Raw genomic sequence first — 56696 nt, 5'->3', positions numbered from 1 at the left:
CAGGAACCAGTCGAGCCCGCGTTCGGCCGAGGCATTGGCGGCGCGCGCGATGGTCACCGGGCCGGAAATGTTCTTCACCGAAGCCTGGCCGGTCAACATGCGCTTCATCATGCCCAGCGAATCGGTGGTCATCCGGCCGGTTTCGCGGATCGCCGCAGGCACCGCGGCAAATAGACCGTACTGCTGGCGGCTGTCGTACGCCGGGGCGGGCGCTGCGGCCGGGCGGATGCCGATCATCCACTGGCCCTGCGGCGACTTGCGTGGGGCGATCTCCAGCGCCAGCCGGTCTTCGCCCTGTTCGCCCTTGCGCGCCACCTCGATCATGCCCAGGCCGCCGTGCTCGCCCAGCGCCTGCACCTGCGGAATGATGTCCTCGGCCGAGCGGATCGGCTGGCCGTCGATGGCCACGATGCGGTCGCCCGGCTTGAGCAGGCCGTCGGCCACCGAGCCGGGGACCACTTCGGCGATCACCGGCGGTTGCAGCATGAACTGCCAGCCGATCCCGGCCAGCGACGCCACGTGGCGTTCGTCGAAACCGACCGGCAGCTGCGACAGGCGCAGGGTATGTTCGCGGCTGCCCGCGCCTTCGACGCTGGTCTGCACCTGGATGTCGCGCCTGTCCATCGCCGCGGTGGTGAGCTGCATGCTGGCATCGCTCCAGCTGCTTACGCTGCGCCCGTCGATGCGCACAATGCGTTCGCCCGGGGTCAGCCCGGCTTCGGCGGCCAGACCGTCGGCGCGGCCGACGGTGGCCGAATAGTCCTGCTTGCCCACCACGAACATGGCCCACAGCATCGCCATGCACAGCAGCAGGTTGGCGATCGGGCCGGCAGCGACGATCGCGATGCGCTGCCACACGCTCTTGCGGTTGAAGGCCTGGTCCTGCTCGGCCGGGTGCACGTCGCCTTCGCGTTCGTCCAGCATCCTGACGTAGCCGCCCAGCGGAATCGCTGCCACCACGAACTCGGTACCGTGGCGGTCGCGGCGCATCCACAACGGTTTGCCGAAGCCCACCGAGAAACGCAGCACCTTGACGCCGCAGCGGCGTGCGACCCAGAAGTGCCCGAATTCATGAAAGGTCACCAACACACCCAGGCTGACGATCATCCACCAGACCGACCCGATGAAATCACCCATGGATGCAACTCGGTTGCGTGAATCGATCAGGCATGAAGGGCGTAGTGGGGAAGGGCGCGTTCGGCGATTTGCCGGGCTTGCGCGTCGGCAAAAAGCAGGCTGTCGAGGGTGTCGGCATTGTGCCGCGGGAGCGTTGTCAACGTGTGTTCGACCAACGCAGGGATGGCTAGGAAACCTATTTGGCCCTGAAGAAACGCTGAAACGGCCACTTCGTTGGCTGCGTTCAGGGTGGCCGGGGCGGTGCCGCCGGCGCGCAGCGCGGCCCAGGCCAGGCCCAGGCAGGGAAACGCAGCGGTGTCGGGCGCCTCGAAATCCAGCCGGCCCTGTTGCAACAGATCCAGCCCCGCCACCCCCGAGTCGACCCGCTCCGGCCAGGCCAGGCCGACCGCCAGGGTCGTGCGCATGTCCGGCAGGCCGAGCTGGGCCAGGGTGGAGCCGTCGACGAATTCGACCAGCGAATGCACCAGACTTTGCGGGTGCACCAGCACATCGATCCGGTCGCCGGGCAGGCCGAACAGGTGATGCGCCTCGATGACTTCCAGGCCCTTGTTCATCAGGGTCGCCGAATCCACCGAAATCTTCGGCCCCATCGACCACTTGGGATGCGCCACCGCCTGTGCGGGCGTCACGGCCGACAGCGCCGCGCGGTCCCAGCCGCGGAACGGGCCGCCGGAGGCGGTCAGGATCACCCGGCGCACGCCGCCGCTGGCGTCGCAGGAGCGCAGGCACTGGAAGATGGCGCTGTGCTCGCTGTCGATCGGAATGATGTCCGCACCCGCGGCGGTGGCGGTGCGGGTCAGCAGTTCGCCGGCCAGCACCAGCGATTCCTTGTTGGCCAGCAGCAGGCGCTTGCCGGCGCGCGCGGCGGCCAGGGTGGAGGGCAGGCCGGCGGCACCCACGATCGCGGCCACCACCGTATCGCAGGCATCGCTGCCGGCCAGTGCGTCCAGCGCGTCGGTGCCGGCGTGTGCCTGGGTGCCCAGGCCGGCGGCACGCAGGCCGTCGCGCAGCGCCGGATACAGCGCTTGGTCGGCGATCACCGCATGCGCGGGCCGGTGGATGGCGCACAGCGCCAGCAGCTCATCGACCTTGCTGCCGGCCGACAGCACGCTGGCGCGCAGTCGCTCCGGGTGGCGTGCGATCACATCCAGCGCCGATGCGCCGATCGAGCCGGTGGCGCCGAACACGGCAACCTGACGGAGAGAAGGACCAGCCATGCCTAGAATCCGAGAATTTCCTTGCCGAGCGCGAATACCGGCAGGGCGGCGAGCACGCCATCGATACGATCCAGCACGCCGCCGTGGCCGGGGATCACCGCCCCGGAGTCCTTGGCGCCGGCATGCCGCTTGAGCAGGCTTTCGAACAGGTCGCCGAGCACCGAGGCCAGCACCGCCACTGCCGTCGCCAGCACCAGCTGAGGCACGTGTGCCACGGTCAGCCCGGCCAGCCAGCCGAAGGCGCAGGCCACTGCGATACCGGCGACCATGCCGCCGACCAGGCCTTCGATGGTCTTGTTGGGGCTGATCCGCGGTGCCAGCTTGTGCTTGCCGAACGCGCGCCCGGCAAAATACGCGCCCGAGTCAGCCGCCCATACCATGGTCAGCGCGGTCAGCAGCCACAGGTTGCCCTTGTCCGGGTTGGCATGCAGCAACACCAGCGCGGCCCAGGCCGGCAGGACCGCGAGGCTGCCGGCCGCAAGCTTGAGCGCGCGCGCCTGGCCGTTGCCGTGATCGGCGCCGAAGGTGAAAAAGCGCAGCCACAGCAGCGCCAGCCCCCACCACGCCACCCCGACCAGCGCAGCGATCTGGAACAGCACCATGGAGCCGGCCGAGGCCCACACCATCAGCACCATCAGCAGCAGGTTGAGCATCAGCAGCACGGTGCGCGGCAGGCTGTCGTCGATACCGGAGAGCTTGAGCCACTCCCACAGGCCGGTGAGGAACAGGATCGCCGCCAGCGCCGCCAGCCACTGGGTAGGCAGCAGCACGATCGCGCAGATGGCGAGCGGCGCCATGATCAGCGCGGCAATCACGCGGGTCTTGGTCATGCGGAGGACATCTCCGTCGCCTTGTCGGCGATCTGGGCGCTGGTCAGGCCGAAGCGACGCTCGCGTCCGGCATAATCGTCCAGCGCCTGCTGCAGCACGCCGGCGTCGAACTCCGGCCACAGGGTCTCGGTGAACCACAGCTCGGTGTAGGCCAGCTGCCACAGCAGGAAATTGCTGATGCGCGTATCGCCACCGGTGCGGATGAACAGGTCCGGCGCCGGCAGGTCGGCCAGGGCCACCCGGCTGGCGAGCAGGGCTTCGTCGATCTGCTGCGGCTGCAGGCGACCGGCGGCGACCTCCTCGGCCAGCGCACGCGCGGCCTGCGCGATGTCCTGACGGCCGCCGTAACTGGCCGCGATGCTCAGCACCAGCCGCGTATTGGCCGCGGTGGCGAGCTCGGCCGCGGCCATGCGATCGCGCAGCGCAGCGGCAAACCGGCTGCGCTCGCCGATGAAACGCACCTGCACGCCGCGCCGCTGCAGCTCGTCGACCTCGCGGTCCAGCGCATGCAGGAACAGCTTCATCAGCGCATCCACTTCTTCCTGCGGACGGCCCCAGTTTTCGCTGGAGAACGCGAACAGGGTCAGCGCGCCGACGCCTTTTTCCAGGCAGAAATCGATGGTGCGATTGACCGCCCGCGCGCCGGCGCGATGGCCGATCATGCGCGGACGGCGCCGACGCTGCGCCCAACGCCCATTGCCATCCATGATGATGGCGATATGGCGCGGGACCGCATCGGCGGGAGGGACTGGATGCATGGCAGGCACTGCCACGATCAGACCGTCATCAATTCCTGTTCCTTGCCCTTGACGACCTCATCCACGTCCTTGATGGCCTTGTCGGTGAGCTTCTGGATGTCGTCTTCGGCGCTGCGCGCCTCGTCCTCGGTGGCCGCCTTGTCCTTGAGCAGATCCTTGACCTGCTGGTTGGCATCGCGACGGATGTTGCGGATGGCCACCTTGGTGTCTTCGCCTTCGCCGTGCACGGCCTTGCTGAGCTCCTTGCGGCGCTCCTCGGTCAGCGGCGGCAGGTTGAGGCGGATCACGGTGCCGACCACGGTCGGGGTCAGGCCCAGGTCGGAGGCGTAGATGGCTTTTTCCACGTCCTTGATCATGTTCTTGTCGAACAGGCTGATGACCAGCGAGCGGCCTTCGGAGACGCTGATGCTGGCGACTTGGTTGAGGGGGGTGTCGGCACCGTAGGCCTTGACCTTGATGCCATCCAGCAGCGCTGGCGACGCACGGCCGGTGCGAATGGTGGTCAGGGAATGGCGCAGAGCATCGATGCTCTTGGTCATGCGCGTCTGCGCGTCTTGTTTGATCTGGGTGAGCATCGCCGGAATCCGTGTGGAGCTGAATCCGGAGATTATAGCCGGGACTGGGGTTTCACGACTCGCGGGTCGTCAGGACCCGCCCAGCCGGTTCACCTGCCGCCCGTCTTCGCGCCGGGATTGGGTTGGAGGGTTCCGTGCAGCCTGCGGCACTGCGCCTTTGCGATTCCCCAATCCCGACTCCCGAATCCCGAACCTCAGCTGCGGCCCTGCACCAGCGTGCCGATCTGCTCGCCGCGCAGGATGCGCAGCAGCACGCCGGGCTCGCTCATGCCGAAGATGCGCAGCGGCAGGTCGCTGTCGCGTGCCAGCGCGAACGCGGCGGTATCCATCACTTCCAGGCCCTGCAGGATGACCTCGTCGTAGGTCAGGCTGTCGTAGCGCACCGCGTCGCTGTGCTTCTTGGGGTCCTTGTCGTATACGCCATCGACCTTGGTCGCCTTCAGCAGCAGGTCGGCACCGATCTCGATCGCACGCAGCGCGGCGCCCGAATCGGTGGTGAAGAACGGATTGCCGGTGCCGGCGGCGAAGATCGCGATGCGGCCCTTTTCCAGATGGCGCATGGCGCGGCGGCGGATGAAGTCCTCGCAGACATCGTTGATCTTGATCGCGCTCATCACGCGCACCTTGGCGCCGAGCTTTTCCAGCGCATCCTGCATCGCCAGCGCATTGATCACCGTGGCCAGCATGCCCATGTGGTCGCCGGTGACCCGGTCCATGCCGCTGGCAGCCAGGCCGGCGCCGCGGAAGATGTTGCCGCCACCGATGACCAGGGCCACCTGCGCGCCTGCCTGCTGGGCCTCGATCACCTCCAGGGCGAGGCGATTGATGACCTTGGGATCGATGCCGTAATCCCCGTCTCCCATCAGCGCCTCCCCGGAAAGTTTGAGAAGAATGCGGCGATAGGAAAGTTCGGACATGGGGGAGGCCTCGGGGGTGGGGGACGGCAAACGCCGGCAATTCTAGCGGAAGCCCGCCACCGGGCGTGGTAAAAATTCCTTTCTTGGCCTCGGTGTGATGCCTGGCTCAGTGCGCGCGCGGGTTCGGCGGCGTCGGCACATCGGTCGCATCGTAGGCGGTCACGCGGTTGCGGCCGCGATGCTTGGAGCGGTACAGCGTGCTGTCGGCGGCCTGTAGCAAGTGGTCGATGCTGTCGAACTGGCGCTCGACGCCGCCGTGCGTGGCCAGGCCCGCCGAAAAGGTGATGTGCAAGGGGCCACCCTGCAGCTGCGCCATCGGCGTGCGTGCGGTTTCGGCCAGGATGCGCTCGATCACCATCAAGGCCGCATCGGCCGGCGTGTTGGGCAGGAGCACCAGGAATTCTTCGCCGCCATACCGCGCCACCAGATCGCTGGTGCGCACCATGCGTTGCAGCGTCTGCGCGAAATTGCGCAAGACTTCGTCGCCGACCAGGTGGCCGTGCGCGTCGTTGACGCGCTTGAAATCGTCCAGGTCGATGAAGGCGATCGACAACGGCCAGCCCTGCCGCGAAGCCAGTTCGAATTCATGCGTGAGTGCGGTGCCCAACTGGTGCCGGTTGAACACGCCGGTGAGTGCATCGCGGCTGGCCTGTTCGGCCAGATGGCGCATGCGGTTCTCCGATTCGTCGGCATGCCGGCGCGCTTCGGCCACGTCCTGCAATTCGCGCAGGCTGCGCAGCATGGCCAGCTCGCGCGCCTGCTCGAAGATCATCTGGATGTGCTCGGGTTGCGGCACGCGGATGTCGAACAGCGCTTCCAGCTCGGGCAGCGATTCGGCGATGCGTTCGATCACCTTCTCGAAGCGTTCGGCGTCCAGTTCCAGCACGTCCTGCGCCTGCCGCTGCGCGTGCTCGGTGGCGGCGACCGCGCTTGCCGACAGCCAGATATCGGCCAGCCGGCCGGACAGCGCCACGCAGGCCATGAAAGGCTCCAGGCTGACGGGCTCCTCCTCGCTCTGGGCGATCGCATTCTGCAGGTACGGCGGCAGCTGCCACTGATGCGCCAGCCAGGCGCCGACCTCGGCATGGGTGGCGCCCAGGTGCTCGCGTTCTGCGTCCAGCAGCGAGGCATTATCCGGCGCCTGTTCCAGCAGCGGCGCGTACAGCTCGGGTGCGCCCTGCAGCAGCGCCAGCTTGCCGATGTCCTGCAGCAGGCCGGCCAGCATCAGTTCCTCGGGTTTGCGGATGCCATAGGCCTGGCCCAGGATGCGGCTGGCCAGCGCACACAGCCCGGCGCGTCGCCAGATGCGCTCGTGCAGGGGGTGCGCGGTAAAGGTGCTGCGCACGCCATGCACCATCGAAAATCCCAGTGCCAGGCTCAAGGTGGCGTTGAGGCCGAGCATGGTCAGCGCCTGGCCCAGGTTGTCCACGCGGCGCCGGCTCGCGTACAGCGGCGAATTGGCCACACGCAGCATACGCGCGCTCAGCGCCATGTCCATGCCGATGACCTTGGCCGTGGTGGTCATGTCCACGTCCGGGTCCTGCGCCAGCGCGATGATGCGCAGCGCCACGCCGGGCGGCGAGGGCAGGTTATGGCAGTAGTGCAGGGCGGCCTGAAGATCTGGTTGCATGAGTCATCGCCGACGGTGATCGCAAGCATACAGCTGCGTTCGGTAAGTAGGGCGCGCCATGCCCCCGCAATCGCCGCGCGGCAGTGCATGCGCGCAGGTGCTGAGAGCCTGGTCGGCATCTGGAAGTAGCGGCACCGGCAGGCGCATCTGTAGCGCCGCGGCCGGCCGCCGGCGCCGGGCTGGGCGCAGACCGGCAAGGCGTCGTCGCCGGGTGTGGGCCTGCGGCAGGCAAAAAAAAGCCGCGGCATGCCGCGGCTTTTTTCAGCGTGACCGGACTCAGGCCAGGCCGGCCTGCTTCATCACTTCGGCGGCGTAGTCTTCCACCACCTTCTCGATGCCTTCGCCGACTGCCAGGCGCTGGAAGCCGATCACCTCGGCGCCGGCGGCCTTGACCGCCTGCTCGACGGTCTGGTCGGTGTTGAGCACGTACGGCTGGCCGTACAGGGTGACTTCGTTGACGATCTTGCTGATCTTGCCGCTGATGATCTTTTCCAGGATGTCGGCCGGCTTGGCCTTGTCCTTCTCGGACATCTTGGCCAGCTCGATTTCCTTTTCCTTGGCGATGAACTCGGCCGGGACGTCGGAGGCCTTGACGTGCGGCGGGTTCATGGCGGCGATGTGCATGGCGATGCCGCGTGCCAGCTCGATGTCGCCACCCTTCAGCTCGACCAGCACGCCGATACGGCCGCCGTGCACATAGGCGGCGACGTTGTTGGCGCTGTCGATACGGACCAGGCGACGCACCTGCAGGTTCTCGCCGACCTTGGCGATGACCGCAGCGCGGCGCTCTTCGATGGTCTCGCCGCTGTCGAGCTTGACGCTCTTGAGCGCTTCGGCATCGGCCGCGTCCGAGTTCAGCGCAGCATTGGCCACGACTTCGGTGAAGGCCAGGAAGTTCTCGTCCTTGGCGACGAAGTCGGTTTCGGAGTTGACCTCGACCAGCACGGCCTTGCCGCCGGCCTGCGCGGTGGCGATGCGGCCTTCGGCGGCAACGCGGTCGGCCTTCTTGTCGGCCTTGGCCAGGCCCGACTTGCGCAGCCATTCGGCAGCGGCGTCGATGTCGCCAGCGTTTTCGACGAGTGCCTTCTTGCACTCCATCATGCCGGCGCCGGTGCGCTCGCGCAGTTCCTTGACCAGGGAAGCAGTGATTTCCACGGGATTACCTCATTGGACGAATGCGTGCGGCGGAGGTGTTTCCGCCAGTAGGAGACGGTGCAGCGTGCCGGCCGCCCCCACGGTGTCTTTGGTGGCCCGGAAGGCAGGTCGCGATGGACCCGCCGGGGCTGCGGCCGCACAGCATGGTGCGGCCGCATTGCATGCCGATTACTCGGCAGCGGCGGCGTCGGCCTTCTTGTCGCCCTTCTTGGCCGGAGCGCGACGGCCCTTGCCTTCGTCGGCGGACTCGGCCGAGAACTCTTCTTCGCGAACCGAAGCGGAGTTCGGTGCAGCCGCCTTGCCTTCCAGCACGGCGTCGGCAGCGGCGCGTGCGTACAGCTGCACGGCGCGGATGGCGTCGTCGTTGCCCGGGATGGCGTAATCGACCAAGGCCGGATCGTAGTTGGTATCGACCACTGCGATCACCGGGATGCCGAGCTTCTTGGCTTCCTTGATGGCGATGTCTTCATGGCCGATGTCGATCACGAAGATCGCGTCGGGCAGGCGGTTCATTTCCTTGATGCCGCCCAGCGAGGCGTCCAGCTTCTCGCGCTCGCGACGCAGGCCCAGCACTTCGTGCTTGACCAGCTTGTCGAAGGTGCCGTCGGTTTCGGCCGATTCCAGTTCCTTCAGGCGGGCGACCGACTGCTTGACGGTGCGGAAGTTTGTCAGGGTGCCGCCCAGCCAGCGCTGGGTCATGAACGGCATGCCGCAACGCTCGGCTTCTTCCTTGATGGACTCGCGCGCGCTGCGCTTGGTGCCCAGGAACAGCACGGTGCCGCGCTTCTGCGCGATCGAGGAGAGGAAGTTCATCGCGTCATTGAAGAGCGGGACGGTCTTCTCGAGGTTGATGATGTGGATCTTGCCGCGCGCGCCGAAGATGTACGGCGCCATCTTGGGGTTCCAGTAGCGGGTCTGGTGGCCGAAGTGGACGCCGGCTTCCAGCATCTGACGCATGGTGACTTGGGGCATTGCAGTAACTCCTGATAGCGGAATCGCCGTGCGCGGCTTGTTGTTGAAAAGTCCGCACATGGATGTGCAGGCTGTTGCGAGGGACTCGCATCAAAACGCACAAGATTCCGGGGTTGGGCTTCCCTGTTGCCTCCGCGACGAACCCCTTGTGAGGGCACCCCGGCGCGGATGGCGGCAGCAGGTGTGGATTCGTCGGTGACGTCCGACGTGGACGGCGCGCTGCGCCAGGGACGCAAAACAGCCGGCGGAGTATATCCGCCCCGGTGGTTGCCTGCAATCTACGCTGGCGTTGGCCGGCAGGGGCGACGCTCAGGGCTGCAGCGTCAGCGTGGTTTCGGTCTCGCTGTTGACGCGTGCCACGAAACGGCCTGGGCCGGTGGCGATGCTCGCCGGCAGCGCCCATTGCCGGGTCTGGCCAGGCAGCACGTAGCCGGCCAGGTCGTTGCCGATGCTGCGGCGGTTCCCGCCGGCATCGATGAAGGCCAGATCGGCCAGGCGTGCGTGATTGAGGCCGGCATTGTGCACGCGCAGGGTGCGCTGAGTGCCCTGGGAGGACAGCGTCGCCTGCAGAAGCGGATGCGTCTGGCCAGGCTCGCGGGGGGCGGCGAACACCGGCGTGGAGTAGCGCAGCAGCTCGGTGTCGCTGCCGTCGGCGTGCTGGGTCACCACCAGCCGGTAGCTCTCCTCGGTGTGCGCCGGGCTGGGGCCGAGGCGGATCACCCGCAGCAACTGGCGGCCCTGCGAGGGAATCTCGAACTGGCCGGGGCTGACGGTGGCGCCGGTGGCCGGCTCCAGCAGTTCGCGTTCGCCATCCTGGCGCCAGCGGTACAGCTTGGCGTCGGCACGCCAGGGTTGCGCGGCCTGGTTGTACAGCCAGACCGCAGCCTGATCGCTGTCGGCGGGAATGTGCGCGGTGGTCGGGGCGATCGCGATCTCGGCGCCGGCGGCAGTGCCGGCCAGGCTTGTCAGCCCGATCAGGCCGGCGGCCAGCCAGGCCCGGCGTGGGCAGGAGGTGGCCATGATCAGAACGCGATGGTGGTGACGCGCGCCGCGCCGCTGGGCGCGGGCCCGGCCAGGGCGCTGGCGTCCTGGCCGCTGCTGGTGGTGGCCGGAGCGTCGGTGCTGCGCGCCGGCAGCGCGATCGCCATCGGCGTGCCGCGCGAGCAGCTGGCGCGCGGCGGCGTGGTGCGCAGTTCGCAGCCGCTGAGCAGGCGCAGGCCGATGTGCAGGGTGGAGTTCTCCGGCCCGCGATTGGCGGCGTGGACGGGAGTGACGCCGCAAACGAGGGCGACCAGGATCAAGCGCTTCAGAAAGATGACCGGCGTCATGAAGGCAATCGTTTGCATTGGAGTCGTAAGAAATAACGACGCCACCGCAGCGAACTTTATTAACTGTCAGTAAGTGATGGAGACGGTCACCGTGTCCGAGTAAGCGCCGGCGATCGGCAGTTGCGGGGCAGGCGCGCGGCCATACACGGTCACCGTCTGGGTGGTGCCGTTGCCGGTGCCGGCCAGGGTGTCGAGCCCGATCGTGGTGCCCCAGCGGTTGCTGCGGCCGGCATCGCGGTAGAGCTCGTAGGTGATGAAGTTGGCGCTGCTGGCGTGGCGCATGCGACGGGTGCTGCCGCTGGCGTTGCTGCCGACATCCAGGCCGATGTTCCAGGCGGTGCGGTTGGTGCAGGCCAGGCTGATGGTGGAAGTGCGGTCGATCGCGTTTTCGATGCTGCCGGCGATGCTGCCGAAATCCAGATCGGTGGTGACGTAGGTATTGCAGCGCGCCGGCACATTGGCCGAGGCGGTGAACGGAAACGCGTTGCTGGCGGTCTTGGCGCCGCTGATGGCGGTGTTGCAGTCGGCTGGCTGCTGGATGCCGCCGATCACGCTTTCGTTGTAGGCGTAGCGCACCACGGTGTCGGCGCCGCCGAAGGTGCTGGTGTGGTTGCCCACCGACAACGTCTGGCTACCGGGAATGCGCCCGTACAGCGTGACGGTGGTGGTCTGCGAGCCGCCGGTGATGACCGGCACCCCGTAGGCAAAGTTCAGCACCATCGGCGACGGGACAGTGGAGTTGGCTGCGCCCCAGATCTGCGTGCGCGCCGCATCGCTGTAGATCTGGTAGCCCAGGCTGTCGCCTGTGCCATTGCCCAGGCGGCGTGGCGTGTACTGCCCGCCACTGGCGCTGCCGGGGCCAAGGTCCAGGCACAGCGTCACCCGTGCGTTGCCCAGCACGCTGAGTGCGGCGGTGGCGCAGGAGACGTTGAAGGTGGCCACCGCGTCGGTGGCGCCGTTGGCGGCCACGTTGCCGAAGGCCAGCGGCGTACCCAGGGTGACGGTGCAGACGGTGTCGGCCCGCGCTGGCGCGCCGGGCGCCAGCCACAACGTGGCCAGGGCCAGGATCAGCAGCGCCCGCCAGACCCTGTGCGCAGTCATGGCGCGCGCTCGGCGATGCAGGGCAGCGGGCCCACGCGTGGGATGCCGCCGGAGGACGTGGGATAGGCGAACTGCGCAACGCAGCGGCCATCCGGGGTATCGACCAGGATGCGGTTGTCGCGCTGCAGGTTGTCCAGATAGGTTTCGCCGTCGTAGCCGACCACCACCCGTTCGGCGTCGCCCTCGCGTTGCACCACGCTGCCCACTGGCACCGGTGCGCTGTTGGTGTCGTGCAGCACGATGACCGCTGCCCGCACCCGGGTGATACCGAAGCGCACCGCCACGCCGGACTGCTGGCGCGGGGTGACCGTGGTGTCGACCCGGTCCACGCGCAGGTCGGCCGGCAGGTTCAGGGTGTCGATGGACAGCTGATTGCGCTGCCACGATTGCAGCGGCGTCACCAGCAGGGTGCCGCGCGCATCGGTCACCCCGATCAGGCGATTCTCCAGCCGTACCGGAATGCCGGCTTGCCCGTCGGTGGAGACCACGGCGAAGGAGTCCTGGATGTCGCGCGCCGCAAACCCCCGGCCGTTCATCCAGACCAGGCTGCCACTGGCGCTGGCATAGCCGAAGGTGTCGCCCCCCTGATTGGCTGCGCCGATGTTGTAGCGGCCGACCCGGTTCAACCAGCCCAGCTCGGCCAGGCCGCCGCTGGCGTCGTCGCCGGCGCGTCCCTGCAGCCGCCAGCCGATGCCGCCCAGGTCGCCATCGCCGGGCAGCGGCTGGCTGATGTCGGCCACAAACCCGGTGCGATTACCGTTGCGCTGCATCGAGGCGCTGGCCTGGCGGATCTCGCCGAAGGTGGTCGACAGCGACAGATACACGCTGCGGTCGCTGCGCACATCCAGGTTCTGGTTGGCCGACAGGTTGGCGGCCCAGCTGCGCCCGAAGCTGCGCGACCAGAACGCGCTGGCGTAGCGCGAGGTGTCGCCCTGCGGATAGCTCAGCCGCACGTAGCTGGTGCCCAGCGAGCCGATGGCGGCAAGGTTGACGCCGAATACGACGCGGTCGCTGATGCGCGCCGGCAGGCTGCCCTGCAGCGCTCCCAGGTCGCGATAGTCGCCATGGGTACGCTGGGTTCCCAGGTTGAAGTTGAAGCGGCGGTTGTTCCAGGCATAGCCCAGCACGTACTGGCCGCCGCTCAATGCATGCATGCGGCTGTGCGCGTAGGCCGCATTGACCACGCCGCCGGCGCCGAGCAGCCAGATCCCGCCAGCGCCGGCATTGACCACGCCGCCGCCGGCTTCGGTATGCGCCTCGATGGTGAAGTCATCGCGCAGCCCCTTGCGCAGGGTGGCGCTGGCGACGGGCCGGGACGCGTAAGCAAACGAGCGCACACCGTAATCGCGGCGCAGATGGCCGATGCCGGCCGACCATTCGGAGATGCCGCGCGCCAGCAGCTGTGGCGTGCCATAGAACGCAAAGTCCAGCCGGCGCACGCGCCCGAACGCATCGGTCACCACGATCTGCGCCTGCCCGGTGCCGCTGATGCCCGGTTGCGCGGCCAACTGGAACGGGCCGGCAGGCACCCGCCCGCTGTATTGGCGCAGGCCATCGACATACAGCTCCACCGTCGAGGGCACGGCCGCCTCGCCCAGGAAGCTGGGCGTGGGAGTCAGCACCCGATACGGCTGCAAGGCGTAATTGCGCCCGATCTGCACGCCGCCCAGGCGCAACGAGCGGCTCCAGTCGACGAAACCGCTATAGAAGTCGCCAACCCGCAGGCTGGTGGCGGTCTCGGGAAAATCCATCTGCCAGGCGCTGTCCAGGCGCACCGCTTCGCTGCGCCAGCGATGGTCCTGCGGACGGTCGTAGGTCAGGAACACGGCGGTGGTGTCGACCATGCCGCGGCCGATGCCGAAGCCGCGCAGTTCGGTGGACAGCGATACGCTGCTGGCGCCGGTGTTGCGCGTGGCGTACAGGTCGTAGTTGAGCAACATGCCCGGCGATGCGGTGGCGCTGGGCGGTGCGATGTCCTCGGCCTTCAGCACGGTTGTCGATAACGATAGCTGCGCCAGCGGGGCCTGCAGCGCCAGCCGCTGCAGTGCGGCGTCGTAGCGCACCTCCACGTCGCGCAGGCTGTCCAGCGCGACCTGCTCGTCGGCGGCACGGTCGGCGAGAACGAAGCCAAGCTTGCGCAGCGTGTCGACCGAGGCTCGCAGATGCCCATCGACCATCTCGAAAGGCGCCAGGCCGCGGTCGGCCTGATTCAGGGTGACATTGAGATACAGCGTCTGCGGCTGCGCGGTAGCGGCTTGCGCGGGAGGGTCGGGCAGCGAGGTCATGTCGGCCAGGTCGCTGGCCGCAACGGTTCCCAGGCAGCCGGTGGCGGCGAACAGCGTCATCGCCAGCCGGGCCGCGTCACGGGGCCGCGGGCACGGCCAGCAGGGTGCGTTCGTCGGCCTCACCATTGATCCTTGCGACGATGGAGCCGCGCGCGAACTGCGCCACCGGGGCGCCCAGCGACCAGCGCATGGTCTGGCCGGGCAGCACGTAGCCGACCAGGCCGCTCAGCGCGCTCTTGGTCGCGCCGTCGACGCGGTGTTGCAGGTCGGCCACCTGGGCGTGCCCGTTGCCGGTGTTGCGGATCTGGATCTGTGCGGTGCCGTCGCTGCCGGCAACCACCTGTGCGCTCAGGCTGGGCGCCGGTTCGCTGTTGCCCGGTGGCAGCACGAAGATCGGCACCGAATAGCGCAATACGAACTGCATGCCCTTGCGGTCGGCATCGGCACTGGGAAGTTCGTCGACGATGATGCGGTAGCAGCGTTCCTCCCCGGTGGGGGGCGGCCCGGCGCGAATCACCCGGATCAGCTGGCGCTCGCCGGCGGCCAGGGTGCGCATCGGCGGGCTGACCAGCAGCTCCTGGGTCGGCTCGAGCTGGTCCTGGCCATCGCGCTGGGTCCAGCGATAGGCGCGGGTCTGCACCTGCACCGGCGCACCGCCGCTATTGCTCAGCCACAACCCGTCGGCGGCCTGCTCTGCGCTCAGGCTGAGCGAGGTCGGCGCCAGTTGCAGGCTGGCCGCGTGCGCCGGGAGCGACAGCCAGCCGCCGGACAGCACCCACAGCAGTACCAGTACGGCGCGGATCGGCCAGGAGGCCAGGTGACGGGGCAGGCAGCAATGCAAGGACATGCGCGGCTCAATAGATGATGGTGGCGGTGATCGTGTCCTGGTAGCTACCGGTGGCGGGGTTGTTGGCCGACGGGTTGGTCACCCGGCCGTAGACCGGATAGACCTGGTTGATGCCGGTGGCTGTGCGGCTCAGCGTGTTGGTGCCGGTGGTGCTGCCCCAGACGGTGCTGCGGCCCAGGTCCTGGTACAGCTGGTAGGCGATGTAGTTGTTGGTGGTGACCAGCGGGTCGGCGTTCTTCATGCGACGGGTGGTGACGTCGTTGGCGGTGCCGGCGTTGCTGCCCGCGCTCAGCGCGATGTTGTAGGGCGTCAGCGCCGTGCACTGGGCGGTCACGCTGCCGTTGGCATCGGCGTTGGCGGTCGAGGTCGACAGCACCGAACCGAAATCCACGTCGGTGGCGGAGGCGGCAGTGATGGTGCAGGCCTTGGTCACGGCGATCTTGACGTTGAAGGTGGTGGTATCTGCTGCGCTGGCGATGCCGACGGTCGAAAGCAGGCCAAGGGACAGCAGGACAGGGCGGACAGTACGCATGGACATTTCCTTGACCGATCAGGTCATTGATGGCGCGACCACTCGTCGCTGCTCATGCAATGCATCCGCTGTGCCAAACATAACGGCGAATTCAGCTTGTATCTACCTGTTTCTGCTGGCGCTTTCGTCAAATCTGCGATGTCTTGCGCATGACGTCGCTAGTGCAAATCTTGACGCTGCGTGCACATCGTCACGGATGAATAGGCATCGGTGGCGGTTTCCTGTTGCCCGGTCCGCTTGCCGAGCGGCGGCGGCGTACAAAAAACGTCGGCGCGGGCCGTTCAGATTCAGCCCGGATCGGCGATAATCCCCGCCATGAGTGTCAATCTGAAAACCAAAGAAGAAATCGAACTGATGCGCGTCGCCGGCCGCCTGGCCGCCGAGGTGCTCGATATCGTGGCCCCGCATGTCAAGCCGGGCGTGACCACGGCCGAACTGGACCGCATCTGCCACGACCACATCGTCAACGTGCAGGGCACCATTCCTGCCAACGTGGGCTACCGCGGCTTTCCCAAGAGCGTGTGCACCTCGGTCAACAACGTGATCTGCCACGGCATCCCCAGTGCGGCCAAGGTGCTGAAGGACGGCGACATCGTCAACATCGATGTCACCGTGATCAAGGATGGCTGGCATGGCGATACCAGCCGCATGTATTACGTGGGCACGCCCTCGGTGATGGCCAAGCGGCTGGTGGAGACCACCTATGAGGCGATGTGGCGTGGCATCCGTGCGGTCAAGCCCGGTGCCACCCTGGGCGACGTCGGCCATGCGATCCAGAAGTTCGCCGAAGCCGAGCGCTTCAGCGTGGTGCGCGACTACTGCGGCCACGGCATCGGCAAGGTCTATCACGACGAACCGCAGGTGATGCATTACGGCCGTCCGGGCGAGGGCCTGGTGCTCAAGCCGGGCATGACCTTCACCATCGAGCCGATGATCAACGAAGGCACCTATCACCATAAGACCCTGCCCGACGGCTGGACCGTGGTGACCAAGGACCGCAAGTTGTCCGCGCAGTGGGAACACATGGTGGCGGTAACCGAAGACGGCGTGGATGTGCTGACGCTGTCGGCCAATTCGCCCGCGCCGGTATGACGGACGCGCCGGCGGAGCGACCCGACCCGGGCGTCGCCGGCGACGCGGACTGGGCCGCACAGGCCCGTCCGCTGCTGGTGCATGCGGACATGCGCCTGTGCAAGCGTTTCGACCAGGGCGAGCCGATCGAGCGGCTGGTGGCCTTGCGTGCGCGCGCCGTGGATCAGTTGATGCGCAATGCCTGGGCCCGCTGCATCCCGGCCGACAGCGGTCTGTCGCTGCACGCGGTGGGCGGCTACGGACGTGGCGAGCTGTTTCCGCGCTCGGATGTGGATGTGCTGGTGCTGGGCGAAAGCGCGGCCCAGCAACAGCATGAGCAGCATCTGGCGCGCCTGTTCGCGCTGCTGTGGGATGTAGGCCTGCCGATCAGCCACGCGGTGCGCTCGCCCGCGCAATGCACGGCGGCCGCGGCCGACCAGACGGTGCTCACCGCGCTGATCGAATCGCGCGCGCTGGTGGCCGATGCCGCTGCGCGTGCGGCACTGGCCAAGGCGATCGCGCCGCAACAGGTGTGGCCGCCGCGCGATTTCTTCCAGGCCAAACGCGAGGAATTGCTGGCGCGCCACCAGCGCTTCGGCGACACCGCCGACAACCTCGAACCCGACATCAAGGATGGCCCGGGCGGCCTGCGCGACCTGCAGACGCTGGGCTGGATGGCGTTGCGTGCATTCGGGGTCAAGGATCTGGAAGCGCTGGTCGGGCTCGGCCATATCGGCTTCGACGAGGCGGCGGCGCTGCGCCGCGAGCGCGAGGAACTGGCGCGGCTGCGCTTCGGCCTGCATCTGGTCGCCAACCGGCCGGAAGAGCGCCTGCGCTTCGACTACCAGAAGACCCTGGCGCAGCGACTGGGCTTTGCCGACGACCCGGAAAGCCTGGGCGTGGAAAAGATGATGCAGCGCTTCTACCGCAGCGCTGCGCTGATTCGCCGCATCAGCGACCGGCTGCTGCAGCGCTTTGAGGAACAGTTCGACGGCGAAGCGGTCCCCGGGCCGCTGGGCGACGGTTTCAGCCTGCGCCGTGGCTACCTGGCTGCCGATGCCGATAGCTGGCCCGACGGCGACGTGTTGCAGGTGCTTGCGTTGTTCGCGCAATGGGCCGCGCATCGCGAGGTGCGCGGGCTGCACTCGCTGACCGCGCGCGCGCTGGCCGAGGTACTGCACGCTCTGCCGGCCTACGACGTCGCCGATGCGGCCACGCGCGATCGTTTCATGGCGCTGCTGCGCGGCCCGCGCGCGGTGGAAACGCTCAACCGCATGGCGCGGCTGGGCGTGCTGGGGCAGTGGATTCCCGCGTTTGCCAGCGTCTCCGGGCGCATGCAGTTCGATCTGTTCCATGTCTACACGGTCGATCAGCACACCTTGATGGTGCTGCGGAACATCGCGCTGTTTGCCGCCGGCCGCGCCGACGAGCGCTTCTCGATCACCCACGAAGTCTGGCCGCGCCTGCGCAAGCCGGAATTGCTGTTGCTGGCCGGCCTGTTCCACGACATCGCCAAGGGCCGCGGCGGCGATCATTCCGAACTGGGCGCGGTGGATGCGCGTGCGTTCTGCCTGGCGCACCGCCTGAGCGAGGGCGATACCGAACTGGTGACCTGGCTGGTGGAGCAGCACTTGCGCATGTCGGTCACCGCGCAGAAGCAGGACATCTCCGACCCGGAGGTGATCCACCGCTTCGCCACCCTGGTGGGCACCCGCGAGCGCCTGGATTACCTCTATCTGCTGACCTGCGCCGATATCGCCGGCACCAGCCCCAAGTTGTGGAATGCGTGGAAGGACCGCTTGCTGGCCGACCTGTATTTCGCCGCACGCCGCGCCTTGCGCGAAGGGCTGGAACACCCGCCGCCGCGCGAGGAACGCCTGCGCGAGGCGCGCGAATCCGCACGCGCGCTGATGCAGGCGCAAGGGCATGACGATGTCACCATCGACCGCCAGTTCGCCGGCATGCCGGACGAAAACTTCCTGCGCTTCCGTCCCGAACAACTGGCCTGGCAGGCCGCCTCGCTGATCGAGGTGGAGATCGGCCAGACCCTGGTCAAGGCGCGGCGTGCGGTGCCGGACAACGATGCGTTGGAAGTGTTCGTGTACTCGCCCGACCGCGACGGCCTGTTTTCGGCGATCGTGGCCACGTTGGACCGCAAGGGCTATGGCATCCATCGCGCGCGCGTGCTGGACGCGCCGCACGATGCGATCTTCGACGTGTTCGAGGTCCTGCCGCAGGACAGCTTTGCCGACGGCGACCCGCAGCGACTGGCCGCGACCGTGCGTCAGGTGCTGGCCGGCGACCTGGCGAAGGTGCGCCCGGCGCGACGCGCGGTGCCGCGCCAGTTGCGGCATTTCCGCTTCGCGCCGCGGGTGGAATTCAGCGAAAGCGCCGGCGGCCGCCGTACCCGCATCAGCCTGGTCGCACCCGACCGCCCCGGTCTGCTCGCCGACATCGCGCATGTACTGCGGATGCAGCACCTGCGCGTGCACGACGCACGCATCGCCACCTTCGGCGAGCGTGCCGAAGACCAGTTCCAGATCACCGACGAGCACGACCGCCCGTTGTCCGAATCCGCCCGGCAGGCGCTGCGCGATGCGCTATGCGCCTGTCTCGATCCCGCCTAGCACTCCTGGAGACCCCCATGGCCACCACCAAGAAGACCGCGCGCAAGTCCAGCGCGAGCGCTGCCAGCGCCGCATCCAAGCAAGCCGGCACGCGCAGCAGCAAGGCCGCCAAGGCAATGCCTGCCGCCAAGGCGAAGCCACGGGCAGCTGCCGGCAAGAACGCTGCATCCAGGCCCGCCGTGGCAAAGAACGCTGCGGTGAAGAAGGCGGCTGGCGCGCCGCGCGTGGCGGCCAGCAAGGCCGCTGCCGCCAGGAAGCGGCCGATCGCCGAACAGGCGGTGCAGAGCGCGGCAACCCATGTGGGCGACGATGAGCTCAGGTTCGGCATCGAAAGCGCCTTCGAGCGTCGCGCCACCTTGACCATGGACGAGATCGACGGCTCCACCCGCACCATCGTCAATCGCGTGATCGACGGCCTGGAAAGCGGACAATTCCGCGTGGCCGAGCCGGACGGGCAGGGTGGCTGGACCGTCAACGAGTGGTTGAAGAAGGCCGTGCTGCTGTATTTCCGCGTCAACGAGATGGCGGTGATCGATGCGCAGCCGGCGCCGTTCTGGGACAAGGTGGAATCGCGCTTTGCCGGCTTCCACGAAGCGGAATTCCGCAAGGCCGGCGTGCGCGTGGTGCCGGGCGCGGTGGCGCGCCGCGGCAGCTATTTCGGCAAGGACGTGGTGCTGATGCCGAGCTTCACCAATATCGGCGCGTATGTCGGCGAAGGCACCATGGTCGACACCTGGGCCACGGTGGGCTCGTGCGCGCAGATCGGCAAGCATTGCCATCTGTCCGGCGGCGCCGGCATTGGCGGCGTGCTCGAACCCCTGCAGGCCAGCCCCACCATCATCGAAGACCACTGCTTCATCGGTGCGCGCTCGGAAGTGGTCGAAGGCGTGGTCGTCGGCCACCACAGCGTGATCGGCATGGGGGTGTTCATCAGCCAGAGCACGCGCATCTACAACCGTGCCACCGGCGAGATTTCCTACGGCTATGTGCCACCGTACAGCGTGGTCGTCTCCGGTCAGTTGCCCTCCAAGGACGGCTCGCACTCGCTGTATTGCGCGGTGATCGTCAAGCAGGTCGATGCCAAGACGCGTAGCAAGACCAGTGTCAACGAACTGCTGCGCGGGCTGGCGGATTGATCCGTTTGTCCATCGTGAGGAGTGCTGCGAATTGCTCGGGCGTGAGATGCATGTTTCCCTTCTCCCATGGGGAGAAGGTGGCGCGCAGCGCCGGATGAGGGTGCGCGCAAGGCTTGGTGCACGGTCTGCACTAGGCTGCGCCCGTACCCTCACCCCAACCCCTCTCCCGGCGGGAGAGGGGCCTTGCAAGGTACTCGCGTTGAATGAGGACACGCGTGCTTCCCTTCTCCCACGGGGAGAAGGTGGCGCGCAGCGCCGGATGAGGGCGCGAGCAACGCCTGGTGCACGTTCTGCACGAGGCTGCGCCTGTGCCCTCACCCCAACCCCTCTCCCGGTGGGAGAGGGGCCTTGCAATGTACTCGCGTTGAACGAGGCCACACGTGCTTCCCTTCTCCCATGGGGAGAAGGTGGCGCGCAGCGCCGGATGAGGGCGCGAGCAAGGCCTGCTGCACGGTCTGCACTAGGCTGCGCCCGTACCCTCACCCCAACCCCTCTCCCGGCGGGAGAGGGGCCTTGCGAGGTACTCGCATTGAATGAGGACACGCGTGCTTCCCTTCTCCCACTGGGAGAAGGTGGCGCGCAGCGCCGGATGAGGGTGCGAGCAAGGCCTGCTGCACGGTCTGCACTAGGCTGCGCCCGTACCCTCACCCCAACCCCTCTCCCGGCGGGAGAGAGGGGCCTTGCGAGGTACTCGCATTGAATGAGGACACGCGTGCTTCCCTTCTCCCACTGGGAGAAGGTGGCGCGCAGTGCCGGATGAGGGCGCGAGCAACGCTTGGTGCACGTTCTGCACGAGGCTGCGCCCGTACCCTCACCCCAACCCCTCTCCCGGCGGGAGAGGGGCATTACAGGCCGATTTTCCGGGATACAGAAATGACCACGCTCTACGGATTGAAGAACTGCGACACCTGCAAGAAGGCCACCAAGTGGCTGGACCGTTTCGGTGTCGCCCATGCGTTTGTGGATTACCGCGACAACAAGCCGTCGCCGGAAACGCTGCTGGAGTGGGCCGGCAAGGCCGGCGGATTCGACGCCTTGATCAACAAGTCCTCCACCACCTGGCGGCAGTTGCCCGACAACAGGAAGACGCCAGGCTCGGAGGCGGAATGGAAACTGCTGCTGCGTGAGTATCCGCAACTCATCCGCCGCCCGGTGGTGGTGACCGACGACGGCGTCGTCAGCCAGGGCTTTTCCGACAACGGCTTCAAGGCGCGCTTTTCGGTCGGCTGACGCCAATGCGGCGCCATCGTTTCGCCTGATGGCCTGCCGATTGCTGCGTGCAGGCGCACGCTGCCCGTTTCCACGCATGCGCGGCATGCATCCACCAGCTAGAGATCATGATGACCAGCGACGTCCTGCAATTGACCTGCGACCTGATCGCGCGCGCGTCGGTGACTCCCGACGATGCCGGCTGCCAGACGATGCTTGCCGAGCGCCTGGCTGCCGCAGGTTTTGCGTGCGAACACCTGCGCCTGGGCGAGGTCGACAATCTTTGGGCCACGCATGGCAGCGGTGCACCGGTGCTTGTCTTGCTCGGGCATACCGACGTGGTGCCGCCAGGACCGCGCGATGCGTGGACCAGCGATCCATTCGAAGCGCAGATCCGCGATGGCGTGTTGTACGGGCGCGGCACGGCCGACATGAAGGGCAGCGTGGCCGCGTTCGTCGTCGCTGCAGAGCAGTTCGTGGCCGCGCACCCGCAGCATCCCGGCACGCTGGCGATACTGCTCACCTCCGACGAAGAAGGCGATGCCATCGACGGCGTGCGCCGCGTGGCTGAACTGCTGCGCACGCGCGGGCAGCGCATCGACTGGTGCATCACCGGCGAGCCGTCGTCCACCGAACGGCTGGGCGACCTGCTGCGGGTTGGCCGGCGCGGCAGCCTGTCCGGCGCGCTCACGGTGCGCGGCGTGCAAGGGCATGTGGCATACCCGCACAAGGCGCGCAACCCGATCCACCAGGCCGCGCCGGCGCTGGCCGAGCTGGTGGCCCGGCAGTGGGACGAAGGCTTCGAAAGTTTTCCGCCCACCAGCCTGCAACTGTCCAACATCCATGCCGGCACCGGCGCCAACAACGTGATTCCCGGCGAGCTGCAGGTCGCCTTCAATCTTCGCTATACCCCGCATTGGGATGCGCCGCGGCTGGAAGCGGAAATCGCCGCCATGCTCGATCAACACGGGCTGGACTACGCGCTGCGCTGGCATCGCAGCGGCGAACCGTTCTACACCCCCGAGGGCCGCCTGCGCAGCGTCGCGCGCGAGGTGCTGGGCCAGTTCGCTGGCGCGCCGCCGGAAGAAAGCACCGGCGGCGGCACCTCCGATGCGCGCTTCATCGCGCCGCTGGGCGCGCAGTGCATCGAGGTCGGCCCGGTCAATGCCAGCATCCATCAGGTCGACGAGCACGTGCGCGTGGCCGATCTTCAGGCCTTGCCTGCGCTGTATCGCAAGCTGGTCGAGCGGCTGCTGATCGAGTGAATGGCGGTGCGCAGGAAGCGCACAGAACCGTTGCGCAGCCGCCAGGCGCGCGGCAGCCGGTGCTTGGAATCGGCGTGTGCCACTTCGCACCTTCCGGCGCTGGGCGCGCCATCCACACCACCTGGCGACTGCTCGCTACCTGCTGCAATTCGCTCTCTGCGTCGTTGCCGCTGAAACAGTTGCGCCAGGGAAAACGAACGGTTAGCGTCGCCTGCATGGACCTGTGCCTCGCCAACCTCGATAACGCCAACCGCAACGCCCTGCGCGCGAATAATCGTGCGCGGCCGATGCGGGTCTGCGACTAGGCGAAGTACAACCAAACGCCCAGGAATCAGAAAACCCGCATCGGCCGATGCGGGTTTTTTTATGGATGTCATTCTCGTGCAGCACGCTTGTCCACCGGCCACTCAATCCCGCAGTTTCATCAGGAGTGTTTCCATGTGTTCCATCTTCGGTATTTTCGGCCTGCAACCCGGCGACGATCTGCAGGCCCTGCGTCGGCAGGCGCTGGAATGTTCGCAACGGCAACGGCATCGCGGTCCGGACTGGAGCGGCGTCCATGTCGATGCCGGTGCGATCCTGGTGCACGAGCGGCTGGCCATCGTCGACCCGGCCGGCGGCTCGCAGCCGTTGCTGTCCGAAGACGGGCAACTGGTGCTGGCGGTCAACGGTGAGATCTACAACCATCGCGAACTCAAGGCCGAACTGCTGCAGCCATACGCCTTCCAGACCGGCTCCGATTGCGAGGTGATCAATGCGCTGTACCGCGAGGATGCGCCGGCCTCGTATCTCAACCGGCTCAACGGCATCTTCGCCTTCGCGCTGTGGGACAAGGCCGCCGGACGGGTGATCATCGCGCGCGATCCGATCGGCGTGGTGCCGTTGTACTGGGGCCACGACCGCGAAGGGCGGTTGCGGGTGGCCTCCGAACTGAAGTCGCTGGTGGACCATTGCGCCGATGCCGCGCAGTTTCCGCCGGGCCATTGGTACGACAGCGCCACCGGCGCACTCAGCCGCTACTACGAGCGCGCCTGGCGCGAGTACGGCGAAGTGGAGGGCGTGCAGGTGCCGCTGCAGGAATTGCGCGAGGCGTTCGAACGTGCGGTGCACCGCCAGCTGATGACCGACGTGCCGTACGGAGTGTTGTTGTCCGGCGGCCTGGATTCGTCGCTGGTCGCCGCCGTGGCCGCGCGCTACGCACGCCATCGCATCGAGGAGAACGACACCACCGAAGCCTGGTGGCCGCGGCTGCATTCGTTCGCGATCGGGTTGAAGGGCTCGCCGGATCTTGCCGCTGCCGAAGTGGCTGCCGCGGCGATCGGCACCGTGCATCACGGTTTCGAATACACCTTCGAAGAAGGGCTGGATGCGTTGCCGGAAGTGATCCGCCACATCGAGACCTATGACGTCACCACCATCCGCGCTTCCACGCCGATGTTCCTGCTGGCGCGACGGATCAAGGCGATGGGCGTCAAGATGGTGCTGTCGGGCGAGGGCGGCGACGAAATCTTCGGCGGCTATCTGTACTTCCACAAGGCGCCCAACGCCCGCGAATTCCACGAGGAGCTGGTGCGCAAGCTCGACGCGCTCAACAACTACGACTGCCTGCGCGCCAACAAGTCGATGATGGCGTGGGGCGTGGAGCCGCGCGTGCCGTTTCTGGATCGCGAGTTCCTGGATGTGGCCATGCGCATGGACGCCAGCCACAAGATGATCGACAAGACCAGCGGCGGCGCGATCCGGATGGAAAAAGGCGTGCTGCGCGAGGCGTTTGCCGGGTATCTGCCCGATTCCATCCTGTGGCGGCAGAAGGAGCAGTTCAGCGACGGCGTGGGGTATGGCTGGATCGACGGGCTCAAGGCGCATGCGGCCGCGCATGTCAGCGATCGCGAACTGGCCGCGGCCGACCGGCGTTTTCCGGTCAACCCGCCGCAGACCAAGGAAGCGTATTTCTACCGCAGCCTGTTCGAGCAGTTCTTCCCCGGCCAAGCAGCGGCCGAGACGGTGCCGGGCGGCAAGTCGATCGCCTGTTCCTCGCCGACAGCCATTGCCTGGGACGCAAGCTTCGCCGCGATGGCCGACCCGTCCGGCCGCGCCATCGCGGGGGTGCACGCGCAGGCGCTGGCGTCGTAATCCGCGGCGACCAACCGCAGCGGCCGGCGTGCGCCGAGGCGCTGCCGGCCGCTCCGGCCCCGGAACGGCCAACAGACTGCTGCGCAGCCGTCAGGCGGGCGTGGCCGGTGCCCGGGATCGGCATGTCCTGGCCGTGCGCTCCGGCTCCTGCGCGCGCCGCCCACCCGGCGACTGCGCGCTACATGCTGTCGGCCGCGCTCATTGCTCGTGGCGCACGCAGTAGCCGTAGCGCTGCGGATCGATATCCACCCCCGCCACGTCGGCCTGGTTGTTGCGCCAGATGTTCGGTTTGAAGTCGGCGGCGGTGCAGTTGGCCGCACGGTCCACGCCGATGGTGTAGGTAAACGGCGTATTGGCGAAGCGGTTGTTCTCGAACACGTTGTCCTGGCTCATGCTGTTGTCCCAGCACAGGATCTCCGGCGTGCGGTAGCGGATGGCGCAGGCCAGGAAGACGCCGGCCACCTTGTTGCCATCGAACACGTTGTTGCTGAAGCGGTTGCGTCGCGCATCCGACAGATAGATGCCCTGGCTGCCGTTGCGCTCGAAGCGGTTGTTGCGGATCTCGCTGTCTTCCAGGTGCTCGGTGGTCAGGCCTGCGGCCACGTTGTCGTGGATGTAGTTGTTGACCATGGTGACCTTGGCGGTGCGGTTGAACGACACCCCGTCCCAGATCGCGCCGGACACGTCGTTGTTCTCGATGGTGATATCGCGCGTGTCGTATTCGCTCAGCAGGCAGGCGCTGCGGCACTTGTTGACCTGCAGGCCGGCCAGGCGGATACCTTCGCCGGAACGGACCACCACCGCGCTGTTGCTCAGATATGGGCGCTCGGGCATGAATTCCTGGTCGCCGGTGCTGGCCACGATCTGCATGTCCTCGATGCTGACATTGCGGATCACGCCGGTCGGCCGCTGGTTCTCGTAGTCGCCCACCACCAGCGCCGGCTGCTGTACGCCATCGGCCATCCGCAGCACCGTCGCCGGACCCTTGCCACGCAGGACCAGGTTGCCGCGATGGATGGACACCAGCCCGTTGAGCGGGAACTCGCCTTTTTCCAGGCACAGCACCGCGGGCTTGTCGCCTTGCGGCAGCTTGTCGATGGCTTTTTGCAGGTCCTGTCCGGGCTTGACCTTGGCGGTGCAACTGGCCACGGGTGCGGCCGGCGGGCCGGGAGTGGTTGGCGGCGCGGCCGAACAGGCGGCGGCGAACACCAGGGGCAACAGGGCGGAAACGGAGCGGGCAAGCTGAGGCATGCGGATTCCGGTCAGTGAGGGGAGGGGGGCGATCGTGCGGGAGCGGGAAATCGATCGCGACGGCCTCTAGTGTGTCCCACTGGACGTTAAGTTCCGGCCCAGGCGCGCCTGCGCGATTCGGCGCAGGTTCATTGCCTGGGGCCGCACGTGAGGAGGGATGCGCGCCACGCCGCAGTCGGTACAGCATTCGCCGTCGTCGGCGTGCGCGTGGTGTGAGTCATGCGCTGCAGGTCGAGAGCGCGCCGCCTGCGTGCCATGCGACACGCGCACCGGCGCGCTCCAAGCAATCGACACACTTGCTGCGCTGCCTCCAGGCAGATGCGGTCGGTGCATGGAGCGATTGGTGCACGGAATCGACATGCACCACGCGCCATGCCGATCATCGGTTCGTCGCCGCGTCCACCTGACACCTGTGCGCGAGGCCATCAGGCGGGCGCGGCCGGTGCTGGGCGCGGCATGCACCACGCCTACGCTCCGGTTCCGGGCGCGCCTTCCACGCCCACCGCACGACTGCTCGCAACGTTCTGTTGGTCGCTCTCAGAAGCTGTAGGCCAGCTGCGCGTAGATACGCCGCGGCTCGCCTGGAAAATGCCCACCGCGGGCGTTGAAACCGCTGACGGCATAGACCTTGTCGAACAGGTTCTTGACGTTGACCTGCAGCTTGCACGCATCCCACTGGGTCTGCCAGCTGATGTCGTAGATCGCATATGGCTTGACACGCTGACCATCCAGGCTGACGCGTTCGCCCACGTAGTCGGCGCCGAAGGCGATGGCCGAGCGCCAGGCCGGCAGGTCGTAACGCGTCCACAGGCCGAAGGTGTTGCGCGGCGCATTGGCGAAGCGGTCACCGGAGGCATTGGTGATGCCATTGGTGCCGGCATCGAGCACGCGCGCATCGTTGTAGGCGTAGGTAAGGTTGAGCACCCAGCGCTCGGTGAGGTCGGCCAGCAGATCGACCTCCAGCCCTTCGCTGCGCACCAGGCCCAGTGCGGACAGCTGATTGACGCCGTCCACGATCTGCCCGTTCGCCTGCACGATATTGCTGCGCTCGATGCGATACAGCGCGGTGTTCAAGCTGAGCCCGCCATCGTTGAGCGCAGTCTTCAGGCCCAGCTCCCACTGCTTGCTGCGCTCCGGGTCGAAGGGCCCGCCCACACTGGCGTCCTGGCTGGCCGCATCCTGCGGCACGAACCCGCTGGCGTAACTGGCATAGGCATTGATGCCTTCGCGCAGTACCACGGTGCTGCCGACGCGCCAGCTGAGATCGTTGCCGGTGACGCGCGAATCATCCAGCAGGTTGTCGTCCTTGAAACCGTCCCAGCGCAGCCCGGCCATCGCATGCCAGCGCGGGGTGAGGGTGAGTTCGTCCTGCAGATAGGCACCGTAGCGCTGGCTGCGGGTGCTGGTGGCACGCCAGGGCAACGTGTCCAGGCCGTAGTCGTAGAAACCGCTGCGGCCGTACACCGGGTTGAACAGGTCGATGCCCGGCACGGGCCCCCGTACGCGTCCGGTGTCTGCGGTGTTGGCGGTCTGCGCACGGAAATCGGCATCCAGCCGGTAGTAGTCGGCGCCCATCAGCACCTTGTGTTCGATGCCGCCGGTGCTGGTGCGAAACACCGCGTTGACGTTGCCGGAGATCGCATCGTTGTCGCGGTACTGGTTGCGCAACTGGCGTGTCATCCATTCGGCGCTGCCATCGCGATCGCGATCGATCAGGCCCATCGGCTCGTGATAGATCTGATGCTCATCGTTCTTGAACCAGCGCAGTGCCATGTCCATATCCCACGCGCTGGACGGCGAGAAGCGATATTGCGCGAACGCCACCTTGGCGCGCATGTCCAGGAAGTCGGTGGGCTCGTTGTGGTTCCAGCGCCGGTCGGTGAGGAAGTTGCCATCGTCGTCCACCGGCACGCCGCGCAGGCGATTGCCGCCCAGGTTCTGGGTGATGTCGGTGTACTGCAGGACCAGTTCGCCGGTCTGGCCGATGTCCAGCGCCACCGAGGCATCGCCGATCTGGCTCTGGCTGTCGGTATTCCAGCGGAAGCCGTCTTCGCCATCGGCATACGCACCGATGCGGTAGCGCACCCGGCCATCGGCGCGCGCCGGGCCGGTGGCTTCGAACGAGGCCGCGCCGAAGGACTGATTGCCCAGTTGCAGCTCCACCCTTCGCTGCGCCTGGTGCGCAGGCTTGCGGGTGACGTAGTTGATGACGCCGCCCGGTTCGCCGCCGCCATACAGGGCGCCGGCCGGTCCCTTGAGCACTTCCACCCGTTCGATATTGAACAGCTGCGGCACCGAGAAACCGGCATACGGATCGCCGCGCAGGCCGTCGTACAGCACGTTTTCCTGGCGGAACCCGCGCAGGGTGACGCCGGCATAGCTGAAGAAACTGATGCCGCTGATGCTGCGATACAGATCGGTGATCTGGCGGGCGGCCTGATCGTCGATCAACTCGCGCGGCAATACCTGCACCGACTGCGGCACCAGCGCCAGCGGAGTGTCGGTGCGCGTGGCCACTGCGGCATCTTCGGATTTGTACAGGGTCTGCGCACGGCCGATCACGTTGACGCCATCGAGCTCGGTGACATCGGTGTGGGGGTGTTGCTGGGCGAGGGCGTGGGGCGAGGTCAACGCCAGCGCTAGCGCAGTGGCGAGCGCGGTGACAAGGAGCGTGGGGCGCATTGTTCACTAATGGGAATGGTTATCAAGTGCATCTTAGCATGTTGTGCTTGCTTGATTGCTCTGATCGTGGGCGAAGCAATAGCTGCGGCGCACGGATGTGCACAGGTGCGAGCTGCAATGCGTACTCGCAGACGCCAGATCGCAAATCGCCAAGTCGCAGACGTGCAGAGCATGCCTTCTCCCATCGGGAGAAGGTGCCCGAAGGGCGGATGAGGGTACGAGCGAAGCCCCATGCCGCATGTCATGCAGAAAGCCGTTCGTAATGCAGAAGGCCGCTCGAAAGCAGCGCAGGATGCGCGGCATCGCATGCGACCGTGGCATGGCATGCGCGCGTCCCCCATCCCGACCCCGCTCTGCGCCCGGCCCGCGCTTGCCGCGCGGGCGCTCCAAGGCACACGCGCCAGTGCCGCGTACTCGCACCGATCAACGAGGCAATACGAACACGCCGACGTCCTCGTACCGATCAACCAAGCGCCATGAACCGGCCTACTTCGGCTGCAATCGCAGCGTATGGCGGGTGGCGGTGGGCAAGAACGGGGTGGGCCGGCCATGCACCCAATCGTCGTGCCCTGCGCCCCAGAACGGCGACAGCGGGTGTCCGCTCTGGCCACCCGGCATGTGCACGATGCCGTCCTGTTCGTGGCCAGGGGAGACCACCATGCGTTCGGAGGCGCCGAACGCCGGGCCTTGCACGCGCGGCATGTCGCGATCGCCCGGCAGTGGATCGGGCGGCATGCACAGCCAGCGCCTGGCGAGCGCAGGCAGGGCCCGCGCGATCGGGTGGCAGATGGCCGCGGTGTTGCGTTCGCCCCAGCTGCGTTCACCGAGCGGCTGGTCCGGCTCGCCTTGCGCGAGCAGCGCAGTGTGCGCATCGCGCGCGGCATCGGCGAGGAGCTGATCCCAGCTGGCATGATCGGGCGGCAGCAGATGCACCGGGCGCTGCTGCAGCAACGGCCAGACGATCCCTTCCATCTGTGCGCGCCGCGGCGGCAGGAACCCCTCGCCCAGCGCCGACTTCGCCGGCGCCAGCAATCCGGCCTCCACCGCATCGATGGTCTTGCTGCGGAACTCGCGAACGATGCGGTAGCTGACCGAGCTGGCGGACGCATGGCCGTCCCAGTGCCGCGTGGCGCGCTCGATCTGCTGCAGTGCCGGGTCCTTGCTGTGCGTGACCACGCCACGCAACAGCTGCCACCAGCGCGTCAGCAGCACCGCGCGATCGTCCAGCTGGATCGCCAGCAGATCGCGTTCGGTGAAGCGCTGTCTGGCGAACAGGTCGTCGCGGATCTGCTGCGCCCGCGCGCCGAGGTCGTAGCCGGCGTTGCCGAGGATCGCCAGCTGCTGCGCGTCGACGACGCGACTGTTGGCGGTCCAGAGCCGATGCGAGGGCGGGTCGACCAAGGCAGGCGCGTCATCGCTGCGCACCGGCCAGGGCGTGCAGCCAGCCGTGGTGATGGTTGGCGGAATCGTCGCTGGCGGTACCGACGCCGAGGCGTTCGCCAGTTCTGCGATGCCCGTCGGGCTGCAGCCGGCATTGCGCGCAGGGCGCGCGCCGATCAGGCGCCAGGCGATGCGTCCGCTGCGGTCGGCCATTATCAGGTTCTGTGCGGGAATGCCCGAGCGGTCCGCCACGGCGAACGCGCCTTCCAGGTCGCCGGCGCTGCTCATCTGCGCAAAGTCCAGGCCGATCGCGCCCGGCAACTGCGCGGCCCAGCGCAACGCCAGCAGGCTGCCGTCGGCGTTCGCGTGCACGATCGGCCCCCAGGCCGCTTCGCGCACGTCCAGGCGTACCGGCGCGGCGCCGGCCACGCGGATGGTTTCCACATGTGTGGTCAGCGCTTGCGGATGCGCGGGCGTTGCGGCGGGAATGCGTGCGAAGTCGGCGGTGTCGATATAGCTGTTGGTGAAGGCCCAGGCCACATGTCCATTGCTGCCCACCACCATCGCCGGCAGGCCGGGCAGGGTGAAACCGGTGACATCCACCTTGCCGTCGGTGGCGCTGGTGTCGCGGTAGCGCAAGCGCGCGCGGAACCAGATGTTGGGCGCGCGCAGGCCCAGGTGCATGTCGTCGGCGACGATGGCGCGGCCGTCTGCGGTGAGCGTGCCGTCTACCGCGAAGTTGTTGCTGCCCGGGGTGGGCTGCTCGGTGTGCGGTGTGGTGGGCGGATGCGGCAGACGGCGCAGGTCCAGCGCCGCCGCATCCGGCAAGCTGGCATCGCCCTGGGGTGGGCCGAACAGGGGCGCATCCCAGCTCGACCCCTGGTGATCGAGCAGTGCGGCCAGCGCAGGCGGCACCACGGCGCGAATGCGCGCGGCGGCCAGCTCGGTCTGGTTGTCGTTGTCCTGCAGGTCGGCATACATCGCCAGGCCGGTGAGGATGGAATCCTCCATGCTCCAGGCGCGCGGGCTCTGGCGCAGCAACACATAAGGCCAGGGCCGCACCCGCAACGCCGCCAGCCCGGCGTTCACCCCGTCGGTATACGCCTGCAGCGCGTCGCGCTGGCCGCCCATGGCGATCTCCAGGTTGGCGCGCACGCGTGCGCGCAGCCGATGCACGCGATTGCGCTTGTCCAGATCCAGCGCCTTGGCACCGAACAGTTCGGACAGCTCGCCGGCGGGCGCGCGGCGCATCAGGTCCATCTCGAAGTAACGTTCCTGCGCATGTACGTAGCCGAGCGCACGCATCGCATCGATCCGGTCCTGCGCGTCGAGGGTGACCACGCCATTGCCATCGCGCTGTACGCCTACCGGTGCGCGCAAGCCGGCAAGCGCGGTGGTGCCGTCCAGCTGCGGCAGGCTGCCGCGCAGCAGCAGGTACGCCGTCGCAACGGCGGCCAGCGCCAGCACCACGATTCCCAGCGATAGCCGGCCCAGCCATTTGCGCATTGTCGGTTCCTCGAGTTCGGTTGTGAGCGGTGGATGCGGCAGGCGGTTGGCGATGGGCAGGCGGCGTGATCGACCGGCAGTGTACGAGCGGCAGATGCCGATTCGATGCACCGGCCGCGCCGGATTGGTCGCTGCAAGGCGTTTGGTCCGTCGCGGGCAGTGTCGCTTCCGCTCGTGACCGTGATGGGTCTGGGCGCAAGCGCAACTGAAAGTGATTCCGATTAGATCATTGCCCGCCCGCATAAGGCACCATGCGCGCATTGCGTCGCTGGAGCACACCATGAAAGGCCATCCCGAAGTCGTCGATTACCTCAAGCAGCTGCTGCGCGGCGAGCTGGCCGCGCGCGACCAGTATTTCCTGCACTCGCGCCGCTACGAGGACCAGGGCCTGATGGCGCTGTACGAGCGCATCAATCACGAGATGCAGGAAGAGACCGAGCACGCCGACGCGCTGCTGCGGCGCATCCTGTTCCTGGAAGGCGACCCGGACATGCGCCCGGCTGAATTCACCCCGGGCAAGACCGTGGTGGAGATGCTCGAGCGCGATCTGGTGGTGGAATACGAAGTGCGCGCCGCGCTTGCCGCCGGCATGAAGCTGTGCGAGGAGCATGGCGACTATGTCAGCCGCGACGTGCTGCTCAAGCAGCTGCAGGACACCGAAGAAGACCACGCCTGGTGGCTGGAGCAGCAGCTGGGCCTGATCAAGCGGATCGGCCTGGAGTTGTACCAGACCTCCAGGATCGACAAGGGTCACGTAGCCGGTTGATCACCGGGCGGGACCCGACCGCCGCGCGGTGCAATGCCGCATGGCGCCGATGACGCTGGCACGCCGTGCAGACGTGCTGTAGCGGTGGTTCGGCAGCGTCGCACCTGCAATGCCGCGTGCAGGCCAATGGCAGCCGGCCAGTGATCACGGACTCGCCAGACCTGGCGTCGCGCCGAAACTTGGAATGCGTGCGTGCTGCCCGCGCACATGCCCGAGGTGATCGCCGCCGGACAATCGATGCCGTGCCGGGCCGTCGCCCCGACGGTCAACGCGCTCAGTTGCGCTGCAGGCGATAGACCGCGGTAGTCAGCGCGGTGACGCCCTCGGCGCGAAAGCGCGGTTCCTGCTCGAGGATGTGGCGCTGTTCCAGTTGCTGCACCTGCCACTGCGCATCGAACAGCGCGTGCACTTCGTCGGCATCCACCGCGAAGGGCGGGCCGGCTTTTTCGGCCTGCGGATAGTCCAGGGTGATCAGCAGTCCGCGGCAAGCGGCCGGCAGGCGCGCATAGGTCGTGTGCAGATACTGCCGGCGCAGGTCGGCGGGCAAGGCCACCAGCGCCGCGCGGTCGTACACCGCCTGGCAATCGGCCAGCACGCTGCGATCGAGCGCGAATGCGTCGCCACAGATGATCTCGATGGGGCCGGCGATGAAATGCTCGCCCGCGCTGCTGGTATGGCGCTGCGGCTGCAGGCCCGCGTCGGCGAAGAACTGCGTCACGGCCAGCGGCGACAGCTCCACGCCCAGGACGCGATGGCCTTGCGCGGCTAACCAGTGCATGTCCAGGGTCTTGCCGCACAACGGCACCAACACGCGTGCAGCGTGTGGCAGCTGCAGTGTGGGCCAGTGCTTCTGCAGCAACGGCATGACCTCGCCCTGATGAAAGCCTGTCTGTCCGTCCTGCCAGCGTTGCAGCCAGAAGTCTGTGTCCATGGTCTGGTCGTGTTGGTGCAACGCGGTGCGGCGTCGCGCGCTTGCGAAAAAAAATCGCGCCTGCTCGATGTTGCGGGGAATGGAATGGGTTTTGCAGCCAGGCGCATCGATCAGATCGCCGGCTGCATCATCGCATGTCAGGGGGAGGAGGGCTCGCCGAACCGTGTGCGGTGCTTTAGAGCAGCTAGCAAAACGACTGCGCTCACCGTCAGGTGGGCGCGGTCGGTGCTCGGTGCGGCATGTACCACTCCTACACTGCGTTTCCTCCGCGCCGTCCGTACCCACCTGACGACCGCTCGCTACGTTTTGTTGGCCGCTCTTAACCGGGCCGTTACAGCGATTGTGGGAATCGACTCGCGTCGCTGCAGGATTCAACTGACTGGCAGACGCGCAATGAGCAGCAGTCCCTCTGCATCGGCACAGGCCTGGTCGTAATGCACCAGGCCGCAAAAATCCGTGTCGACCATGATGCCGTGGCCAAGATAGCTCCAGCTCTCGTGGCCGCGCCTCAGCAGCCTGAGGCGACCGCAATGCCAGTCGCGCCGCCGCGCGCCGCATGGGTGAACCCTCGTTACTGCACTTCCAACCCATCCACCTTTTGCCGCGCCTCAGCAGCCTGAGGCGACCGCAATGCCAGCCGCGCCGCTGCGCGCCGAATGGGTGACCCCCCCGTTACTGCACTTCCAGCCCATCGACTTTTTGCCACCCTCTCGGCAACAACGACCCACGGCTAGCCCGCGCACCCACATACTCGTCCAGATCCTTGAACGACAGGCTCATGGTACGTGCGCCGCTGCGCACCAGCAGCGTATTGCCCGGGGCCACCGCGACCACCGCCACCACGCGTTCGGTGCCGAGCTTGGCCTTGGGGATCTCGATGATCTTGTTGCCCTTGCCCTTGTCCAGCTCTGGCACCTCGGTGGCCGGCACCGCCAGCAGGTTGCCGGCGCTGGTGACCGCGACGATGCGGTCGGTCTGCGGGTTGCTCACCTGTGCCGGCATGAGCACGTGCGAGCCGGTGGTGAGATTGAGCATCGCCTTGCCGGCCTTGTTGCGGCCGGTGAGGTTTTCGAAGCGGGTGACGAAGCCGTAGCCGTGCGAGGACGCCAGCACGAAGCGGGTGGCGTTGTCGGCGCTGGCCATGACCTGGAACGCGGCGCCCGAGGCCGGCGAGAACCGCCCGGTCAGCGGCTCGCCGTTACCGCGCGCCGAGGGCAGGGTGTGCACCGCAGTGGAATAGGCGCGGCCGTCCGAATCCAGGAAGGCCACCTGGTGAGTGCTGCGGCTGCGCACCGCCACCTGCAGGCGATCGCCATCGCGATACGACATGCCGGCCGGATCCACCTCGTGGCCCTTGGCCGCGCGCACCCAGCCCTTTTCCGACAGCACTACGGTCATCGGTTCGCTGGCGACCATCTCGGTTTCGTCGATCGCCTGCGCGGCGCCGCGTTGCACCAGCGGCGAGCGGCGTGCGTCGCCGAATTTCTTGGCGTCGGCCGTGAGTTCGTCCTTGATCAGCTTCTTCAGTTTGGCCTTGCTGTCCAGGATGGCCAGGATCTGCGCGCGTTCCTTGGCAAGCGCTTCCTGCTCGCCGCGGATCTTCATTTCTTCCAGGCGCGCCAGCTGGCGCAGCTTGGTTTCCAGGATGTATTCGGCCTGTTCCTCGCTCAGCGCGAAGCGCGCGATCAGCACCGGCTTGGGTTCGTCCTCGCTGCGGACGATGCGGATCACTTCGTCCAGGTTGAGGAAGGCGACCAACAGGCCTTCCAACAGGTGCAAGCGGCGCTCGACCTTCTGCAGGCGATGGTTGAGGCGGCGGGTGACCGTATCGCTGCGGAAGCTCAGCCATTCGCTCAGCAGGTGCTTGAGGTTCTTCACCTGCGGGCGGCCGTCCAGGCCGATCACGTTGAGATTGACGCGGTAGCTGCGTTCCAGGTCGGTGGTGACGAACAGGTGGCCCATCAGCTGTTCGGCGTCCACGCGGCTGGAGCGCGGCACCAGCACCACCCGCACCGGGCTGGTGTGGTCCGATTCGTCGCGGATGTCTTCCAGCCACGGCAGCTTCTTGGCGCGCATCTGCTGGGCGATCTGCTCGATCACCTTGGACGGCGAGACCTGGTACGGCAACGCATCGATGACGATGTTGGCGTGTTCTTTCTTGTAGGTGGCGCGCGCACGCACGCTGCCGTGGCCGGTTTCGTAGATCGCGCGCAGGTCCGCGCGCGGGGTGATGATCTCGGCGGTGGTCGGGTAGTCCGGGCCCAGCACGTGCTCGCACAGGTCGGCGACGCTGGCATCGGGATCGTCGAGCAGGCGCAGCAGCGCGCTGACGATCTCGTTGAGGTTGTGCGGCGGCACATCGGTGGCCATGCCGACGGCAATGCCGGTGGTGCCGTTGAGCAGCAGGTGCGGCAGGCGCGCCGGCAACCAGGTGGGTTCTTCCAGGGTGCCGTCGAAGTTGGGCGCCCAGTCGGTGGTGCCCTGGCCGATCTCGCCCAGCAGCACTTCGGCGATCGGGGTCAGCTTGGATTCGGTGTAGCGCATCGCTGCGAACGACTTGGGGTCGTCGGTGGAACCGAAGTTGCCCTGGCCCTCGATCAGCGGATAGCGGTAGGAGAACGGCTGCGCCATCAGCACCAGCGCCTCGTAGCAGGCGCTGTCGCCATGCGGATGGTACTTACCGATCACATCGCCCACGGTGCGCGCGGACTTCTTCGGCTTGGCGGCCGCGTTCAGGCCCAGCTCGCTCATCGCATAGACGATGCGGCGCTGCACCGGTTTCAGGCCATCGCCCAGGAACGGCAGGGCGCGGTCCAGCACCACGTACATCGAGTAGTCGAGATAGGCGCGTTCGGCGTACTCGCGCAGCGGCAGCTGTTCGAAGCCATGGAAGGTGGGGCGGGTCAGATCGGTCATGTAAAGCCAGGTCCTGCGTGAAGAAGAATCCGCGCCAGGGCGCGGACTCGAAGAGCGCCGATTATCCGGATGCGGCGGGGGATGCCAAGCCGCGCGCGTGGCCGCCGGCCAGATAGCGCGTGGGCGGGGCGCCGAAATGGCGGTGGAACACGCTGACGAAGGCGCTGGGGCTGCTGTAGCCGAGCTGGTCGGCGACCTGCGCCACCGTGCTGCCCTGGCTGAGCCGGCGCAGACCTTCGGCCAGCCGCGCCTGCTGCCGCCACTGCGCAAAACTCAGGCCGGTTTCGGTACGGAAATGCCGGCTCAGGCTGCGTGGCGACAGACCACCCCAGCCCGCCCAGTCTTCCAGCGAGCGCGGGTCGGCGGGGGTGTCGAGCAGCTGGCGGGCGATCCGCAGCAGCCGACGGTCGGCGGGCATCGGCAGGTGCAGGTGGTCGATCTGCACCTGGCACAGTTCGTCCAGCAGCACCGCGGCCAGGCGTTGCTGGGCCGCATCCAGCGGCTGACCCAGCGGCCAGCTGGCGGCGCGCATGATCGCCTCGCGCGCCAGCCCGGTCAGGCGGATCACGCCGATTTGCCCGGGCAGGGCATGGCAGGCATCCGGCCGTATCGCCACGCCCCACCCACGCAGCGGCCCGGCCAGCTCGGCTGTGTGCTGCCGACCCGGCGGCATCCAGCCGGCGCAGCCCGGCGGTAACGACAGCGTGCCCTGTTCGGTATGCACGGTCAGCACGCCGTGCTCCACGAACATCAGCTGGCCACGCACGTGTGCGTGCCAGGCGGTTTCCGGCGCCCACACCGCGCGCAGCTCGGCCAGGAAGGCAATCAGTACCGGGCCGTCGGCCCACTCGAAGCTGGCCCTGACCCCGGGCGGCAAGGCGTCGACCGAGGTTGGCGGGTTTTCGATAGTCATTGGCCCGATTGTATTACCGGGCCAGCCGCAGCGGCACGTAAGGTGACGATCCTTGCGAGCGGTTTAATCCCGGGTAACATATTTGCGTTGACAAATATATTTTTCGGAACAAAATGTCGGCCATGAATCCACCCTCCACCCCCTCGCCGTCGTTCGGCCTGCTGTTGCGCCAGGTGCGCGACGCGCTGATGCGTCAGCTCGATGCCGAGATGAAGGGCGAACTGCCCGACTTCGGTTTCAGTCACTACGTCGGCCTGAAGGTGCTGTCGGTGCGTTCGCCGTGTACGGCCAATGAGCTGGCACTGGCGCTGGACCAGACCCCGAGCGCGGTGACCCGCCTGCTCGACAAGCTCGAAGCGCTCGGCGCGGTGCGACGTGAGCCGCACGCCCAGGATCGGCGCGCGCTGCAGATCGTCATGACCGAGCAGGGTGTGGCGTTGTGGGAGCGTCTGCGCCTGCGCGGCGAGCGTGCCATCGAGTACGGCCTGCGCGACCTGTCGGAACCCGAGCGCGAGCAACTCACTTCTCTTCTCATCCGTGTCCGCGATGCACTCAACTCATGAACGCTGCTAGTTGCCTTTTTCAGACGCTGCGCCCGCGCTCGATGCGCCTGGCGCGGCCGCTCGTCCTCACCGCGCTGACCCTGGCGCTGGCTGCATGCGCCAGCAGCCGTGGCCTGGCGCCGCAAGGCAGCCTGCTGCAGCTCGGCGACGTGCATGCCGAGCGCACCCTGGCGCAGGCCGGGTTGAGTCCGGCCGCCTGGCCGGCCAGCGACTGGTGGCGCGCGCTGGGCGATGCGCAGCTGGACGCCCTCATTGCCGAAGGCCTGCAGCACAGCCCCACTCTGGCCTCTGCCGATGCGCGGCTGCGCCAGGCCCAGGCGCGCATCGGCAGCGCCCAGGCCGAGCGCGGCCCCAGCCTGTCGGTGTCCGGCGGCTACACCGGATTGCAGTTGCCCGAATCGATGGTCGGCGACGAACTGGGCGGCAGCTACGGCGGCAGTGCGCAGGTGGTGCTGGACTTCCGCTATGGCGTGGATCTGTGGGGCGGCAAGCGTGCCGCCTGGGAAGCGGCGGTCGACCAGGCGCACGCGGCCGAAGTGGATGCGCAGGCGGCGCGGCTGAATCTGTCGGCGGCGATCGCCGAAGGCTATGCGCAACTGGCCTACGCGTGGAGCCTGCACGATGTGGCCAGCGACGAGCTGGGCCGCGCGCAGCGGACCCTGGCGCTGACGCAGCAACGCCGTGGTGCCGGGATCGACAGCGACCTGCAGGTGCGTCAGGCGCAGGCGCGCGTGCCGGCCGCGCAGCAGCAGCTGCAGTCCGCGCAGCAGCAGATCGACGAAGCGCGCACCGCGCTGGCCGCGCTGGTCGGGCAGGGCCCGGATCGCGGGCTGCAGATCGCGCGCCCGACGCTGGGCGCCGGGCTCGCCACGCAGCTGCCCAGCACCCTGCCGGCCGATCTGCTGGGCCGTCGCCCGGACGTGGTGGCGGCGCGCTGGCGGGTGGAGGCGGCCGACAAGGACATCGCGGTCGCCAAGACCCGTTTCTATCCCAGCCTCAACCTCACCGCGCTGGGCGGGGCGGTCAACCCGGATGTCGGCAAGCTGCTGGAAAGCGGCTCGGTGTTCGGGCTGGTGGCGCCGGCGCTGAGCCTGCCGATCTTCGACGGCGGCAAGCTGCGCGCCAATCTGGCCGGCAGCGATGCGCAATACGACCTGGCGGTGGCCGACTACAACCAGAAGGTGATTGCCGCGCTGCATGAAGTGGCCGACCAGATCACTGCCGTGCGGTCGCTGCAGCAGCGTGCACAGGCGCAGGACGAGGCCGTACAGACGGCGGGCGCGGCCTTCGCGCTCGCCCAGCAGCGTTACCGCGCCGGCATCGGCAGCTATCTGGAAGTGCTCAGCGTGCAGGAGCAGCTGCTCGTTGCACGCCAGCGCATGGCCGGGCTGCAGTCGCAACAACTTTTGGCCTCGGTGAGGCTGCAGCGTGCACTGGGCGGCGGATTCACGCCGGAGCCCGCACGTGACACCGCACGCACCGCGCCCACTTCCGCACAACCGAATTCCTGAGACATCGACGATGAGCCAGACGACTCCTGCTTCTCCCCAACCCGCGCCGGGCGCACCCGGCAAGCGCCGAGCGGCGCTGCGCATCGTGGCCATTGTGGTGATCCTGGCGATCATCGCCCTGGTGGCGTGGTACTTGCTGGTGGGCCGTTGGCACGAGGACACCGACGACGCCTACGTGCAGGGCAACCAGGTGCAGATCACCCCGATGGTGGGCGGCACCGTGGTCAGTATCGGCGCCGAAGACGGCATGCGCGTGGAACGCGGCCAGCTGCTGGTGCAGCTGGACCCGGCCGATACCGCGGTCGCCTTGCAGCAGGCCGAAGCCAACCTGGCCAAGACCGTGCGCCAGGTGCGCGGCCTGTACCGCAGCGTGGAAGGTGCGCAGGCCGAAGTGTCCGCGCGCGAAGTGACCCTGCGCAGTGCGCGTGCCGACTTCGCCCGCCGCAAGGATCTGGCCGCCAGCGGTGCCATCTCCAACGAAGAACTGGCGCATGCCCGCGAAGAACTGGCGGCCGCCGAGGCCGCGGTGAGCGGTTCGCGCGAGAGCTTCGAGCGCAATCGCGCGCTGGTGGACGACAGCGACCTGGCCAGCCAGCCGGACGTGCAGACCGCCGCCGCGCAGGTGCGCCAGGCCTATCTCAACCACGCGCGCACCGGTGTGGTGGCGCCGGTGTCCGGTTATGTGGCGCGGCGCTCGGCGCAGGTCGGCCAGCGCGTGCAGCCGGGCAGCGTGCTGATGGCGGTAGTGCCGCTGGAGCAGGTGTGGGTGGAAGCCAACTTCAAGGAAACCCAGCTCAAGCACATGCGCCTGGGCCAGGAAGTGGAGCTGCATTCGGATCTGTACGGCGGTGGCGTGGATTACACCGGTCGCATCGAAAGCCTGGGCCTGGGCACCGGCAGCGCGTTCTCGCTGCTGCCCGCGCAGAATGCCAGCGGCAACTGGATCAAGATCGTGCAGCGCGTGCCGGTCCGCATCGTGGTGGACAGCAAGCAGCTGGCCAGCAACCCGTTGCGCATCGGCCTGTCGATGAAGGTCGATGTGAACCTGCGCGACCAGCAGGGCCGCGTGCTGCCGGCCAAGGCCGCCACCGGCGCGGTGTTTTCCACCGATGTGTATGCGCAGCAGCTCCAGGCCGCCGACGCCGACATCCATCGCATCATCCAGGACAACCTGCCGACGCAGGCTGCCACCAAGGCGGGCTGAGCCAGCATGTCTTCGCAAGCTCCCACCGCGTCCGGCGGCCCGGCGGCACCGGCGCCCGCGGCCGGCTTTCGCCCGGCGAGCGTGGCGTTGTGCACCGTGGGCCTGGCGATGGCCTCGTTCATGCAGGTGCTGGACACCACCATCGCCAACGTCTCGCTGCCCACCATCGCCGGTAATCTCGGCGCCAGTTCGCAGCAGGCCACCTGGGTCATCACCTCGTTCGCGGTGAGCACCGCGATCGCGCTGCCGCTGACCGGCTGGTTGAGCCGTCGCTTCGGCGAAACCAAGTTGTTCGTGTGGTCCACGCTGGCCTTCACCGTCGCCTCGCTGCTGTGCGGGCTTGCGCAGAGCATGGGCATGCTGGTGGTGGCGCGCGCGCTGCAGGGTTTCGTGGCCGGCCCGATGTATCCCATCACCCAGAGCCTGCTGGTGTCGATCTATCCGCGCGAAAAACGCGGCCAGGCGCTCGCCCTGCTGGCGATGATCACGGTGGTGGCGCCGATCGCCGGGCCGATCCTGGGCGGCTGGATCACCGACAACTACAGCTGGGAATGGATCTTCCTGATCAACGTGCCGCTGGGCATCATCGCCAGCAGCATCGTCGGTTCGCAGTTGCGGCATCGTCCCGAACAGCTGGAAACGCCGCGCATGGACTACATCGGCCTGATCCTGCTGGTGGTGGGCGTGGGTGCGCTGCAGCTGGTGCTGGACCTGGGCAACGACGAAGACTGGTTTTCCTCGGACAAGATCATCGTGCTGGCTTGCGTTGCCGCGGTGGCGCTGGTGGTATTCGTGATCTGGGAGCTGACCGACAAGGATCCCATCGTCGATCTCAAGCTGTTCCGGCATCGCAACTTCCGCGCCGGCACCTTGGCGATGGTGGTGGCGTATGCGGCATTCTTCAGCGTGAGCCTGCTGATTCCGCAATGGCTGCAGCGCGACATGGGCTATACCGCGATCTGGGCTGGCCTGGCGACCGCACCGATCGGCATCCTGCCGGTGTTGATGACCCCGTTCGTGGGCAAGTACGCGCTGCGCTTCGACCTGCGCATGCTGGCCACCATCGCCTTCGTGTTCATGTCGTTCACCAGCTTCTTCCGCTCCAACTTCAACCTGCAGGTGGACTTCGCCCATGTGGCCACGATCCAGCTGGTGATGGGCGTGGGCGTGGCGCTGTTCTTCATGCCGGTGCTGCAGATTTTGCTGTCGGATCTGGATGGCCGCGAGATTGCGGCAGGCTCGGGCCTGGCCACCTTCCTGCGCACGCTGGGCGGCAGCTTCGCGGCCTCGCTGACCACCTATCTGTGGGCGCGCCGCACCCAGGTGCACCATGCGCATATCACCGAACACATCTCGGTCTATACGCCCGGCATGCAGGAGCAGGTCACCGCGATGGGGCAGGGTGATCTGCAACGTGGCGCGGCCTTTCTCAACAACATGATCAACCACCAGGCCTCGCAGATGGGCTTCAACGACATCTTCTACCTGCTGGGCTGGACCTTCCTGGCGATCATCTTCTTCCTGTGGCTGGCCAAGCCGCCGTTCGGTGCGGGCGCTGGTGGCGCGGCGGCGGCTGGCGGGCACTAGGCGCCGGCTGAAGGCGCTTGGCCGCTCTAACATCTGCCAAGCCAATGACTCACGTCGGTCTAGTGCAGAGCGAATGATCTGCGATTTGGCTGCAGGGCCCTTGCCCGCCCACCATCGCGGGACACGCCGCAAGTACGTCCTTGTAGGCTCTTACGCGCCATCCATGCCGCGTAAGGTCCCGCGACGGTGGACGGGCAAGAGCCAGTCGGGATGGTCGGTGTGCGTCGCGCTTCGCAAAGCGACCAGCAAACTGTGTGGGGGGCGTCGCGGCCTCGACCGACGCAGTATCTGACGCGGGTTTCTGATTGCATCCAACAGCAGGCAGGCGGCAAGACCACTGCCCTTTCCACCAGTCGGGTGCCTACTACGGCTTGTGAGCCGCTTTAACAATTGTGCTGCGCCTGTCAACACGCTCTAGACTGACGCTCTCCGAGTGGGAGCAGTTCAATGGCAGTGACGCCTTCAACGACCGGTTTGCCGCAGTCCCCCTGCCTCATGGATGCGATGCAGCGCCAATGCCGGCTCACGCTGAATCGAGAGCTCCAGCATCATCGTGAATTACCGCATGCAGTGCCGGCAATGGGGCGTTTGCTGCTGCAAATTGTGCTCCTTCTTCTGTCGCTGTGGTTGCCGTTGATCGCGTCGGCCGATGCATTGGCCGACCGAGTGGCGCAGCAGATGCAGCTCAATCGGCAACGCTACGGCATCGTAGGGCAGGCCGTCTATGTCGCCCACAACGGCAAGTTGCTGTTTCGCGATGCCGATGGGCAGGCCGATCTCGGCAGCCGGCAGCCAGTGACGCCTGAACAGATATTCCCTGCATTTTCGATGAGCAAGCTGCTGGTGAGCACCTTGATCATGCAGTTGGTCGAGACCAAGCAGATCGATCTGGATCGACCTGCTCGGATCTACCTGCCAGATCTGCCGCAGCGCTGGCACAAGATCACGGTGCGTCAGCTACTCGACCACACTTCCGGGTTGCCAGAATATTTCACCGAGGCGCAGATGAGCGGCGCGCCTGACACGAACGCATCGTTTCCTGCCACTGTGCAGGCCGTCTTTGCTGTGCTTGGCAACCAACCACTGCTGTTTTCGCCGGGCAGCAACACCCGCTACATCAACACCAACTATCTGGTGCTGTCGCAACTGCTCCAGGTGCATTACCGCAAGCCGTATTCGCAGATCGTCTCCGAGCGGATCCTCAAGCCGTTACAGCTGGCGCATACCTTTCTCGGACGCCCCCGATTGCCGGTTGGTGGCGTCGTCAGTGCCTACGTTGGCAAGGACAGAAAACTGCAGGAAGAGCCGCAGATCGCCTGGCCTGATTACGCCCTTGGGCATGCCGAGCTCTACACCAGCATCGACGATCTGGCGACCTTCCTCGAAGCGATGCGGCATGGAAAGTTGGTCGGCAAGCCAACGCTGCAACAGCTGTGGCAACCGCAGCTGCTGCCCAATGGGCAGCGCGGCTGGTTTGCCAGCGGCTGGGAGGTCGGCGCAAGCGGTGCCTATCGGTACGTCGGTCATGATGGCGGCGCGCGGGTGAGGGTGCGGCTGCTGTTTGTCGACGCGCTGGATGGCGATAGCTACACCATCGTTTACCTGACCAATGGCAGCGCGCTCGGCGTGTGGTCCCGGGTGTTTGTCGATAGCGTCATGGCTGCCATCGCGCCGCAGACGTTTCCCGCCGAAGCCTTGTCGGAGAAGCTCATCTCCTTCGCCCTGCAGACGCCTGTCGATCACGACACCCAGTTGTTGGCCGATGCACTGCATGCGGACAAGAGCATCCCCCTCAATCAGCTCGAGGCTGTGGTCAACACGACGGGCTACACCGTTCTGTCCAATCTCGGCGCAGATGCGGCGATTCGTGTATTCGCGCTCAACGTGCTGCTGTTTCCGGCGTCCAGCAATGCGCTGGACAGCCTTGCCGAGGCGTATGAAGCAAACGGAGATCTCGCCCATTCAATTGCCATCAGGCAGCGCATCAAGAACATGTCCGCCCCGTCGGGACAACAATGATCCGATCTGAGGGGGCGTGAGGCCTCAGCGGGTTGTTGCTGGTTGCAGTTCGATTGCCCGGTTCGGCGGTGCGTCGCCGTTGTCGCATTCTGGCTGCGCTGCCGATCGGCATGCTCACTCATGCCGGTTGGCTATCGTCCAATCGCATGCCCCAAACGCAAAAAACCCCGCCGAAGCGGGGTTTTTTACGATCTACCGTGAGTCGTGGTGCCCAGGAGAGGACTCGAACCTCCACGAAGTTGCCCCCGCTAGCACCTGAAGCTAGTGCGTCTACCAATTCCGCCACCTGGGCGACTCAGGGGGAGAATTGTGCAAGCTGCGCGCGCGGCTGTCAACGCATCTTTTGCAAAAATAGTTGCCGTTGCCCGCGCTGTGCGTGATCCGGACAGCGCCGCCATGGGCGCAGGCCCGCGGCATGCGCCCGCCGTCGCCGCTTACGGCAGCTGCGTGGCCTGCAAGGCGACCTCCACGCTCTGCACCGGTTCGCTGGCCGAGCGCGCCAGCTGCACGCGATACGTGCCCGCTGCGATCTTCCAGTGCCGTGCCTTCGCGTCGAAATCGGCCAGCGTCTTCGGCTCGGCCACCACCTGCACGCGGCGCTTTGCGCCGGGCTTGAGCGTGAGCTTCTGCCAGCCGATCAGCCGCAGCGGGGTGGTGTGCCCCTCCGGCAGCACGAGGTAGAGCTGCGGTACTGCAGCGCCCTCGCGGTCACCGGTGTTCTGCACGTCGAAACGCGCGGTGAGCGTGCTGCCGTTTGCGTCCACCTGCAGGTTGCCCATGTCGAAGCGGGTGTACGACAGGCCATGTCCGAATGGATAACGCGGGGTGAGCTTGCGTGCGGCAAACCATTTGTAGCCGACGTTGGCGCCTTCGATGCTGTAATCGATGGTGTCCTCGCCGGGTTTGGCCGGCTTGAAGCCGAGGCCGGGAATCGACGGACGCGGCAGCTGCGATTCGTCCACCGGCCAGGTCACCGGCAGGTGGCCGGACGGATTCACCGCGCCTGTGAGCAGGTTGGCGATCGCCTCGCCGCCGCCGATGCCCGGGTACCACGCCTGCAACACCGCCGGCACGCGCTCGGCCCAGGGCATGCGCACCGGCCCGTTGGTTTCCAGGACCACCGTGGTTCTGGGGTTGGCCTTGGCCACCGTCTCGATCAGGGCGTCCTGGTTGTCGGGCAGCCGCATGTCCGGCAGGTCCACCGATTCGGCCGCCCATTGGGTGGCAAACACGATCGCCACGTCGGCGGCCTTGGCCGCGCGTGCGGCAGCGGCGCGGTCGGCGCCATCCACGTAGTCGATCTGCACATTCGGCAATGCGGCGCGCAGCGCCTGCAGCGGCGAAGACGGATGGATGATCACCGGGCCCGGCCAGGTGGTCGGAGTGAGGCCGGGCACCGCATTGCCGCCGTTGATGGTGTAGTCCACGCGCGAGGAGCCGCCACCGGACATCACGCCCTTGTCGGCATGGCCGCCGATCACCGCGATGCGGCGCACGTCCTTGGACAGCGGCAAGGTGGCCTGCTCGTTACGCAGCAGCACGCTGCCTTCTTCGGCAACATGCTGCGCGGCCAGTTGCCCGGCCTTGCCATCGATGGGCTGACGCTGGGTCGGGTGATCGAATGCGCCATGCGCGAACAAGCTGCGCAAGACCCGCTTGACCATGTCGTCCAGGCGCGCACGCGGCACCACCCCGGCACCCACCGCCATGCGCAGCGGCGCATCGAAGAACACCGCCGCATCGAACACTTCGCCGGCCGATTGCTGGTCCAGCCCGGCCAGCGCGGCCTTGGAGCCGCTGTGCACGCCGCCCCAATCGGACATCACGTAGCCGGGGTAGTGCCATTCCTGCTTGAGCACCTGGTTGAGCAGGTAATCGTGCTCGCAGCCGTAGATGCCATTGATCTTGTTGTAGGAGCACATCACCGAGGCGGGGTCGCCGATCTCGAGCGCAATCTCGAAGGCCAGCAGGTCCGATTCGTGCATGGCCTGCTCGCCGAGTTGCGCGCTGTGGAAGTTGCGCCGGGTTTCCATGTCGTTGAGCGCGAAGTGCTTCATCGTGGACAACACATGCGCACTCTGCACGCCGCGGATCGACTCGCCGACCATGCTGCCTGCCAGCAGCGGGTCTTCGCCGGCATATTCGAAATTGCGGCCGTTGCGTGGGTCGCGTTGCAGGTTGACGCTGCCGGCCAGCAGCACGTTGAAGCCCTGCTGCCAGGATTCGCGGCCCATGGTCCGGCCGCCGGCAAAAGCCAGCTGTCGATTCCAGCTGGACGCGGTGGACGGGCCCGACGGCATCGCGGTGGCGTAATCGCCCTTGCGGATGCCGCCGGGATTGGTGACGCCGACGCCGGCATCGGCCAGTTGCTGCGCCGGGACGCCCAGCCGTGGAATACCGGGCACATAGCCGGCCGAGCCCAGCGCGCCCTCGGGCTTGGGGATCTTGTCGGTGCCCAGGCCGAAGTAGCTGCGCAGCATCCGGAATTTTTCGTCTTCGCTCATCTGGGCGAGCAGCCGGTCGGCACGCTGGTCGGCCGTCAGTGCGGTATCCATCCACGGCGGTGGCGCCGTTGCCGTTTGCGCCACCGCCGCCGGTGCAGCCAGGGCTATGCCGAGGCTCATCACCACCGCCAGCACCAGCGGGCGCGGACAGGAGACGGGGTGTGTAAACGTTTTCATATCGGGATGTGGCACGGGGTGTCCTCTGTTGCGGGCATGTCAAAACAGGTCGGGCACCGCGGTGCCCGGATCGGATGGCGCCCTGGCGCGCCTGGCCGCTCGCCGAATTGGCGGGGCCGTCAGAAGTCGGTCTGCGCGGTCCGCAGCACCGGATACAGCTGATAGCGCTCGTCCCAGGAGGAATGGCGCCGGGCGAAGAATTCCAGCCGCGCCTGCGGGTCGGCAGCAAAGGTCGTGTCGTTGGCCAGACGCTGTTCGAACTGCGCCTTCAGGCCGGCATCGCGGGCCAGCATGTCGCGCGCCACGTCTTCGGCGACGTAGGCCTCCATGTATTCCTTGCGTTCGAAGGCGTTATTGAAAAAGCCCCACTGCAGCAACGAGTCCGGCGCCTGCGGTTCCAGCATCGCCATCACCAGGCGCGCCTTGGGCTGGGCGATCGGCACGAACAGCGAGCCGGCCGGGACGGCGCGGCGTTCCTCGCGCCATTGCCCGCTGACCTCCACGGTCTGATGGCCTTCATTGGAACGTGCCGCAAAACGGGTGTCTTCGGCGCGGAAGCTCTGCACCGGGTAGTCGGCAGCACTGTCGATGGTGCGGAAGGCGATGCCGTGCAGGCGCAACTTCTCTGCGACGAAGGCGGCCTGCGCGGCCGGCACCAGATAGCCGCCGCGCGGCGCGTCGACCACCAGGTCGGGGGCGATCTGATCGCGCAGCGGCACGTTCCAGATTTGCGGTGTGGTCTCGTCGTAGCGCGTCATCAGTGCGCCGGAGATCGGCGAGGGCGTGCGCGTGTAGGCATAGCCGCGAAATGCCACGGTGCGCGCCTTGGGGCCGGCCGCAAAGCTCAGCGGCTCGGACGTGCCGGCCAGGCGGCTGGCGCGCTGGTCGGCGGCCAGCGCATCGGCGCGCCAGGCGGTGCCGTGCCTGGCGGCCTGCTGCAGCACCGAGACGATGGTGTTGCGGGTGATGCGCACGCGCGTGGGGTAATCCTTCCACGAGTGCGTTTCCACCAGCATGCCGAAGCGGTTGCGTAGCAGGAAATAGCCATGCGAGAAGCGCGGCGGCGACACGTCGTCGGCAAAGCCGGAGGCGGGATCGTCCTCGCGCACGAAGGAGGGGTAATACGGCAGCGGCAGCGAGCCCTGCTTGCGCAGGTCGGCCAGCACCGCATCGCGCCAACGGGTGCCATCGCGCTGCAGGGCGGTGTCGCCGGCATGCACCGGCTCCACCTGCACCGACACGTCGTGCTCGAACTTGGCGCCATCGGTGACGTGCAGGTCTACATACATCAGCGGGTCCCACTGCTGCACCAGCTGCAGCATGGCCTGCATTTCCGGCGCGTCGGCCTTGACGTAGTCGCGGTTGAGGTTGAGGTTCTGCGCGGTGGTGCGCCAGCCCATCTGCTCGGGGCCACGTTGGTTGGGGCGGTTCCAGGCGCCGAAGCGTTCATGGCCATCGACGTTGAACACCGGTACGAACACCCACACCAGCTTGTCGAGCACACCCTTGCCGGCCTTGCCCTCGAGCAACTCGCGCAAGGCCAGGAAGCCGGCGTCCTTGCCATCGATCTCGCCGGCATGGATGCCGCCCTGGATCAGCACCACCGGCAATTTGCGTTGCGCGGCGGCGTCTGCATCCAGTGCGCCGCTGGTGGAGACGACCAGCGCCTTCATCGGCCGCCCTTCGGGCGTGGTGCCGAACTGCGTGCAGCGCACCGCCTGCGGATAGCGCTGCGCAAAGGCATCGCACAGCGCGACGACTTCGTCGTAGCGGCCGGTCTGCGTAAAGCCGCTGCGCTCGGCCACGCTGGTCAGCGGCGCGGCGGCAAGGGCGGTGGAAACGGAAGTCGACAACAACAGGCCCAAGGCCAGGCGGGTGTAGCGGGGCATCCAGCGGTCCGGTGTTTCAGGAAAACGTTTGCAATGTAGCCGAGCCGGCGCGGCAGGCCAATCTGCACTGCGGCATGCGCACACCGTTCAAGCGGCCACGACGACCTGGCGCGTCGCAATCGGCAGGCGTGTATTGCCCCTGTGCTGGACCCATCCACCGCCGTTCCGGCGCGACGTTGGCAAGCCCACGGATGCAGCCGCACCCGCCGCATGGCGGCCAGGCAGCTGACGCCGGTACGATAGGGCCTGTCATCAGTTCGACCGGACCGCCTTTGACCACCACGACCTTGCCCGGCCCCACTGCCGGCGCGCGCCTGCCGCGCCAGATTCCTTTCATCATCGGCAATGAAGCCTGCGAGCGTTTCAGCTTCTACGGGATGCGCAACATCCTGGTGCAGTTCCTGATCACCTCGCTGCTGCTGCAGGAGATCGGCGGCCCGGGCCGCGAGGCCGAAGCCAAGCATATCCTGCACAGCTTCATGATCGGGGTGTATTTCTTCCCGCTGTTGGGTGGCTGGCTGGCCGATCGGCTGTTCGGCAAATACAACACCATCCTGTGGTTCAGCCTGGTCTACTGCGCCGGGCATGCGTGTCTTGCCATGTTCGAAGGCAGCCGCAGCGGTTTCTTCGTCGGGCTGGGTCTGATCGCGCTGGGCGCGGGCGGCATCAAGCCGCTGGTGGCCTCGTTCATGGGCGACCAGTTCGACCAGTCCAACAAGCACCTGGCCAAGGTGGTGTTCGACGCGTTCTACTGGATCATCAATTTCGGCTCGCTGTTCGCCTCGCTGCTGATTCCGCTGGCGCTGAAGAACCTGGGGCCGTCCTGGGCGTTCGGCATTCCCGGCATCCTGATGTTCGTGGCCACGCTGGTGTTCTGGCTGGGGCGCAACCGCTACGTGCGGGTGCCGTTGCCGCCGAAGGACCCGCACGGATTCGGCGCGGTGGTACGCACCGCGTTGCTGACGCGCGTGCCGGGGCAGGGCCGTCCGGGCCTGGTGCTGGCCTCATTGTCGGTGGTGCTGGCGCTGGCGAGTTTCGCCTGGATCGAGCCGCTGGGCATCGTCATCTGCCTATGCATTGCGCTGGTGCTGTTGCTGGCTGGCATTGGCGGCGGCACCTGGTGGCAGCTGGAGCGTGCGCGCGGCATCCATCCCGATACTGCGGTCGAAGGCGTGCGCGCGCTGCTGCGGGTGCTGGTGATCTTCGCGCTGGTCACGCCGTTCTTTTCGCTGTTCGACCAGAAGGCCTCGACCTGGGTGCTGCAAGGGCGCGAGATGACCATGCCGGCCTGGTTCACCGCCTCGCAGATGCAGGCGATCAATCCGTTGCTGGTGATGCTGTTGATCCCGTTCAACAATCTGGTGCTGTACCCGCTGCTGCGCCGGGTTGGCTGGGAGCCCACGCCATTGCGGCGCATGACCAGCGGCATCGCGTTCAGCGGCGTGGCCTGGATCGTGGTGGGGGCGATCCAGGTGGTGATGGATGGCGGCGAGCCGATGCACATCGCCTGGCAGATCCTGCCCTATGCCTTGCTCACCTTCGGCGAGGTGCTGGTGTCGGCCACCGGCATCGAGTTCGCCTACAGCCAGGCGCCTGCATCGATGAAGGGCGTGGTGATGAGTTTCTGGTATCTGACCACCACGGTCGGCAACCTGTGGGTGCTGCTATCGAACGTGGCGGTGCGCAACGAGACGGTGACCGCGCATATCGCCGATACTGGACTCAGCGAAGCGGCGTTCCTGATGTTCTTCTTCGCGGCCTTCGCATTCCTGGCGGCACTGGCCTTCGGCCTGTATGCGCGCGGTTATCGCATGGTCGACAATTACCGTTCTGCCTGAGGTCTGCATGATTACCCTGATCTTGATCGCCATCACCGGCATCGTCTCCTGGATGGCGTTCAACAACCGCAAGTTGAACGACCGCCTGATCCTGTGGCCGCCGGCCGTGGACAAGCACAAGCAATACGACCGGCTGGTGACCTACGGCTTCATCCATGCCGACCTGGGCCACCTGGTCTTCAACATGATCACCTTGTTCTTCTTCGGCCGGGTGATCGAGAAGGTGATGCTGCAGCTCACCGGCAGCATGCTGACCTATCCGCTGTTCTATCTGGCCGCGCTGGTGGTGTCGATCCTGCCCAGCTACCTGAAGAACCAGAACAACCCCAACTATTTGAGTCTGGGCGCCTCCGGTGCGGTGTCGGCGGTGCTGTTCGCTTTCATCCTGCTGCAGCCGTGGACCATCATCCTGGTGCTGTTCATTCCGGCACCGGCGATCATCTATGCGGTGTTTTACGTGGGCTACAGCCTGTGGATGGACCGCCGCGGCGGCGATCGCATCAACCACAGCGCGCACCTGGCCGGCGCGGCATTCGGGGTGATGTTCATGCTGATCATGGAGCCAAGGGTGCTGCAGATCTTCCTGGACCAGCTCTCCAACCCGCGCTTTGGCTGAGCCGTGGCCGGCGAGGGCGTGCGGCAAACCGGCCAGGACCGCGGTGGTGCATGACGGGTCCTGGCGGATGCGGCGGTGCCGGCCTCAGGCCGCGGTGCGTTTCTGATCGGTGGCCAGTGCCGAGCCGGATACCGCGCCGTAGGCCTGCTGCAGGCGCTGATACACCGTGTCGTTGAGCTGCGCGAAGTCCGGATTATGGGTGTCGCCGGCGATGGCGAACTGTAACAGCCCTTCCAGCAGCGAGCTGTCGCTCTGCGCGTTGTTTCCTGCCGAATCGTTGTGCATGCGGTGACTCCTCATAGGTGAGACGAGGGCGCCAGGCATGCCGGAGACCGGTTGCAGCGAGCGCCTTCGAGTCAGCTATCGGCGCTGCTGCAGCGAACTTGAGCAGCGCATCGCCAAGCCGGGCTGCCGTTCACAGCGTGGATTCATTTTCACGCAGGCGCGGCGCCGCGCTGGTCACACTGACCGCACTTGGCAGCGGCGCGAATCACGATGGAGGCAGCGACAGTGCACGTCGACCACGACCCGACACAGCAGCATTTCGTCGTAGACGCCGATGGACACCGTGCCGAACTGGTCTACCGCCGCGACAGTGCAGGCATGACCATCACTCACACGCTGGTGCCGGAGGCGATCGCCGGGCGCGGGATCGCCGCCGCATTGGTCGAGGCCGCTCTGGAGTTTGCGCGTGCATCCGGGCTCAAGATGGTCCCCGCGTGCAGTTATGCGCAGGCCTATATGCGTCGACATCCACAGTTTCAGGATCTGCTGGCCTGACGGCCGCAGCGGCAAGTCAATCAGGGGAGCGGGTGGGAATGGGGCGGTTGTTCGCAGGAAATGGGGTGCGGGGCCTGCTGGTGCTGGCGCTGCTGACCGGCTGTACGCAGCGCGAACCGGCAACCTCCGAGCCGGCCGAGCCGGCGGCCGATGCGGCCGTGGCACCGCCGGCGCCGGTCGAGCCGGCGATGGTGCAGAGCGGCCCGCTGGAAGATGTAATCGAGCACGCGCCTGCCTACATGGTGGGTATCAGCTATCCGCGGGGCCTGGATGCCTATCCGGAACTGACCGCGTTGATCCGCAAGTACGCGCAGGACGCGCGCAGCGAATTGATGCAGGCCGTTTCCGGTCTCGGCAACGACAAGCCCGCCGCGCCCTACGAATTGTCGCTGGCATTCGAAACGGTGTTGCAGACCGCCGACCTGATCGTGATCTCTGCCGACGGCAGCCGCTATACCGGCGGCGCACATGGCGAGCCATTGGTGGCGCGCTTCGTGTGGCTGGTCAAGGAGCGCAAGCAGTTGACTGCGCAGGCGCTGATTCCGGACGCGGCAGGATGGGGCAAGATCGGCAGCGCGGTGGCCGCACAGCTGCATGCCGCTGCCACGCAACGCGTGGCAGCCGACCGCGTGCCGATCGAAGAACAGGCCGAACAGGTGGCCTCGGCCGATCGCATGATCGCCGAGGGCACTACCGCGCAAGTGGACAACTTCGCGCAGTTCGTCCCGCTCTTGGATGCAGCCGGGCAGATCACCGCATTGCGTTTCGTGTTTCCTCCGTATCAGGTGGGGCCGTATTCGGATGGCACGCAAACCGCCGACGTCGCTGCATCCACATTGCTGCCGTGGGTCGCGCCGGAATATGCACATCTCTTCGCTCGCTGATGTATCGCCCCGCAGTCGATGTGATTGAATGGCGCGACAATTCGGTAATGTATTCCAACGGGTGATATGAGTAGTTTCGATCCAACCGCAAACCGCGTGGACCACACCTGCGCGCGTTACCCGGAATTTCCGCGGGAACCGGCCGTCCTGGTGAGGTTGGTCAAGCATCTCTACAAGCGAATGCATACGCAAGCCTGCGTGCGGCTCAAGCCGTACGGCATCAGTCCGCCGGAATACGAAATCCTGATGATGCTCTATGGCACGCCGGAACAGGCCATCACGCCCACCGAAGTGGCCGAGGCGGCCAGCGAGAAACCGGCCAACATCACCCGGCTCACCGATCAGCTGTGCGAGAAGGGCTTGATCGCCCGCGGCGCCAGTCCCGACGACCGCCGCAAGATCGTACTGACCCTGCAGCCGGCAGGGCTGGCCTTGATCGATAGCCTGTTGCCGGAAGCGTGCACGCTGTTGAATGCGCAAACGGCCGGCATCAGCGACACCGAACAGGTGCGCCTGGAGAAGTTGTTGAAGAAGCTGCTCGATGGCGTGGACGCGGTGGAGTCCTGACAGCGGTCAGTGCATCCGGGCCGGTTGGCGGGACGGTACCCGAACCTCGCAAGACGGCAGCACACGCAGCTTGCCAGCCTTAGAGCGGCCGACAAAACGTAGCGAGCGCTCGTCAGGTGGGTGCGGATGGCGCTGAGGAACCGGTGTACGCGTGGTACATGCTGCACCGAGCACCAAGCACCAAGCACCGACCGCGCCCGCCTGGCGGCGCGCAGTCGTTTTGCCAGCCGCTCTTTAGTCACGCACTGGTTTTCGCCAGGCGGCCAGTGGCTCGCGTGCGACACGCCCCGCCTCTGCCTGCATCAAAAACGCCGCCCGGATCGCTCCGGGCGGCGCTGTGTTTGAAGCAAGGCTGCAGGCCGGATTACGGCTTGGACTGCGGTGTTTCCGGGGTGGCGCCATCGCCGCCCTGCGCACTCAAGCCGCGCTTTTCCAGCAACGGTTCGATCTGCGGCGCATGGCCGGCAAAGTTCTGGAACAGTTCCATCGCATCCACGCTGCCGCCGCGCGACAACAAGGTCTTGCGGAAGCGGTCGCCGTTGGCGCGGCTCAGGCCGCCGTGTTGCTTGAACCATTGCTGGGTATTGGCATCCAGCACTTCGGACCAGATGTAGGCGTAGTAGCCGGCCGCGTAGCCGCCCATGATGTGGCTGAAATACGGGGTCTTGTAGCGCGGCGGCACCGGCGCATAGGCAATGCCGTCCTGCTGCAGGGCCTTGGCCTCGAACGCCATGACGCCGGCCGCATCGGGAACGTCGCTGGCGCTGATCTGGTGCCAGTTCTGGTCCAGCATCGCCGCTCCCAGGTATTCGGTGGTGGCAAAGCCCTGGTTGAACTTGGATGCGGCAATCACCTTGTCCAGCAAGGCCTGCGGCATCGGCGTGCCGTTCTGGTAATGCTTGGCGTAGTTCTTCAGGATGGACGGCTCGTCGGCCCACATCTCGTTGACCTGCGAGGGAAACTCGACGAAGTCGCGCGGCACGCTGGTGCCGGAGAAATACGGGTATTTGACGTCGGAGAACATGCCGTGCAGCGCATGCCCGAACTCATGGAACATGGTGGTCACCTCGTCCCAGGTCAGCAGCGTCGGCTGGCCGGCCGGCGGCTTGGGAATGTTGAGGTGGTTGGCCACCACAGGCTTGAAACCGGTCAGCTCCGACTGCGACACATAGGAGTTCATCCAGGCGCCACCGCGCTTGGATTCGCGGGCGTACATGTCGGCGATGAAGATCGCCAGCTGCTTGCCGTCGGCATCGAACACGTCGTAGACGGTGATGTCGTCGCGGTAGGTCGGCAGATCGGTACGCTGCTTGAAGGTCAGGCCGTATTCCTGGTTGGCCGCATAGAACACGCCGTTTTCCAGCACGTTCTTCAGCTCGAAATACGGCTTGAGCTGCGACTCGTCGAAGTTGTACTTGGCCTGGCGCACCTTCTCGCTGTAGTACGCCCAGTCCCAGGCTTCGAGCTTGAAGGTCGGCTTGCGTGCGGCCTTTTGTTCCTTGTCGATCATCGCCTGCAGGTCGGCAGCTTCGCGCTTGGCATTGGCCACCGCCGCCGGTGCCAGCTTGCCCAGCATCGCATTGACCGCTTCCGGAGTCTTGGCGGTCTGGTTTTCCAGCGAATAGGCAGCGTAGGTGGGGAAGCCGAGCAGCTTGGCCTTGTCGGCACGCAGCTTCATGATGCGCGACACCAGCGCGGTGTTGTCGTACTGGCCGCCGTGGCTGCCGCGCGACACCGAGGCGTCGTAGATCTTCTTGCGCAGCTCGCGGTTCTTCAACTGGGTCAGCGGCGGCTGGCCGGTGGTGTTGAGCAGGGCAATCACGTACTTGCCCTCGAGCTTGCGCGCCTTGGCCGCTTCGGCCGCGGCGGCGATCTGTTCTTCGGACAGGCCGTCGAGCTGCTTGACGTCATCCACCACCACCGCGGCGGCGTTGACCTCGGCCAGCACGTTCTGGCTGAAGGTGGTGCCCAGCTTGGCCAGCTCGGCATTCATCGCCTTGAGCGTGGTCTTGTCCGCATCGGAGAGCTTGGCGCCATCGCGCACGAAGTCGCTGTAGTACTTCTCGACCAGACGCACGCCTTGCTCATCCAGTCCCAGCTTGGCGCGTTGGTCGTACAAGGTCTGGATGCGCGCGAACAGCTTGCCGTTGAGCGAGATCGCATCGCGGTGCGCGGCGAACCTGGCCGAATAATCGGCCTGCAGTTTCTTGCGCGCATCGTTGGTGTCGGCACCCACCAGGTTGAAGAACACGGTGGTGGCACGGTCGAGCGTGGCGCCGCTCTTTTCCAGCGCGATGATGGTGTTCTCGAAGCTCGGCTTGGCCTTCTGGTTGGCGATCTTGTCCACTTCCTTCAATTGCTCGGCCATGCCGGCATCGAAGGCGGGGGCGAAGTCGCTGTCGGTGATCTTGTCGAACTGCGGGTAGTGCAGCGGCAGGGTGCTGTCGGCAAAGAAGGGGTTGGCTTGGGTGGCGGCCTGCGTGGCGGCAGGCGCGGCGATGCTGTAGGACGGCATGGCAAGTCCCAGGGAAGCGGCCAGGGCAAAAGCGAGACGGGTGGTCAAGAGAGTTGCTCCAAAGTGCGAACCGCCGAGGCTAACCCAGCTGGCCCGCACAGGCCTGTGACAAAAGGCATGCCCGGGCGGCGTTTGTGCGCAGGGCAGGGCGGGTGCTGACGATCTGGCAAGGCGGGCGGGGCCGTAGCGCAGCGTGCTGCCGTGGCGTCTTGCTGGGGGCATCGTGCGCGGACCGGCGTTGTGCCGATAACGCTCTCCGGCGTGCCTGGAGCGCGCAGGACGTGCCGCATGGCAACCTTCGGCGGCGTACAGCTGCGCTGCAGCAACGCAGGCAACGCGTTACCCTGCGGCCTTCGCAACCATCGAGCCAGACATGCGCGACCTCTCCAGCTTCGAATTCACCGACCTGGATGGTCGCACGCAGTCCATGCGCGATTACCTGGGCAAGGTGGTGCTGGTAGTGAATGTAGCGTCCAAGTGCGGCTTTACCCCGCAATACGCCGGATTGCAGGCGCTATGGCAGCGCTACCGTGAGCGCGGGCTGGTGGTGATCGGATTCCCCTGCGATCAGTTCGGACATCAGGAGCCGGGCGACGAGGCGCAGATCCGGCAGTTCTGTTCGCTGGATTACTCGGTGGATTTTCCGCTGTCGTCCAAGATCGAGGTCAATGGCAGCGGTGCGCATCCGCTGTGGCAGTGGCTCAAGCACGAACAACGCGGCGTGCTGGGATCCGAAGCGATCAAATGGAATTTCACCAAGTTCCTGATCGGCCGCGACGGCGCGGTGCTGGAGCGCTATGCGCCGACGACCAAACCCGAAGCCATCGCGGCCGACATCGAGCGCGCATTGGGCGCGTGATCCCGCGGGGCGTGAAGCCCAACATGTAGGTAGATACCGTCTTGCCCCTCACCTGGCAAGGGCTTTCTGTGGGTCAAATGCGGTGCCCGATTTGAGGACGCCATAGACCAGAT

44 protein-coding genes, 1 tRNA gene and 3 other RNA genes (1 of these 48 running past the window's edge) are annotated in these 56696 nt (G+C 66.7%); 20 read left to right on the top strand and 28 right to left on the bottom strand.

Annotated features, from left to right (window positions below):
- The 15 genes from rseP to XcodCFBP4690_RS16795 form a co-directional block, all read right to left on the bottom strand.
- Positions 1-1137, bottom strand: the 5' portion of a protein-coding gene (gene rseP, locus XcodCFBP4690_RS16865) for an RIP metalloprotease RseP (protein WP_104542680.1). The gene continues 222 nt to the left of window position 1, outside the view; the window shows 1137 of its 1359 coding nt (coding positions 1-1137); it begins with the start codon at positions 1135-1137; the stop codon falls past the left edge of the window.
- 26 nt (positions 1138-1163) lie between these two features.
- Complete coding sequence (locus XcodCFBP4690_RS16860; RefSeq protein ID WP_104542679.1) at positions 1164-2354, bottom strand: 1-deoxy-D-xylulose-5-phosphate reductoisomerase; 1191 nt, start codon at positions 2352-2354, stop codon at positions 1164-1166.
- A gap of 2 nt (positions 2355-2356) precedes the next feature.
- The gene (locus tag XcodCFBP4690_RS16855; protein ID WP_104542678.1) at positions 2357-3184 is read right to left on the bottom strand and encodes a phosphatidate cytidylyltransferase; all 828 of its coding nucleotides are present in this window, start codon (positions 3182-3184) and stop codon (positions 2357-2359) included.
- A complete protein-coding gene (gene uppS / locus XcodCFBP4690_RS16850; RefSeq protein ID WP_104542676.1) occupies positions 3181-3942 on the bottom strand; it encodes a polyprenyl diphosphate synthase in 762 nt (253 codons plus the stop codon). Before uppS ends, XcodCFBP4690_RS16855 begins: the two co-directional genes overlap by 4 nt.
- Before the next feature lie 17 nt (positions 3943-3959).
- On the bottom strand, positions 3960-4517 hold the full coding sequence (gene frr, locus XcodCFBP4690_RS16845; RefSeq protein WP_104542674.1) for a ribosome recycling factor: 558 nt from the start codon (positions 4515-4517) through the stop codon (positions 3960-3962).
- Between the two features lie 194 nt (positions 4518-4711).
- Positions 4712-5434 carry a UMP kinase gene (gene pyrH / locus XcodCFBP4690_RS16840; protein ID WP_104542672.1) on the bottom strand — a complete coding sequence of 241 codons (723 nt, stop codon included), beginning with the start codon at positions 5432-5434 and terminating at the stop codon, positions 4712-4714.
- A 106-nt stretch (positions 5435-5540) separates the two neighbouring features.
- The gene (locus XcodCFBP4690_RS16835; protein ID WP_104542670.1) at positions 5541-7064 is read right to left on the bottom strand and encodes a sensor domain-containing diguanylate cyclase; all 1524 of its coding nucleotides are present in this window, start codon (positions 7062-7064) and stop codon (positions 5541-5543) included.
- A gap of 276 nt (positions 7065-7340) precedes the next feature.
- Positions 7341-8219, bottom strand: coding sequence for a translation elongation factor Ts (gene tsf / locus XcodCFBP4690_RS16830; RefSeq protein ID WP_104542668.1), 879 nt, complete (start codon positions 8217-8219; stop codon positions 7341-7343).
- Between the two features lie 168 nt (positions 8220-8387).
- Complete coding sequence (gene rpsB, locus XcodCFBP4690_RS16825) at positions 8388-9191, bottom strand: 30S ribosomal protein S2 (protein ID WP_104542666.1); 804 nt, start codon at positions 9189-9191, stop codon at positions 8388-8390.
- A 309-nt stretch (positions 9192-9500) separates the two neighbouring features.
- Positions 9501-10211: a fimbrial biogenesis chaperone gene (locus XcodCFBP4690_RS16820; protein ID WP_104542664.1), complete on the bottom strand. Its 711-nt coding sequence runs from the start codon at positions 10209-10211 to the stop codon at positions 9501-9503.
- A gap of 2 nt (positions 10212-10213) precedes the next feature.
- Positions 10214-10537, bottom strand: a complete 324-nt coding sequence (locus XcodCFBP4690_RS16815) for a hypothetical protein (RefSeq protein WP_104542662.1) — start codon at positions 10535-10537, stop codon at positions 10214-10216.
- Positions 10538-10585: 48 nt separating this feature from the next.
- On the bottom strand, positions 10586-11620 hold the full coding sequence (locus tag XcodCFBP4690_RS16810) for a Csu type fimbrial protein (RefSeq protein WP_167394678.1): 1035 nt from the start codon (positions 11618-11620) through the stop codon (positions 10586-10588).
- Positions 11617-13965 (bottom strand): fimbria/pilus outer membrane usher protein, encoded by a 2349-nt coding sequence (locus XcodCFBP4690_RS16805; protein WP_104542660.1) that lies wholly within the window; start codon positions 13963-13965, stop codon positions 11617-11619. Before XcodCFBP4690_RS16805 ends, XcodCFBP4690_RS16810 begins: the two co-directional genes overlap by 4 nt.
- Before the next feature lie 16 nt (positions 13966-13981).
- Positions 13982-14752, bottom strand: coding sequence for a fimbrial biogenesis chaperone (locus XcodCFBP4690_RS16800; protein ID WP_104542658.1), 771 nt, complete (start codon positions 14750-14752; stop codon positions 13982-13984).
- A gap of 7 nt (positions 14753-14759) precedes the next feature.
- Positions 14760-15284, bottom strand: a complete 525-nt coding sequence (locus XcodCFBP4690_RS16795; protein WP_167394677.1) for a Csu type fimbrial protein — start codon at positions 15282-15284, stop codon at positions 14760-14762.
- 315 nt (positions 15285-15599) lie between these two features.
- Between XcodCFBP4690_RS16795 and map the strand changes: the two genes are divergently transcribed.
- The 5 genes from map to dapE all read left to right on the top strand — a co-directional run bounded on the left by map (position 15600) and on the right by dapE (position 22592).
- Complete coding sequence (gene map, locus XcodCFBP4690_RS16790) at positions 15600-16376, top strand: type I methionyl aminopeptidase (protein ID WP_104542654.1); 777 nt, start codon at positions 15600-15602, stop codon at positions 16374-16376.
- Positions 16373-18982, top strand: a complete 2610-nt coding sequence (locus tag XcodCFBP4690_RS16785) for a [protein-PII] uridylyltransferase (protein WP_104542652.1) — start codon at positions 16373-16375, stop codon at positions 18980-18982. The genes map and XcodCFBP4690_RS16785 overlap by 4 nt, the downstream gene beginning before the upstream one ends.
- Positions 18983-18999: 17 nt before the next feature.
- Positions 19000-20118: a 2,3,4,5-tetrahydropyridine-2,6-dicarboxylate N-succinyltransferase gene (gene dapD, locus XcodCFBP4690_RS16780; protein WP_146091930.1), complete on the top strand. Its 1119-nt coding sequence runs from the start codon at positions 19000-19002 to the stop codon at positions 20116-20118.
- Between the two features lie 873 nt (positions 20119-20991).
- Positions 20992-21348, top strand: a complete 357-nt coding sequence (locus XcodCFBP4690_RS16775) for an arsenate reductase (RefSeq protein ID WP_104542650.1) — start codon at positions 20992-20994, stop codon at positions 21346-21348.
- Positions 21349-21458: 110 nt separating this feature from the next.
- A complete protein-coding gene (gene dapE, locus XcodCFBP4690_RS16770) occupies positions 21459-22592 on the top strand; it encodes a succinyl-diaminopimelate desuccinylase (RefSeq protein WP_104542709.1) in 1134 nt (377 codons plus the stop codon).
- On the opposite strand, the gene XcodCFBP4690_RS22800 is transcribed toward dapE, so the two are convergent.
- Positions 22538-22969: a hypothetical protein gene (locus XcodCFBP4690_RS22800; RefSeq protein WP_167394676.1), complete on the bottom strand. Its 432-nt coding sequence runs from the start codon at positions 22967-22969 to the stop codon at positions 22538-22540. The two genes, dapE and XcodCFBP4690_RS22800, sit on opposite strands and share 55 nt — an antisense overlap.
- 61 nt (positions 22970-23030) lie before the next feature.
- On the opposite strand from XcodCFBP4690_RS22800, the gene asnB reads away from it, so the two are divergent.
- Positions 23031-24725 (top strand): asparagine synthase B, encoded by a 1695-nt coding sequence (gene asnB / locus XcodCFBP4690_RS16765; RefSeq protein ID WP_104542648.1) that lies wholly within the window; start codon positions 23031-23033, stop codon positions 24723-24725.
- Positions 24726-24923: 198 nt separating this feature from the next.
- Here the strand turns inward: asnB and hpaM are convergent, their stop codons facing one another.
- Positions 24924-25976, bottom strand: a complete 1053-nt coding sequence (gene hpaM, locus XcodCFBP4690_RS16760) for a type III secretion-associated outer membrane-bound protein HpaM (RefSeq protein ID WP_104542646.1) — start codon at positions 25974-25976, stop codon at positions 24924-24926.
- A 456-nt stretch (positions 25977-26432) separates the two neighbouring features.
- Here hpaM and XcodCFBP4690_RS16755 point away from each other — a divergent pair.
- A non-coding RNA gene (locus XcodCFBP4690_RS16755) (sX9 sRNA) lies at positions 26433-26509 on the top strand.
- A 4-nt stretch (positions 26510-26513) separates the two neighbouring features.
- Here the strand turns inward: XcodCFBP4690_RS16755 and XcodCFBP4690_RS16750 are convergent.
- Complete coding sequence (locus XcodCFBP4690_RS16750; RefSeq protein WP_104542644.1) at positions 26514-28658, bottom strand: TonB-dependent siderophore receptor; 2145 nt, start codon at positions 28656-28658, stop codon at positions 26514-26516.
- 486 nt (positions 28659-29144) lie between these two features.
- Complete coding sequence (locus tag XcodCFBP4690_RS16745; protein WP_104542642.1) at positions 29145-31544, bottom strand: penicillin acylase family protein; 2400 nt, start codon at positions 31542-31544, stop codon at positions 29145-29147.
- A gap of 280 nt (positions 31545-31824) precedes the next feature.
- Between XcodCFBP4690_RS16745 and bfr the strand changes: the two genes are divergently transcribed.
- Positions 31825-32310: a bacterioferritin gene (gene bfr / locus XcodCFBP4690_RS16740; protein WP_104542640.1), complete on the top strand. Its 486-nt coding sequence runs from the start codon at positions 31825-31827 to the stop codon at positions 32308-32310.
- A 274-nt stretch (positions 32311-32584) separates the two neighbouring features.
- Here the strand turns inward: bfr and XcodCFBP4690_RS16735 are convergent, their stop codons facing one another.
- On the bottom strand, positions 32585-33241 hold the full coding sequence (locus tag XcodCFBP4690_RS16735) for a thiopurine S-methyltransferase (RefSeq protein WP_104542638.1): 657 nt from the start codon (positions 33239-33241) through the stop codon (positions 32585-32587).
- A 239-nt stretch (positions 33242-33480) separates the two neighbouring features.
- Here XcodCFBP4690_RS16735 and XcodCFBP4690_RS16730 point away from each other — a divergent pair.
- Positions 33481-33556: non-coding RNA, sX9 sRNA (locus tag XcodCFBP4690_RS16730), on the top strand.
- A gap of 357 nt (positions 33557-33913) precedes the next feature.
- On the opposite strand, the gene parC is transcribed toward XcodCFBP4690_RS16730, so the two are convergent.
- Both parC and XcodCFBP4690_RS16715 read right to left on the bottom strand, forming a co-directional pair.
- The gene (parC, locus tag XcodCFBP4690_RS16720; protein WP_104542636.1) at positions 33914-36157 is read right to left on the bottom strand and encodes a DNA topoisomerase IV subunit A; all 2244 of its coding nucleotides are present in this window, start codon (positions 36155-36157) and stop codon (positions 33914-33916) included.
- 61 nt (positions 36158-36218) lie between these two features.
- Positions 36219-37070 carry a helix-turn-helix domain-containing protein gene (locus tag XcodCFBP4690_RS16715; RefSeq protein ID WP_104542634.1) on the bottom strand — a complete coding sequence of 284 codons (852 nt, stop codon included), beginning with the start codon at positions 37068-37070 and terminating at the stop codon, positions 36219-36221.
- Between the two features lie 122 nt (positions 37071-37192).
- Between XcodCFBP4690_RS16715 and XcodCFBP4690_RS16710 the strand changes: the two genes are divergently transcribed.
- The 5 genes from XcodCFBP4690_RS16710 (at position 37193) to XcodCFBP4690_RS16690 (ending at position 43954) form a co-directional block, all read left to right on the top strand.
- Entirely contained in the window at positions 37193-37633 is a 441-nt protein-coding gene (locus tag XcodCFBP4690_RS16710) for a MarR family winged helix-turn-helix transcriptional regulator (RefSeq protein WP_104542707.1), read from the top strand.
- Positions 37630-39144 carry an AdeC/AdeK/OprM family multidrug efflux complex outer membrane factor gene (locus tag XcodCFBP4690_RS16705; protein WP_104542632.1) on the top strand — a complete coding sequence of 505 codons (1515 nt, stop codon included), beginning with the start codon at positions 37630-37632 and terminating at the stop codon, positions 39142-39144. Before XcodCFBP4690_RS16710 ends, XcodCFBP4690_RS16705 begins: the two co-directional genes overlap by 4 nt.
- 10 nt (positions 39145-39154) lie before the next feature.
- The gene (locus XcodCFBP4690_RS16700; protein ID WP_104542630.1) at positions 39155-40348 is read left to right on the top strand and encodes an HlyD/EmrA/EmrK family protein; all 1194 of its coding nucleotides are present in this window, start codon (positions 39155-39157) and stop codon (positions 40346-40348) included.
- A gap of 6 nt (positions 40349-40354) precedes the next feature.
- On the top strand, positions 40355-41935 hold the full coding sequence (locus XcodCFBP4690_RS16695; RefSeq protein WP_104542628.1) for a DHA2 family efflux MFS transporter permease subunit: 1581 nt from the start codon (positions 40355-40357) through the stop codon (positions 41933-41935).
- A 447-nt stretch (positions 41936-42382) separates the two neighbouring features.
- Positions 42383-43954 (top strand): serine hydrolase domain-containing protein, encoded by a 1572-nt coding sequence (locus XcodCFBP4690_RS16690; protein WP_244183686.1) that lies wholly within the window; start codon positions 42383-42385, stop codon positions 43952-43954.
- Between the two features lie 205 nt (positions 43955-44159).
- Here the strand turns inward: XcodCFBP4690_RS16690 and XcodCFBP4690_RS16685 are convergent.
- The 3 genes from XcodCFBP4690_RS16685 to XcodCFBP4690_RS16675 form a co-directional block, all read right to left on the bottom strand.
- Positions 44160-44246: transfer RNA gene (locus XcodCFBP4690_RS16685), tRNA-Leu, on the bottom strand.
- 142 nt (positions 44247-44388) lie between these two features.
- A complete protein-coding gene (locus XcodCFBP4690_RS16680; protein WP_146091932.1) occupies positions 44389-46578 on the bottom strand; it encodes a beta-glucosidase family protein in 2190 nt (729 codons plus the stop codon).
- A 176-nt stretch (positions 46579-46754) separates the two neighbouring features.
- Positions 46755-48524 carry a M14 family metallopeptidase gene (locus XcodCFBP4690_RS16675; protein ID WP_104542622.1) on the bottom strand — a complete coding sequence of 590 codons (1770 nt, stop codon included), beginning with the start codon at positions 48522-48524 and terminating at the stop codon, positions 46755-46757.
- 272 nt (positions 48525-48796) lie between these two features.
- On the opposite strand from XcodCFBP4690_RS16675, the gene XcodCFBP4690_RS16670 reads away from it, so the two are divergent.
- On the top strand, positions 48797-50362 hold the full coding sequence (locus tag XcodCFBP4690_RS16670; RefSeq protein ID WP_104542620.1) for a POT-type proton-dependent oligopeptide transporter: 1566 nt from the start codon (positions 48797-48799) through the stop codon (positions 50360-50362).
- Positions 50363-50369: 7 nt separating this feature from the next.
- Positions 50370-50978: a rhomboid family intramembrane serine protease gene (locus XcodCFBP4690_RS16665; RefSeq protein ID WP_104542618.1), complete on the top strand. Its 609-nt coding sequence runs from the start codon at positions 50370-50372 to the stop codon at positions 50976-50978.
- A gap of 84 nt (positions 50979-51062) precedes the next feature.
- Here the strand turns inward: XcodCFBP4690_RS16665 and XcodCFBP4690_RS16660 are convergent, their stop codons facing one another.
- The gene (locus tag XcodCFBP4690_RS16660) at positions 51063-51263 is read right to left on the bottom strand and encodes a hypothetical protein (RefSeq protein WP_104542616.1); all 201 of its coding nucleotides are present in this window, start codon (positions 51261-51263) and stop codon (positions 51063-51065) included.
- A gap of 210 nt (positions 51264-51473) precedes the next feature.
- Between XcodCFBP4690_RS16660 and XcodCFBP4690_RS16655 the strand changes: the two genes are divergently transcribed.
- The 3 genes from XcodCFBP4690_RS16655 to XcodCFBP4690_RS16645 all read left to right on the top strand — a co-directional run bounded on the left by XcodCFBP4690_RS16655 (position 51474) and on the right by XcodCFBP4690_RS16645 (position 53209).
- The gene (locus XcodCFBP4690_RS16655; RefSeq protein ID WP_104542614.1) at positions 51474-51758 is read left to right on the top strand and encodes a GNAT family N-acetyltransferase; all 285 of its coding nucleotides are present in this window, start codon (positions 51474-51476) and stop codon (positions 51756-51758) included.
- Between the two features lie 38 nt (positions 51759-51796).
- On the top strand, positions 51797-52642 hold the full coding sequence (locus XcodCFBP4690_RS16650) for a DUF3298 and DUF4163 domain-containing protein (protein WP_104542612.1): 846 nt from the start codon (positions 51797-51799) through the stop codon (positions 52640-52642).
- Positions 52643-52708: 66 nt separating this feature from the next.
- On the top strand, positions 52709-53209 hold the full coding sequence (locus tag XcodCFBP4690_RS16645) for a MarR family winged helix-turn-helix transcriptional regulator (protein ID WP_104542610.1): 501 nt from the start codon (positions 52709-52711) through the stop codon (positions 53207-53209).
- An 86-nt stretch (positions 53210-53295) separates the two neighbouring features.
- Here the strand turns inward: XcodCFBP4690_RS16645 and XcodCFBP4690_RS16640 are convergent.
- Positions 53296-53369, bottom strand: a non-coding RNA gene (locus XcodCFBP4690_RS16640) — sX9 sRNA.
- Between the two features lie 204 nt (positions 53370-53573).
- On the bottom strand, positions 53574-55772 hold the full coding sequence (locus XcodCFBP4690_RS16635) for a M3 family metallopeptidase (protein ID WP_208622760.1): 2199 nt from the start codon (positions 55770-55772) through the stop codon (positions 53574-53576).
- 325 nt (positions 55773-56097) lie between these two features.
- Between XcodCFBP4690_RS16635 and XcodCFBP4690_RS16630 the strand changes: the two genes are divergently transcribed.
- Positions 56098-56583, top strand: a complete 486-nt coding sequence (locus XcodCFBP4690_RS16630; protein WP_104542606.1) for a glutathione peroxidase — start codon at positions 56098-56100, stop codon at positions 56581-56583.
- Positions 56584-56696 lie beyond the last annotated feature (113 nt).

It is taken from the genome of Xanthomonas codiaei, assembly GCF_002939785.1.
Lineage (GTDB): Bacteria > Pseudomonadota > Gammaproteobacteria > Xanthomonadales > Xanthomonadaceae > Xanthomonas > Xanthomonas codiaei.
This window is presented reverse-complemented; position numbering and strand designations above follow the sequence as displayed.

What these genes read in the sequence shown, in the direction of transcription:
- XcodCFBP4690_RS16805 (WP_104542660.1), bottom strand. Translation starts at nt 13,965, where the DNA reads ATGACGCTGTTCGCCGCCACCGGCTGCCTGGGAACCGTTGCGGCCAGC.
- hpaM (WP_104542646.1), bottom strand. Translation starts at nt 25,976, where the DNA reads ATGCCTCAGCTTGCCCGCTCCGTTTCCGCCCTGTTGCCCCTGGTGTTC.
- XcodCFBP4690_RS16800 (WP_104542658.1), bottom strand. Translation starts at nt 14,752, where the DNA reads ATGTCCTTGCATTGCTGCCTGCCCCGTCACCTGGCCTCCTGGCCGATC.
- asnB (WP_104542648.1), top strand. Translation starts at nt 23,031, where the DNA reads ATGTGTTCCATCTTCGGTATTTTCGGCCTGCAACCCGGCGACGATCTG.
- XcodCFBP4690_RS16665 (WP_104542618.1), top strand. Translation starts at nt 50,370, where the DNA reads ATGATTACCCTGATCTTGATCGCCATCACCGGCATCGTCTCCTGGATG.
- bfr (WP_104542640.1), top strand. Translation starts at nt 31,825, where the DNA reads ATGAAAGGCCATCCCGAAGTCGTCGATTACCTCAAGCAGCTGCTGCGC.
- XcodCFBP4690_RS16835 (WP_104542670.1), bottom strand. Translation starts at nt 7,064, where the DNA reads ATGCAACCAGATCTTCAGGCCGCCCTGCACTACTGCCATAACCTGCCC.
- frr (WP_104542674.1), bottom strand. Translation starts at nt 4,517, where the DNA reads ATGCTCACCCAGATCAAACAAGACGCGCAGACGCGCATGACCAAGAGC.
- dapE (WP_104542709.1), top strand. Translation starts at nt 21,459, where the DNA reads ATGACCAGCGACGTCCTGCAATTGACCTGCGACCTGATCGCGCGCGCG.
- XcodCFBP4690_RS16660 (WP_104542616.1), bottom strand. Translation starts at nt 51,263, where the DNA reads ATGCACAACGATTCGGCAGGAAACAACGCGCAGAGCGACAGCTCGCTG.
- XcodCFBP4690_RS16860 (WP_104542679.1), bottom strand. Translation starts at nt 2,354, where the DNA reads ATGGCTGGTCCTTCTCTCCGTCAGGTTGCCGTGTTCGGCGCCACCGGC.
- XcodCFBP4690_RS16855 (WP_104542678.1), bottom strand. Translation starts at nt 3,184, where the DNA reads ATGACCAAGACCCGCGTGATTGCCGCGCTGATCATGGCGCCGCTCGCC.
- XcodCFBP4690_RS16775 (WP_104542650.1), top strand. Translation starts at nt 20,992, where the DNA reads ATGACCACGCTCTACGGATTGAAGAACTGCGACACCTGCAAGAAGGCC.
- XcodCFBP4690_RS16820 (WP_104542664.1), bottom strand. Translation starts at nt 10,211, where the DNA reads ATGGCCACCTCCTGCCCACGCCGGGCCTGGCTGGCCGCCGGCCTGATC.
- XcodCFBP4690_RS16650 (WP_104542612.1), top strand. Translation starts at nt 51,797, where the DNA reads ATGGGGCGGTTGTTCGCAGGAAATGGGGTGCGGGGCCTGCTGGTGCTG.
- XcodCFBP4690_RS16795 (WP_167394677.1), bottom strand. Translation starts at nt 15,284, where the DNA reads ATGCGTACTGTCCGCCCTGTCCTGCTGTCCCTTGGCCTGCTTTCGACC.
- XcodCFBP4690_RS16735 (WP_104542638.1), bottom strand. Translation starts at nt 33,241, where the DNA reads ATGGACACAGACTTCTGGCTGCAACGCTGGCAGGACGGACAGACAGGC.
- XcodCFBP4690_RS16785 (WP_104542652.1), top strand. Translation starts at nt 16,373, where the DNA reads ATGACGGACGCGCCGGCGGAGCGACCCGACCCGGGCGTCGCCGGCGAC.
- XcodCFBP4690_RS16700 (WP_104542630.1), top strand. Translation starts at nt 39,155, where the DNA reads ATGAGCCAGACGACTCCTGCTTCTCCCCAACCCGCGCCGGGCGCACCC.
- uppS (WP_104542676.1), bottom strand. Translation starts at nt 3,942, where the DNA reads ATGCATCCAGTCCCTCCCGCCGATGCGGTCCCGCGCCATATCGCCATC.
- XcodCFBP4690_RS16690 (WP_244183686.1), top strand. Translation starts at nt 42,383, where the DNA reads ATGGCAGTGACGCCTTCAACGACCGGTTTGCCGCAGTCCCCCTGCCTC.
- pyrH (WP_104542672.1), bottom strand. Translation starts at nt 5,434, where the DNA reads ATGTCCGAACTTTCCTATCGCCGCATTCTTCTCAAACTTTCCGGGGAG.
- parC (WP_104542636.1), bottom strand. Translation starts at nt 36,157, where the DNA reads ATGACCGATCTGACCCGCCCCACCTTCCATGGCTTCGAACAGCTGCCG.
- XcodCFBP4690_RS16630 (WP_104542606.1), top strand. Translation starts at nt 56,098, where the DNA reads ATGCGCGACCTCTCCAGCTTCGAATTCACCGACCTGGATGGTCGCACG.
- XcodCFBP4690_RS16705 (WP_104542632.1), top strand. Translation starts at nt 37,630, where the DNA reads ATGAACGCTGCTAGTTGCCTTTTTCAGACGCTGCGCCCGCGCTCGATG.
- rpsB (WP_104542666.1), bottom strand. Translation starts at nt 9,191, where the DNA reads ATGCCCCAAGTCACCATGCGTCAGATGCTGGAAGCCGGCGTCCACTTC.
- XcodCFBP4690_RS16810 (WP_167394678.1), bottom strand. Translation starts at nt 11,620, where the DNA reads ATGACTGCGCACAGGGTCTGGCGGGCGCTGCTGATCCTGGCCCTGGCC.
- XcodCFBP4690_RS16750 (WP_104542644.1), bottom strand. Translation starts at nt 28,658, where the DNA reads ATGCGCCCCACGCTCCTTGTCACCGCGCTCGCCACTGCGCTAGCGCTG.
- XcodCFBP4690_RS16695 (WP_104542628.1), top strand. Translation starts at nt 40,355, where the DNA reads ATGTCTTCGCAAGCTCCCACCGCGTCCGGCGGCCCGGCGGCACCGGCG.
- XcodCFBP4690_RS16815 (WP_104542662.1), bottom strand. Translation starts at nt 10,537, where the DNA reads ATGCAAACGATTGCCTTCATGACGCCGGTCATCTTTCTGAAGCGCTTG.
- XcodCFBP4690_RS16710 (WP_104542707.1), top strand. Translation starts at nt 37,193, where the DNA reads ATGAATCCACCCTCCACCCCCTCGCCGTCGTTCGGCCTGCTGTTGCGC.
- XcodCFBP4690_RS16715 (WP_104542634.1), bottom strand. Translation starts at nt 37,070, where the DNA reads ATGACTATCGAAAACCCGCCAACCTCGGTCGACGCCTTGCCGCCCGGG.
- XcodCFBP4690_RS16745 (WP_104542642.1), bottom strand. Translation starts at nt 31,544, where the DNA reads ATGCGCAAATGGCTGGGCCGGCTATCGCTGGGAATCGTGGTGCTGGCG.
- XcodCFBP4690_RS16680 (WP_146091932.1), bottom strand. Translation starts at nt 46,578, where the DNA reads ATGAGCCTCGGCATAGCCCTGGCTGCACCGGCGGCGGTGGCGCAAACG.
- XcodCFBP4690_RS16655 (WP_104542614.1), top strand. Translation starts at nt 51,474, where the DNA reads ATGGAGGCAGCGACAGTGCACGTCGACCACGACCCGACACAGCAGCAT.
- map (WP_104542654.1), top strand. Translation starts at nt 15,600, where the DNA reads ATGAGTGTCAATCTGAAAACCAAAGAAGAAATCGAACTGATGCGCGTC.
- XcodCFBP4690_RS16675 (WP_104542622.1), bottom strand. Translation starts at nt 48,524, where the DNA reads ATGCCCCGCTACACCCGCCTGGCCTTGGGCCTGTTGTTGTCGACTTCC.
- XcodCFBP4690_RS16645 (WP_104542610.1), top strand. Translation starts at nt 52,709, where the DNA reads ATGAGTAGTTTCGATCCAACCGCAAACCGCGTGGACCACACCTGCGCG.
- XcodCFBP4690_RS22800 (WP_167394676.1), bottom strand. Translation starts at nt 22,969, where the DNA reads ATGACATCCATAAAAAAACCCGCATCGGCCGATGCGGGTTTTCTGATT.
- dapD (WP_146091930.1), top strand. Translation starts at nt 19,000, where the DNA reads ATGGCCACCACCAAGAAGACCGCGCGCAAGTCCAGCGCGAGCGCTGCC.